General features: G+C 76.2%; 50 protein-coding genes and 8 pseudogenes (2 of these 58 running past the window's edge). 28 read left to right on the forward strand and 30 right to left on the reverse strand.

Going from position 1 to position 56,332, the window contains the following annotated elements; genetic code table 11:
- Both nrfD and REH70_RS07010 read left to right on the forward strand, forming a co-directional pair.
- A pseudogene (gene nrfD, locus REH70_RS07005) lies at positions 1-502 on the forward strand (NrfD/PsrC family molybdoenzyme membrane anchor subunit); its annotated part reaches 14 nt to the left of the window's first position; the annotation flags it as partial.
- A 245-nt stretch (positions 503-747) separates the two neighbouring features.
- The gene (locus REH70_RS07010) at positions 748-960 is read left to right on the forward strand and encodes a hypothetical protein (RefSeq protein ID WP_310753396.1); all 213 of its coding nucleotides are present in this window, start codon (positions 748-750) and stop codon (positions 958-960) included.
- 37 nt (positions 961-997) lie between these two features.
- On the opposite strand, the gene REH70_RS07015 is transcribed toward REH70_RS07010, so the two are convergent.
- Complete coding sequence (locus REH70_RS07015; protein WP_310753397.1) at positions 998-1,684, reverse strand: histidine phosphatase family protein; 687 nt, start codon at positions 1,682-1,684, stop codon at positions 998-1,000.
- A gap of 195 nt (positions 1,685-1,879) precedes the next feature.
- Between REH70_RS07015 and REH70_RS07020 the strand changes: the two genes are divergently transcribed.
- Both REH70_RS07020 and REH70_RS07025 read left to right on the forward strand, forming a co-directional pair.
- Positions 1,880-2,326, forward strand: coding sequence for a hypothetical protein (locus REH70_RS07020; RefSeq protein WP_310753398.1), 447 nt, complete (start codon positions 1,880-1,882; stop codon positions 2,324-2,326).
- Complete coding sequence (locus REH70_RS07025) at positions 2,316-2,618, forward strand: transcriptional regulator (RefSeq protein ID WP_310753400.1); 303 nt, start codon at positions 2,316-2,318, stop codon at positions 2,616-2,618. Before REH70_RS07020 ends, REH70_RS07025 begins: the two co-directional genes overlap by 11 nt.
- A gap of 227 nt (positions 2,619-2,845) precedes the next feature.
- Here REH70_RS07025 and REH70_RS07030 read toward each other — a convergent pair whose 3' ends face one another.
- From REH70_RS07030 to REH70_RS07045, 4 genes and pseudogenes are all read right to left on the reverse strand, one after another.
- Positions 2,846-3,247: a GNAT family N-acetyltransferase gene (locus REH70_RS07030; RefSeq protein WP_310753401.1), complete on the reverse strand. Its 402-nt coding sequence runs from the start codon at positions 3,245-3,247 to the stop codon at positions 2,846-2,848.
- The gene (locus tag REH70_RS07035) at positions 3,169-3,621 is read right to left on the reverse strand and encodes a hypothetical protein (protein WP_310753402.1); all 453 of its coding nucleotides are present in this window, start codon (positions 3,619-3,621) and stop codon (positions 3,169-3,171) included. Before REH70_RS07035 ends, REH70_RS07030 begins: the two co-directional genes overlap by 79 nt.
- Before the next feature lie 41 nt (positions 3,622-3,662).
- A complete protein-coding gene (locus tag REH70_RS07040; RefSeq protein WP_310753403.1) occupies positions 3,663-4,859 on the reverse strand; it encodes an amidase family protein in 1,197 nt (398 codons plus the stop codon).
- Positions 4,823-5,305, reverse strand: a pseudogene (locus REH70_RS07045) (amidase family protein); the annotation flags it as partial. The gene REH70_RS07040 and the pseudogene REH70_RS07045, both read right to left, overlap by 37 nt.
- Positions 5,306-5,538: 233 nt before the next feature.
- Between REH70_RS07045 and REH70_RS07050 the strand changes: the two are divergent.
- Complete coding sequence (locus tag REH70_RS07050) at positions 5,539-6,627, forward strand: pirin family protein (protein WP_310753404.1); 1,089 nt, start codon at positions 5,539-5,541, stop codon at positions 6,625-6,627.
- Between the two features lie 19 nt (positions 6,628-6,646).
- On the forward strand, positions 6,647-7,285 hold the full coding sequence (locus REH70_RS07055; RefSeq protein WP_310753406.1) for a biliverdin-producing heme oxygenase: 639 nt from the start codon (positions 6,647-6,649) through the stop codon (positions 7,283-7,285).
- A gap of 18 nt (positions 7,286-7,303) precedes the next feature.
- Here the strand turns inward: REH70_RS07055 and REH70_RS07060 are convergent, their stop codons facing one another.
- Both REH70_RS07060 and REH70_RS07065 read right to left on the reverse strand, forming a co-directional pair.
- Positions 7,304-7,963: a PP2C family protein-serine/threonine phosphatase gene (locus REH70_RS07060; protein WP_396134733.1), complete on the reverse strand. Its 660-nt coding sequence runs from the start codon at positions 7,961-7,963 to the stop codon at positions 7,304-7,306.
- Positions 7,964-8,062: 99 nt separating this feature from the next.
- Positions 8,063-9,873 (reverse strand): annotated as a pseudogene (locus REH70_RS07065) (GAF domain-containing protein); the annotation flags it as partial.
- On the opposite strand from REH70_RS07065, the gene REH70_RS07070 reads away from it, so the two are divergent.
- A complete protein-coding gene (locus REH70_RS07070; RefSeq protein ID WP_310753409.1) occupies positions 9,812-11,446 on the forward strand; it encodes a patatin-like phospholipase family protein in 1,635 nt (544 codons plus the stop codon). The pseudogene REH70_RS07065 and the gene REH70_RS07070 sit on opposite strands and share 62 nt — an antisense overlap.
- A 137-nt stretch (positions 11,447-11,583) precedes the next feature.
- Here REH70_RS07070 and REH70_RS07075 read toward each other — a convergent pair whose 3' ends face one another.
- Both REH70_RS07075 and REH70_RS07080 read right to left on the reverse strand, forming a co-directional pair.
- Positions 11,584-12,918: an alpha-amylase family glycosyl hydrolase gene (locus tag REH70_RS07075; protein WP_310753410.1), complete on the reverse strand. Its 1,335-nt coding sequence runs from the start codon at positions 12,916-12,918 to the stop codon at positions 11,584-11,586.
- Between the two features lie 13 nt (positions 12,919-12,931).
- Entirely contained in the window at positions 12,932-13,315 is a 384-nt protein-coding gene (locus tag REH70_RS07080) for a hypothetical protein (protein WP_310753411.1), read from the reverse strand.
- Positions 13,316-13,399: 84 nt separating this feature from the next.
- Between REH70_RS07080 and REH70_RS07085 the strand changes: the two genes are divergently transcribed.
- Together REH70_RS07085 and REH70_RS07090 are read left to right on the forward strand one after the other, a co-directional pair.
- Positions 13,400-14,656 (forward strand): PP2C family protein-serine/threonine phosphatase, encoded by a 1,257-nt coding sequence (locus tag REH70_RS07085; protein ID WP_310753412.1) that lies wholly within the window; start codon positions 13,400-13,402, stop codon positions 14,654-14,656.
- Between the two features lie 131 nt (positions 14,657-14,787).
- Positions 14,788-16,254, forward strand: a complete 1,467-nt coding sequence (locus tag REH70_RS07090) for a serine hydrolase domain-containing protein (protein WP_310753414.1) — start codon at positions 14,788-14,790, stop codon at positions 16,252-16,254.
- An 81-nt stretch (positions 16,255-16,335) separates the two neighbouring features.
- On the opposite strand, the gene REH70_RS07095 is transcribed toward REH70_RS07090, so the two are convergent.
- Positions 16,336-17,178 (reverse strand): SMP-30/gluconolactonase/LRE family protein, encoded by an 843-nt coding sequence (locus REH70_RS07095; RefSeq protein WP_310753415.1) that lies wholly within the window; start codon positions 17,176-17,178, stop codon positions 16,336-16,338.
- A gap of 452 nt (positions 17,179-17,630) precedes the next feature.
- Between REH70_RS07095 and REH70_RS07100 the strand changes: the two genes are divergently transcribed.
- Entirely contained in the window at positions 17,631-18,197 is a 567-nt protein-coding gene (locus REH70_RS07100; RefSeq protein WP_310753417.1) for a hypothetical protein, read from the forward strand.
- Positions 18,198-18,203: 6 nt separating this feature from the next.
- Here REH70_RS07100 and REH70_RS07105 read toward each other — a convergent pair whose 3' ends face one another.
- The 3 genes and pseudogenes from REH70_RS07105 to REH70_RS07110 form a co-directional block, all read right to left on the reverse strand.
- Positions 18,204-19,148, reverse strand: a complete 945-nt coding sequence (locus REH70_RS07105; protein WP_396134734.1) for an EAL domain-containing protein — start codon at positions 19,146-19,148, stop codon at positions 18,204-18,206.
- Positions 19,149-19,181: 33 nt separating this feature from the next.
- Positions 19,182-19,726, reverse strand: a pseudogene (locus REH70_RS20530) (GGDEF domain-containing protein); the annotation flags it as partial.
- Positions 19,627-20,616, reverse strand: a complete 990-nt coding sequence (locus REH70_RS07110; protein WP_310753418.1) for a hypothetical protein — start codon at positions 20,614-20,616, stop codon at positions 19,627-19,629. The pseudogene REH70_RS20530 and the gene REH70_RS07110, both read right to left, overlap by 100 nt.
- 131 nt (positions 20,617-20,747) lie before the next feature.
- On the opposite strand from REH70_RS07110, the gene REH70_RS07115 reads away from it, so the two are divergent.
- From REH70_RS07115 to REH70_RS07155, 9 genes and pseudogenes are all read left to right on the forward strand, one after another.
- Complete coding sequence (locus REH70_RS07115) at positions 20,748-21,053, forward strand: hypothetical protein (RefSeq protein ID WP_310753419.1); 306 nt, start codon at positions 20,748-20,750, stop codon at positions 21,051-21,053.
- A 41-nt stretch (positions 21,054-21,094) separates the two neighbouring features.
- Complete coding sequence (locus REH70_RS07120; RefSeq protein WP_310753420.1) at positions 21,095-22,027, forward strand: amino acid ABC transporter substrate-binding protein; 933 nt, start codon at positions 21,095-21,097, stop codon at positions 22,025-22,027.
- A 57-nt stretch (positions 22,028-22,084) separates the two neighbouring features.
- A complete protein-coding gene (locus REH70_RS07125; protein ID WP_310754179.1) occupies positions 22,085-22,744 on the forward strand; it encodes an amino acid ABC transporter permease in 660 nt (219 codons plus the stop codon).
- Positions 22,741-23,531 (forward strand): annotated as a pseudogene (locus tag REH70_RS07130) (amino acid ABC transporter ATP-binding protein). The gene REH70_RS07125 and the pseudogene REH70_RS07130 overlap by 4 nt, the downstream one beginning before the upstream one ends.
- Positions 23,532-23,695: 164 nt before the next feature.
- Positions 23,696-24,367, forward strand: coding sequence for a PRC-barrel domain-containing protein (locus REH70_RS07135; RefSeq protein ID WP_310753421.1), 672 nt, complete (start codon positions 23,696-23,698; stop codon positions 24,365-24,367).
- Entirely contained in the window at positions 24,265-24,486 is a 222-nt protein-coding gene (locus REH70_RS07140; protein ID WP_310753423.1) for a DUF2382 domain-containing protein, read from the forward strand. Before REH70_RS07135 ends, REH70_RS07140 begins: the two co-directional genes overlap by 103 nt.
- 268 nt (positions 24,487-24,754) lie before the next feature.
- Positions 24,755-26,572 carry a 4-alpha-glucanotransferase gene (malQ, locus tag REH70_RS07145; protein WP_310753424.1) on the forward strand — a complete coding sequence of 606 codons (1,818 nt, stop codon included), beginning with the start codon at positions 24,755-24,757 and terminating at the stop codon, positions 26,570-26,572.
- Positions 26,573-26,623: 51 nt separating this feature from the next.
- A complete protein-coding gene (locus REH70_RS07150) occupies positions 26,624-26,746 on the forward strand; it encodes a hypothetical protein (protein WP_310753425.1) in 123 nt (40 codons plus the stop codon).
- 71 nt (positions 26,747-26,817) lie between these two features.
- Positions 26,818-27,027, forward strand: coding sequence for a hypothetical protein (locus tag REH70_RS07155; protein ID WP_310753426.1), 210 nt, complete (start codon positions 26,818-26,820; stop codon positions 27,025-27,027).
- A gap of 61 nt (positions 27,028-27,088) precedes the next feature.
- Here the strand turns inward: REH70_RS07155 and REH70_RS07160 are convergent, their stop codons facing one another.
- On the reverse strand, positions 27,089-27,559 hold the full coding sequence (locus REH70_RS07160; RefSeq protein ID WP_310753427.1) for a hypothetical protein: 471 nt from the start codon (positions 27,557-27,559) through the stop codon (positions 27,089-27,091).
- Positions 27,560-27,656: 97 nt separating this feature from the next.
- Complete coding sequence (locus REH70_RS07165) at positions 27,657-28,544, reverse strand: YihY/virulence factor BrkB family protein (RefSeq protein WP_310753429.1); 888 nt, start codon at positions 28,542-28,544, stop codon at positions 27,657-27,659.
- Positions 28,545-28,645: 101 nt separating this feature from the next.
- Between REH70_RS07165 and REH70_RS07170 the strand changes: the two genes are divergently transcribed.
- On the forward strand, positions 28,646-30,544 hold the full coding sequence (locus REH70_RS07170; protein WP_310753431.1) for a hypothetical protein: 1,899 nt from the start codon (positions 28,646-28,648) through the stop codon (positions 30,542-30,544).
- Here the strand turns inward: REH70_RS07170 and REH70_RS07175 are convergent, their stop codons facing one another.
- The 3 genes and pseudogenes from REH70_RS07175 to REH70_RS07180 form a co-directional block, all read right to left on the reverse strand.
- Positions 30,545-31,285: a response regulator gene (locus tag REH70_RS07175; protein WP_310753433.1), complete on the reverse strand. Its 741-nt coding sequence runs from the start codon at positions 31,283-31,285 to the stop codon at positions 30,545-30,547. It lies immediately after the preceding gene.
- 106 nt (positions 31,286-31,391) lie between these two features.
- Positions 31,392-31,742: a sensor histidine kinase gene (locus REH70_RS20535; protein ID WP_396134735.1), complete on the reverse strand. Its 351-nt coding sequence runs from the start codon at positions 31,740-31,742 to the stop codon at positions 31,392-31,394.
- A 131-nt stretch (positions 31,743-31,873) separates the two neighbouring features.
- A pseudogene (locus REH70_RS07180) lies at positions 31,874-33,433 on the reverse strand (PAS domain S-box protein); the annotation flags it as partial.
- 38 nt (positions 33,434-33,471) lie between these two features.
- On the opposite strand from REH70_RS07180, the gene REH70_RS07185 reads away from it, so the two are divergent.
- From REH70_RS07185 to REH70_RS07195, 3 genes are all read left to right on the forward strand, one after another.
- Positions 33,472-34,371, forward strand: coding sequence for an NTP transferase domain-containing protein (locus tag REH70_RS07185; protein WP_310753436.1), 900 nt, complete (start codon positions 33,472-33,474; stop codon positions 34,369-34,371).
- Positions 34,368-34,619 (forward strand): MoaD/ThiS family protein, encoded by a 252-nt coding sequence (locus tag REH70_RS07190; RefSeq protein WP_310753438.1) that lies wholly within the window; start codon positions 34,368-34,370, stop codon positions 34,617-34,619. The genes REH70_RS07185 and REH70_RS07190 overlap by 4 nt, the downstream gene beginning before the upstream one ends.
- Before the next feature lie 122 nt (positions 34,620-34,741).
- Positions 34,742-35,953 (forward strand): cation:proton antiporter, encoded by a 1,212-nt coding sequence (locus REH70_RS07195; RefSeq protein WP_310753439.1) that lies wholly within the window; start codon positions 34,742-34,744, stop codon positions 35,951-35,953.
- A gap of 76 nt (positions 35,954-36,029) precedes the next feature.
- Here the strand turns inward: REH70_RS07195 and REH70_RS07200 are convergent, their stop codons facing one another.
- Positions 36,030-36,701, reverse strand: coding sequence for an alpha/beta family hydrolase (locus REH70_RS07200; protein ID WP_310753440.1), 672 nt, complete (start codon positions 36,699-36,701; stop codon positions 36,030-36,032).
- A gap of 166 nt (positions 36,702-36,867) precedes the next feature.
- Here REH70_RS07200 and REH70_RS07205 point away from each other — a divergent pair, with 166 nt between their 5' ends.
- Complete coding sequence (locus REH70_RS07205) at positions 36,868-37,398, forward strand: YetF domain-containing protein (RefSeq protein WP_310753442.1); 531 nt, start codon at positions 36,868-36,870, stop codon at positions 37,396-37,398.
- Positions 37,399-37,438: 40 nt separating this feature from the next.
- On the opposite strand, the gene REH70_RS07210 is transcribed toward REH70_RS07205, so the two are convergent.
- Both REH70_RS07210 and REH70_RS07215 read right to left on the reverse strand, forming a co-directional pair.
- Entirely contained in the window at positions 37,439-37,615 is a 177-nt protein-coding gene (locus tag REH70_RS07210; RefSeq protein WP_310753443.1) for a hypothetical protein, read from the reverse strand.
- Positions 37,576-38,679, reverse strand: coding sequence for an acyltransferase (locus REH70_RS07215; protein WP_310753445.1), 1,104 nt, complete (start codon positions 38,677-38,679; stop codon positions 37,576-37,578). Before REH70_RS07215 ends, REH70_RS07210 begins: the two co-directional genes overlap by 40 nt.
- A 258-nt stretch (positions 38,680-38,937) precedes the next feature.
- Between REH70_RS07215 and REH70_RS07220 the strand changes: the two genes are divergently transcribed.
- On the forward strand, positions 38,938-39,456 hold the full coding sequence (locus tag REH70_RS07220) for a class I SAM-dependent methyltransferase (protein ID WP_310753446.1): 519 nt from the start codon (positions 38,938-38,940) through the stop codon (positions 39,454-39,456).
- 97 nt (positions 39,457-39,553) lie between these two features.
- Here REH70_RS07220 and REH70_RS07225 read toward each other — a convergent pair whose 3' ends face one another.
- Positions 39,554-40,315, reverse strand: coding sequence for a deoxyribonuclease IV (locus tag REH70_RS07225; protein WP_310753447.1), 762 nt, complete (start codon positions 40,313-40,315; stop codon positions 39,554-39,556).
- Positions 40,316-40,564: 249 nt separating this feature from the next.
- On the opposite strand from REH70_RS07225, the gene REH70_RS07230 reads away from it, so the two are divergent.
- From REH70_RS07230 to REH70_RS07240, 3 genes are all read left to right on the forward strand, one after another.
- Positions 40,565-42,217, forward strand: a complete 1,653-nt coding sequence (locus tag REH70_RS07230; protein ID WP_310753449.1) for an SPFH domain-containing protein — start codon at positions 40,565-40,567, stop codon at positions 42,215-42,217.
- 228 nt (positions 42,218-42,445) lie between these two features.
- Positions 42,446-44,656 carry a glycosyltransferase gene (locus REH70_RS07235; protein ID WP_310753450.1) on the forward strand — a complete coding sequence of 737 codons (2,211 nt, stop codon included), beginning with the start codon at positions 42,446-42,448 and terminating at the stop codon, positions 44,654-44,656.
- 64 nt (positions 44,657-44,720) lie between these two features.
- Positions 44,721-45,980, forward strand: a complete 1,260-nt coding sequence (locus REH70_RS07240) for a nucleotide disphospho-sugar-binding domain-containing protein (RefSeq protein WP_310753451.1) — start codon at positions 44,721-44,723, stop codon at positions 45,978-45,980.
- 1,517 nt (positions 45,981-47,497) lie between these two features.
- Here REH70_RS07240 and REH70_RS07245 read toward each other — a convergent pair.
- From REH70_RS07245 to REH70_RS07285, 8 genes and pseudogenes are all read right to left on the reverse strand, one after another.
- A complete protein-coding gene (locus REH70_RS07245) occupies positions 47,498-48,379 on the reverse strand; it encodes a diguanylate cyclase domain-containing protein (protein WP_310753452.1) in 882 nt (293 codons plus the stop codon).
- A 5-nt stretch (positions 48,380-48,384) separates the two neighbouring features.
- Positions 48,385-49,746, reverse strand: a complete 1,362-nt coding sequence (locus REH70_RS07250) for an EAL domain-containing protein (RefSeq protein WP_310753453.1) — start codon at positions 49,744-49,746, stop codon at positions 48,385-48,387.
- A 264-nt stretch (positions 49,747-50,010) separates the two neighbouring features.
- Positions 50,011-51,851, reverse strand: a pseudogene (locus REH70_RS20540) (putative bifunctional diguanylate cyclase/phosphodiesterase).
- Between the two features lie 105 nt (positions 51,852-51,956).
- Positions 51,957-53,408 (reverse strand): EAL domain-containing protein, encoded by a 1,452-nt coding sequence (locus REH70_RS07265; RefSeq protein WP_310754182.1) that lies wholly within the window; start codon positions 53,406-53,408, stop codon positions 51,957-51,959.
- Entirely contained in the window at positions 53,405-53,950 is a 546-nt protein-coding gene (locus tag REH70_RS07270; protein WP_310754503.1) for a hypothetical protein, read from the reverse strand. The genes REH70_RS07265 and REH70_RS07270 overlap by 4 nt, the downstream gene beginning before the upstream one ends.
- A gap of 78 nt (positions 53,951-54,028) precedes the next feature.
- Positions 54,029-54,664 carry a nucleoside/nucleotide kinase family protein gene (locus REH70_RS07275; RefSeq protein WP_310753455.1) on the reverse strand — a complete coding sequence of 212 codons (636 nt, stop codon included), beginning with the start codon at positions 54,662-54,664 and terminating at the stop codon, positions 54,029-54,031.
- Positions 54,661-55,602, reverse strand: coding sequence for a PfkB family carbohydrate kinase (locus REH70_RS07280; RefSeq protein ID WP_310753457.1), 942 nt, complete (start codon positions 55,600-55,602; stop codon positions 54,661-54,663). Before REH70_RS07280 ends, REH70_RS07275 begins: the two co-directional genes overlap by 4 nt.
- Positions 55,599-56,332, reverse strand: a pseudogene (locus tag REH70_RS07285) (ATP-binding cassette domain-containing protein) (it continues 147 nt past the right edge of the window). Before REH70_RS07285 ends, REH70_RS07280 begins: the two are co-directional and overlap by 4 nt.

Below are 56,332 nucleotides of genomic sequence, written 5' to 3' on the forward strand. Positions count from 1 at the left end.
GACGTTCACCTCCTACTACGGGCGACCGATCGTCAAGCCGTCGCCGTGGGAGGTGGACATCCCGATCTACCTCTTCGCGGGCGGGGTCGCCGCGGGGTCCTCGCTCATCGCTGCCGGTGCGGACCTGACCGGCCGACCGACCCTGCGGCGGTCCGGGCGCCTCGGGGCCATCGCCGCCCTGTCGGTGTCCATGGTGGCCCTGGTGCACGACCTCGGGAAGCCGAGCCGCTTCCTCCACATGCTGCGCGTGATGAAGGTGACCTCGCCGATGTCGGTCGGGACCTGGATCCTCACCCTCTACGGGCCGTTCGCCGGCGCGGTCGCCGCCACCGAGGTCGTCGCGATGCTGCCGCCGCGGTGGCGCGTGGGGCCGTTGCGGCTGGCGGCCGTCGTCGACCGCCCGGCCGGCCTGCTGGCCGCGCTCTTCGCCCCGCCCGTGGCGGCCTACACCGCGGTGCTGCTGTCCGACACGGCGACCCCGTCGTGGCACGCGGCCTACCGGGAGCTGCCCTTCGTGTTCGTCGGCTCGGCGGCCGCCGCCTCGGCCGGCCTCGGGCTCATCGCCGCGCCGGTCCGCGAGACGGGGCCGGTCCGGAGGTTGGCGCTGGGCGGAGCCGTGCTCGAGCTCGTCATGGAGCACCGGATGGAGCGCACCATGGGGATCACGGCCGAGCCGCTGCACCAGGGCACGGCGGGTCGTCTGATGCGGGCCGCCCAGGTCCTGACCGTCGCCGGGGAGCAGCATCCGTGGTCGCGGGCCGCAGTCGCGCGGTCGCGGTCCTGTCGGGGGTGGCCCTCCTCGCCGGGTCGGTGTGCACCCGATTCGGCGTGTTCGAGGCGGGGCAGGAGTCCGCCAAGGACCCGAAGTACACGGTCGTCCCGCAGCGGGAGCGCCTGGAGCGGGGCGAGCCCGTCCGCTTCGAGCCGGACGCGTCGCGGACGTCGACCCCGCCGACCTGAGGGTCACGTGGCAGGCCCCGTGATCAGCGTGCGCCGGTCAGGACGACTGCTCGTCCACCGCGTCCTCGGCGCTCTCCCCGGTGACGTCCTGCGCGCCGTCGTCGGCCAGGTGGGCGCCGCCCAGCGGCTCGCTGCGCCAGCGGACGAGCTGCCACCCGCGGTCGGGGTCGCCCTCCAGCAGCCCGAGCCCGGTGTTCATGACCTCCAGCTCCACGGAGGTGCGGGGGTCCAGCCCTGCCCGCAGCGCGGTGTGGACGCGCATCGCGGCGCCGTGACCGACGACCACGATCGTGTCGTCGGGACCGTGCCGCTCGGCGAGGGTGCGGATCGCGGCGTCGTACCGGGCGAGGAAGTCGTGGCCGTTCTCCCCGCCGGGCATCCGGCGACCCAGGTCGCCCCGCATCCACGAGATGAGCGTCTCGGCGTACGTGCCGACCGCGTCGGTGTCCGTGCGCAGCTCGAGGTCGCCGGCCGACACCTCCTCCAGCCCTGGACGTACGTCGATCGTCAGCCCCCGTGCCTCGGCGAGCGGCGCGGCGGTGAGCTGGGTGCGGACGAGCGGGGACGCGTAGACGGCGCCGATCCGCTCGTCGGCCAGGGCGGCCGGGACGGCGGCTGCCTGCGTGAGTCCGAGCGGCGTCAGTCCGTCCCCGGGGAAGGCGGTGTCGAGGGCTCCGGCCACGTTGTGGGGGGTCTGACCGTGACGGATCTGCAGGAGGCGCACGCCCGGGATCCTACGGCGGTGCGGCCGCTGCCCCGGCGGCGCCGCGGTGTGCTGCGGAACGAGGCCGGGGCGGGGGAACAGCGCCAGATCGACCGGTGCGACCGTCCGCTCCGCGGGATGGACCCGCCACGGGCGGTCGACTCATCGCGCAAGAAGTGAGTTGCCGGTAGGGCAACCGACTTGTACGGTCGCGGCATGACCGACGAGCGCTGCGCCCCGTCCCCGACGTCCCTGTCCGTCCTCGAGGCCGACCGCGCCGCCCTGGCCGAGCGGGCACGCACGCCGTCCTGGCTGGCGCCCGCGCTCGGCGCCGTGACGGCGGCGTGGGTCGCGACGGCCGCCACCGCCCGGCCGGGTGGCCCCGCCTCGTGGTACCTGCTGCTCCTCGTCGGGATCGCGCTCACCACGATGGCGGTCCGCTCGACGGGGGTGAGAACCGGCCGCGTCGGGGTCCGCGGCGGGCTCGGCTACCTCGCGCTGGTCGCCGTCGTCCTCGTGCTCTACAGCGTCGCGCTCGGCTTGGCCTCGCTGGACCTCCACGCGTGGGCCGCCGTCCCGGTGGTGCTGACGTTCGGCGCGACCGTCGTCGGGGTGCGCTCCATCGACGCCGCGGCCCGCCGCACGCTGCGCCATGCCGGTTGAGGCCCGTCCCGACGAGATCGTCCACAACATCGTCCGCCTGCGGATCTGTGGTCTGCTGCGGCCCGTCGAGGCGCTCACCTTCGCGGCGCTCGGCGAGACGCTGGGACTCAGCAAGCCCGCGCTGTCCAAGCACCTGCGCGTCCTGACCGATGCCGGCTACACGACCATGACCCGCTCCGCCTCGGACGAGCGCGGCGACCGCCGGCAGATCACCTGGGTACGTCTGACGCGCGACGGCCGCCGGGCGTTCGACGGGCACGTCGCCGCGCTGCGGGAGATTACCGCGACGTGACCGAGCGGTCCCGCTCGACGGCGATCCGGCCGCGCTCTCGCCGGCCGGGTGGGGACGACTGCTCGACCACCACCTCCGCGGCGCCCCCGCCGACGACGTCCTGCCCGCTCCGGTCGAGGGGCTGGGCGCCGCGGTCGAGGGGCTGGGCGCCGCGGTCGAGGGGCTGGGCGCCGCGGTCGAGGGGCTGGGCGCGCTGACGAGGCGCCGGCGACTCGTGGGAAGGCTGATCAGGTCGGAGGCGCAGGAGGCGCCCGCCGGCGGTCCTGGGGCCGCGCACCGGTTGCCTCCGGCTCCGGCTCCGGGCCGGACGTCGGGTGGGCCTCATCGGCGGGGGCGGGGAAGGTGTGGCGCATGATCCACGTGCTGGAGGTCCCGCGGGCGGTGACCCGACCCGTGGCCGGGTCGACGGTCTGCCAGTGGTGCTCATGGGGACCCACCCGCTCGTAGCCGAGCCGTTGGTAGAAGGCGACGAGCCCGACCGCGTCGCGGTCCACGTCGAGGCTCGTCGCCGGGAACCCGTGCAGGCGGGCCTGGGTCTCCGCGGCCGCCGTCAGCAGGCGGCCGATCCCGTGCCGACGTGCCGCGGGAGCGACGCCGAGGCCGTAGAGCCAGGGGTGCGGGGGTCGCACGTCCCCCGCCAGCGCACGCTCACCGCGCCGAGGACCTCGCCGCCGTGCTGGGCGACCAGCAGGGTCTCGTCGCCCCGCTCGCCCGCCCGCATCCGCCACTCCGCGCGGTCGGCGGACCCGGACAACGCGGTGAGGGACGGGAGGTCCTCCCGTCGACCGGGCCGGACCCACAGGCCGTCGCCGGGGCTCACGGGCGGGCGGGCGGGCGGGTCGTCGGCGTCGAGGCCGGCGATGACGCCCGCCAGCTGCGTGGCCGTGGACGCGTGCACGAAGCCCACCTCGACCAGGTCGCGGCCGGGCGTGGACCCGCGGTAGCTGCCCGCCGCGACGGCATGGTCCCCGACCGCGGCGGGGGCGAGGTGCAGGAGGCGCATGGCCACCATCGTGTCCGCCGCTGTCCGTCCCCGTCGACGGGTCACCCCACGCCGACACCGTCCGGCACGCGCCCCGTGGCCACGGCCGTATCGGCGAGATGACGTCGCCACCCGCCGCTCGCCGTGATGTCCCGGACATCTGCGAGGGCGACCGGCTCGCAGAGGAACCCGCTGACGCTCGTGCCGTCGGCCAGGCGGACCGGGCCGATCGCCATGGGGTGCGGGAGCCGGGCCACGAGGTCGGCGAACCCCGTCGCCGGCAGATCCCACACCTCGACCTCGATCGCGGCGCCACCCCGGACGACCCGCTCGAGCCCGGGCTTCGGCGGCGTCGTCGCCAGGGCGTGCAGGCGGTAGTCCGGCGCGGTGGTGGTGGCCCGGGTGAACGTCGCGCCGCGTGCGGTCAGCTCGCCGTTGCGGGGCTGGCCGCGCAGGTGGGCGCCGACGACGGCGAGCGGGACGGTGCCCCCCGATGTCGCGGTGGGCGGCTCGGCCGGGTCCGCGACCGGGGTCGCCTGCTCACCGGTGAGGAGCCGCCCGATCCGCGCCAGCCGCGCGTCGGAGAACGCCGGCCCGACGAGCTGGACGCCGAACGGCAGACCGTCGACGTCACCGGCCGGGACGGCGACCGCCGCGAGGTCGAGCAGGTTCGCGAAGTTGGTGAACCGCCCGAGGTCGCTGTTGACGCCGACCGGGTCGGCCGCGACGGCGGCCAGGGTGGGGTGCTGGGTCGTGGTGGGCAGCAGGACGGCGTCGGTCCCCTCGAGCGCCGCGGCCGCGGCCATCCGCAGCCGGTCGAGCGTCTCGAGGTCGGCGAAGAGCCGGTGCGCGGGCAGCTCGCCGGCGGCCCGGATGATCGCGCCGACGACCGGGTCCACCGCGTCGGGGTGCGCGCTGACGAAGTCCCCGACGGCGGCGTACCGCTCGGCGACGAACGCGCCCTCGTACAGCAGCCGGGCCGCCGCGAGCAGCGCCGTGACATCCACCGGGACGGTGCGGACCCCGGCGTCGCGCAGCGCCGCTGCGGCCCGCTCGAACGCCTCGGCCCACCCGGGGCGAGCGGGCTGAGCGAGGCGACGTCGGGCACGCCGACGACGCCCCGCCCGGTGGTGGCCGCGACGGGTGCGCCGGTGCGGGCCAGGGGGTCGGTGCCGTCCGGTCCGGCGAGGGCGTCGCGGACCCGCTCGGCCAGGGCGACGGTCGGCGCGAACACCGACACGCAGTCCAGCGTCCGGCACGCCGGGACCACGCCGGTGGCCGGCAGCAGCCCGCGGGTCGGCTTGATGCCGACCAGCCCGTGCAGCGCGGCCGGCACCCGGCCGGAGCCGGCGGTGTCGGTGCCGAGGGCGACGTCGGCGACGCCGAGCGCGACGGCAACGGCCGAGCCGCTGCTGGACCCGCCCGAGATGCGCCCGGGTGCGGTGGCGTGCCGGACCGCCCCGTACGGGCTGCGGGTGCCGACCAGACCGGTGGCGAACTGGTCGAGGTTCGTGGTGCCGAGCACGACGGCGCCCGCGGCGCGCAGGCGGGCGACGACGGTCGCGTCCGCGGCCGCCGGCCCGTCGGCGAACGTGGGGCAGCCCGCGGTCGTCGGGAGCCCGGCGACGTCGATGTTGCCCTTCACCGCGGCGACGAGCCCGGCCAGCGGGGGACCCGGCGTCCCGGCCGCGACCGCGGCGTCCACGGCGGCGTCGACCGCGGCGGCGTCGGCCAGCAGCTCCGCCTCCGGGCGGACGTCGATGAACCCCTGGGCCGGTCCGCCGCCATCGCCGACGGCGACGCGGTCGCGACCGAGCCGGCACCGGCGCCCGCCGCCGCGGGGCAGGCCGCCGGCTGACCGAGGGGTCCCCGCCCGGCGGGCCGAGCACGACCGTCGGCGCGGATACGCTCGGGTGGACGAGCCCGGGGAGGGATCCGATGAGCAACCTGGACACCAGGCCCGAGGCCGTCGAGTGCGGCGACGGTGACCCGGTCGACCGGATCGAGGTCCTCACCCCGCGCGACGTCCCGCTCGGCGGCGTCCGCGCCATGACCGTCCGGCGCACGCTGCCCCAGCGAGCGCGGTCGTTCATCGGCGCCTGGTGCTTCCTCGACCACTACGGCCCGGACGACGTCGCGGTCACCGGCGGCATGCGCGTGCCCCCGCACCCGCACACCGGCCTGCAGACGGTGAGCTGGCTGTTCTCCGGGGAGATCGAGCACCGCGACAGCCTCGGCACGCGCGCCGTCGTGCGCCCCGGCGAGCTCAACCTCATGACCGCCGGGCACGGGATCAGCCACTCGGAGGACTCCACCGACGCGACCCGGGTGCTGCACGGCGTCCAGCTGTGGACGGTCCTGCCCGAGCGGCACCGGGGGACGGCGCCTGCGTTCGACCACCACGTGCCCGCGCCGGTGCCGCTGGACGACGGCGTCGTGCGGGTCTTCCTGGGCTCCCTCGCCGGCTCGACGTCGCCGGTACCCACGTTCTCCCCGCTGGTCGGCGCCGAAATCGTGCTCGGCGGCGAGTACGCGCACACGTTCGCCGTCGACCCGCGCTTTGAGCACGGCGTCCTGGTCGACACCGGCACCGTCGAGGTCGCGGGCACCCGCGGTGACGCCGACCAGCTGCTGTACGTGCCGCCCGGCGCCGACACGCTCACGCTGCGCGCCGTCGGCGGTGACGTCCGGCTCGTGCTGATCGGCGGCCTGCCGCTGGGCGAGCGGATCGTCATGTGGTGGAACTTCATCGGCCGAGACCACGACGAGGTCATCGCGGCCCGGCGGCAGTGGCAGGCGCAGATCGGCGCGGACGACGCCGAGGTCACCGCCGCCGGCGACCCGGCCGGCGGCGACACCACCCGCGCCGACCTGGCAGCGCCCGACGGCGTCCCGGACGCCGCCGTCCCGCCCGGTCCCACCGCGCCCACCCCGGCGGACGCACGGTTCGGCAGCGTCACCGGCCACCCGCACCCGCCGCTGCCCGCCCCGCCGCTGCCGAACCACCGGCTCAAGCCCCGCGGGTGACGCCTAGGATCTCGATCCCGTGACCACCGACCTCGCCGCCGAGCTGCGCAGCGCGACCCGCACCGCCCACGAGCAGGCCGAGGCCATGCCCTTCGTGTCCGCGCTCATGGCCGGTCGGGTGCCGCTCGACGCGTACGTCGACCTCCTGACCCAGCACCACGCGGTGTACGCCGCGCTCGAGGCCGCGGAGCCGTTCGTCCGGGCCGACCCGGCGGGGGCCACCCTGCTGTTCGACGCCCTCGCCCGCTCCGCGGCGATCGAGCACGACCTCGCCGTCCTGCGCGGGCCCACCTGGCGCGCGACGGTGCGCACCCTGCCCGCGACGCAGCGGTACGTCGACCGGCTGCGCACCGTGGCCGGGACCTGGGTCGGCGGGTACGCCGCGCACGCGTACACCCGGTACCTCGGCGACCTCTCCGGTGGGGTGACGATCCGCGGGGTGCTGCGCCGCGAGTACGGCCTGGGCGACGACGCGCTGCACTTCTACGCCTTCCCCGGCCTGGGCAAGCCCAAGCCCTTCAAGGACCTGTACCGGGCACGCCTGGACGCGCTGCCGTGGGACGACGCCGAGCGCGCGCGGGTCGCCGCCGAGGCCGGGGTCGCCTTCGGCCTCAACGCCGACGTGTTCGCCGACCTCGGGGCGGTGCACCTGCCCTAGGGTCGGCGCGGCGAGCGGTCAGTACCGCCGGACCGCCAGCACCGTGACGTCGTCGCTCGTCGTCGGCGCGGCCGCGACGAGCTGCTCGCACAGCTCGTCGGGATCGCGGCTCGCGGCGGCCGCACGGTCGCGCAGGCCCTCGAGGCTGTCGAGCAGGTGCACACCGCGCTCCTCGACGAGCCCGTCGGAGTACAGCACCAGCGCGTCCCCGGGCCGGAGCTGGACCGTCGCCTCCGCGTACGACGTGGCGACGTCGATGCCGAGCGCCGGACCGGTCGCCTCGCGCACGAGCCGGGCACCGCCGTCGGTGAGGTGCAGGACCGGCAGGTGCCCCGCGCTGGTCACCCGCACCGTCCCGGTCGACGGGTCGAGCTCGGCGGCCACGACGGTCGCGAGCTTGCCGGGCAGCAGCGCACCGATGAGCGTCCCCAGCTGGCGCAGCGCGACCGAGGCGCTGCCCTCGTTGACGAGGTAGGCACGCAGCGCGTGCCGCATCTGGGCCGTGATCGCGGCGACCCCCATGCCGTGCCCGGCGACGTCGCCCACCATGACCACGACCCGGCCGTCGGGCAGGACCGTGACGTCGTACCAGTCGCCCCCGACGATGTCCCGGCCGCTGGGCAGGTACCGGGTCGCGAGCGAGAAGCCGGCCGGGATCGCCGGGCGCTCGGTCACCACGATGCGCTGGAGCGCGGCGGCGATCCGGCCGTCCTCGGCGGTGCGCCGGGCGAGGAGCTCGTCGATGTCCTGCCCCAGGCGCTGGGCGGCGGCGACCTCGGCCGGGCTCCACGGCTCGGAGCGTCCGCGCACCTGCTCGACCCATGCGGCGAACGACGCCCGGGGGTGAGCCGCGGCCCCTGCTCGGAGAGCTCGACGTGCGCGGTCTGCGGGTCGCCGGCCCAGTGGACCTCGGTGAGCACCTCGGGCTTGAACCACATGAGGAAGTCGTTGCGGCCGCCGGAGCTCAACGGCACCGCGACGACCCCGCTCGCGGTGCCGGCGATGCGCTGCGGGAGGTCGCTGGTGGGCAGGTCGCGGCCCAGGCGGTCGGTGACCACCGGCTCGCGACCGCCCGACCAGCACAGGCGGGCCAGCTCGTCGACCTCGTCCGCCGACGGGGTGCTGCCCAGCAGGCGGAGGTCGCCGTGGATCCGGACCGCCGCGCCCCCGGCGCCCTCGACGAGGTCGAGCACGCCGCCCGGCCCGATCAGGTGCTCGAGCGGCTCGCGGATGTTCGCCGCGAGCGACCGGGTGAGGTCGGCGGCCGTCGCGGTGACGGACAGCGCGTCGACGTACCGGGCCTCGTCCTCCTTGCCCTGCAGCAGCAGCGACGCGGTCCGGCCCAGGAACTCCGCGGTGCTGCGGGCCGCGGCGCTCGGGTAGTGCGGCCCGGCGACGTGGTGGCAGGCCACGAGCCCCCACAGCCGGCCGTGGACGAGCAGCGACACCGACATCGAGGCGCGGACGCCCATGTTCGCGAGGTACTGGAGGTGCACGGGGGACACGCTGCGCAGGGCCGCGCCGGAGAGGTCCAGCGGCAGCCCGGTGCGCGGGTTGAGGCCCGGCACGAGCGGGCTGGGGGTGTACGTGGCGTCCGGGATCGACCGCAGCCACTGCGAGGTGTAAAGGGCGCGGGCCTGAGCGGGGATGTCCGACGCCGGGTAGTGCAGCCCGAGGAACGGCTCGAGGTCCTCCCGGACCTCCTCGGCGACGACCTCGCCGTTCCACTCCTCGTCGAACCGGTAGACCATGACGCGGTCGAAGCCGGTGACGCGGCGGACCTCCTGGGCGAGCAGGCGGGTCAGCTCGACCTGCGTCGACGCACCCTGCAGGGCGCGCAGGGCGATCCGCGTGCGTGACGGTGGCTCGACGACGGCGTCGTCGCGGGGCTCGATCTCGACCACGAGCAGCTCGTCGGTCCGGTGGGCGAGGAGGTCGGCGCTGCGGCGGACGCCGTCCGGGCCGGTCAGGTGGATGCGGCGCGGCTCGCCGCCGTCCGCGCCGCTGTCGCCCCCGTCGCCGTCCCCGGCGCCGCCGGCGGGCAGGGCGGCGAGGTTCTCCGGGCCGAGGACGTCGACCAGGCGGCGGCCGATCAGCTCCTCGGCGGGGCGGCCGAGGTGCTCGGCGGTGTTCGCGGACGCCATGACCACGGTGTGGTCGCTGCCGTCGGCGGCGAGCAGCGCACCGTGGGCCTGCACCGACCCGGGGATGCGGATCGGCTCGTCCGCGCAGGCGTCGAGCAGATCGGGGAGCAGGTCGGGGGGCAGGGGTGCGGCAGAGCTCACGCGGGCGTCCTCGGGGGCCGGGGAGTGGGGTGGCCGGTGCAGGACGCCGGCCGATGCGACGAACCTAACCGAGGGGGACGTGGCGGCCGTCCGGGCCGCTGTGACGTCCCCCGCTCCCACGGCGCTGCGCAGCGTCCCGGTGTGCAGCGTCCCGGTGCGCCGCGTCAACGGCCCGTCCGGCGCGATGCCGTCACGGGCGTGGGAGAGTCGCAGGCGTCGGTCGGATGACGAGGGGGAGCCGATGAGAGCGGTCGGGGTCCTGCGCGACCAGCTGCGCGCGGCGGGCCGCCGCGCCGGGCCCACCCCGGTGCGCGAGGCGCTCGCCCTCAGCGGCGGCGGCTCGCGGGCCGGCTTCGAGATCGGCGCGCTGCGGTACCTGTACGACGTCGTCGGCATCGCACCGACCGTCGTGACCGGGACGTCGGCGGGGTCCATCCTCGCGGCGGCCCTCGCGCAGAGCCGTGACCGCCACGAGCAGCGCGCCGCGCTGGGGCGCCTCGAGACGCTGTGGCGCGGCATGGCGACGTCGTCGGACCTGTACCGGGAGACGAGCTGGTTCAGCTCGTTGCGGACCATCGCGCCCGAGTGGCTCGAGGTGTTCCAGCGACGGCGCCGGACCGACCGCGCCCCCGGCTTCGGCGCGCTGCCGGGCCTGCCGGCGTGGGGCCGGTCGGCCGCCGCCGGGACCGCCGGGACCGCCGGGACCGCCGGGACCGCCGGGACTGTGGGGGCCGGGGCAGCGGCCGCGGGGACCGTCGCTGCCGGGCACGACGGCCTGGGCGAGCCGGTCGACGCACCGATGTGGAGCCCCTTCCGGACCGTCGACGCGCTCCTCGCGATGCGGGCGCTGGGCCGTACCGGGCGCGACCTCGAGCACGTGCTGTCCGCCGCGGAGGGCGCGCAGGGGCTCTTCGTCCCCGGGCGGATCGCGCGGCAGATCCAGGAGGACCCTGCCGTGTTCGACCCCGCGCGGGTCGCGGCCTCCGGGATGCACCTGCGCATCGCGGTGGTCGGGCTGGAGTCCGGCGAGCTGCGGTACGTGACCGAGAGCGGGCAGCTCGTGGACCGGCAGAACCGCCCCCTGCCGGACGTCGAGCCGGTCGCGCTCGCGGATGCCGTCCGGGCGTCGTCGGCCATCCCGGTCGTGTTCCCGCCCGTGCCGCTCGCGGGGGAGCACTACGTCGACGGCGGCGTGCGCGAGGTCGTCCCGATCGAGATGGCCGCGCGGCACCTCGGCGGCACGCGCTGCTGGGCGGTGGTCGCGTCCGCGGCCGGCACCGCCCCGGAGACCGGGTTCGCCACCAGGAACATCCTGTCCATCGCGTCGCGGGCCTACACCGACATCATGTGGGACGAGATCCTGCGGGACGAGGTCGAGCTCGCCCGGGGGTCGGCACGGGTCACCCTGATCCAGCCCGAGGTCGACGTGCACGACAGCCTCAGCGTCGACCCCGGGCTCACGGCGATCGGCATCGACCACGGGTGGATGCGTGCCGCCGACGTCGTGCGGGGCACGGACGCGCCGGGACGCCGGCGCACGGCCGAGATCGTCACGCTGCGCCGGGACATCTGGGCCGCGGAGAACGCCCTCGCCGGGGTCCGCACGCCCGCGCCGGTCCCCGGGGTGGTGCCCGACGCCGTCGTGCCGGCGCCGGTCCCGCACCGGGCAGCGACCGGGGCACCGCCCGGGGCGCCGACCGACGGGTCGGGTGACGGCCCGGCCGAGGCCGCTCTCGGCGCCCTCAAGCACCGCCTGCGCGACGCCGTCGCCGCGCACGACCCGGCGCACCTGCCCGACGGCGCCGACCGCTGGTGGCAGCAGTGGGAGGGGCACGCCTGGCCGACGCCGGCCCACCGGCCCTGGCGCACCGACTGACCGGCGCTCGGACGACCGACGGTCGCCTGCTGCGACCGTCCCCGCCGACCGACCCGCCGACCGACCCCGCCTGACCGAAGCCGCCGACCGACCCCGCTCGACCGACCCCGCCGACCGGCCCCGCCGACCGTCCGGCGTCAGACCGCCAGCACCGCCCAGCCGTGCGGCGGCAGCACGACCCGGGTGTCCACCCCGGCGCCCTCCACCCGCGCGTCGCCGGCGAGGACCGAGGTCGCGCCGGGCGCGGGCAGCGTGGTGGGGGAATCCTCCACGCTGAGGGCGAGCAGCAGGGCGTCGTCGCCGGCGTGCTGGCGCAGCACGAGGGTCCGGTTGGTGCACGCCACGGACTCGGTGCGCGCGGTGTGCAGCCACGGGTGACGGCGACGCAGGGCGATGAGCTCGCGGTGCCGGTCCAGCACCTCGCGCGCGCCCGGCTCGAGCGCGGCCCCGGCCGGGGACGGCGGGAAGGTGGGCCGGACGGCGTCGTCGCCCCCGGCGCGGTCCTCCTTCACGCCGGTCATGCCCAGCTCGTCACCGGCGTAGACCGTCGGCGTGCCGCCGAGCGTCAGCAGCAGGGCGACGGCGTGCACCACGTGCCGGCGGTCGGTGAGCCGGCTCGCGAGGCGCGTGACGTCGTGGTTGCCGAGGAAGGTCAGCGGCACGAACGTGTCGAGGAAGGTGTCGTGCCGGGTCAGCGCCCAGAGGAGCTCGAAGAAGTTGCCGTCGTTGAGCGAGCTCCACACGGCCTTCCACAGCTCGTACTGGGTGACCGCGTCGAACCCGGCCGCGGTGACGACCGCACCCAGGTCGCCGTGCAGCACCTCGCCGAAGACGTAGGCGTCCGGGTGGCGCTCGCGGACCGCGGGCAGCACGCGCTGCCAGAAGGCGGGCGGGACGGCGTACGCGGCGTCCAGGCGCCACCCGTCGACGCCGCGGTCGAGCCAGTGCGTCATGACGTCGGTGACGTACCGGGCGACCGCCGGCTCGTCGTGGTTCAGCGCGACCAGCGCGTGATGGCCCTCGAAGTCGGCGTAGTCGGGCTCGCTGCCCGGGCCGGCGCCGTCCGGCCAGGTGAGCCGGAACCAGCTCTCGCGGGGCGCACCGGGGCCGTGCCGCAGCGTCTCGGCGAACGCGTCGAACCCGCGACCGACGTGGTTGAAGACGCCGTCGAGGGTGACCCGCAGGCCGCGCGAGCGCGCGGCGGCGACGAAGGCGTCGAAGTCCTCCTCCGTGCCCAGCCGCGGGTCGATGCGCCGGTGGTCGACGGTGTCGTAGCCGTGGGTGTGCGAGGCGAACACCGGCCCGAGCGCGACCCCGGACAGGCCCAGGTCCACCACGTGGTCAAGCCACGCCGTCAGGTGCTCGAAGCGGTGCGCCGGGGGCGCGCCGTCGGGGAGGGCCTGTGGTTCGGCGCCGACGAACCCCAGCGGGTACACGTGCCACCACATCGCGTGCTGCACCCAGCCGGGCATGCCACCTCCGTCATCAGGTCATCGGACGCGCCACTGTAGCCGCGCCCCGCAGCGCCCCCGCCGCCGGCGCCGGGATGACGCGGGCGCGCACGTGCAGCCGGGTCGTGCTCCCCGCGGTCTCGCACGCGACCGGGGGCTGGTCCTCACGGCGCAGCCCGTGGGTGGCCAGCTCGGCGTCGAGCACGGCGAGCGCCATCGCCCACAGGGCGTCGTCCCAGTCGCCCTGCCACCGGGCGCGCAGGCGCAGCCCGGCCCGCCAGGCGTCGGTGCACGCCTGCCCCCGCCAGACCAGCTCGCCGTCGCGCGTCGCGAGCAGGAGGTCGGACGCGGCGGGCTCGGCGTCGGCGTCCAGCTCGAGCCTCAGGTGGGCGGACCGCGGGCGCAGGTGGGTGCTCACCCGGACGAGCGTGGCAGCCGCGTGTGTCGTGGGCGTTTCGCCCCTGTGCCGACCACGCGACGACGCGCGCCCTAGGGTCGTGCCATGGCCTCCGTGCACGACGACCGCATCCTCGCGGCCCTGCGCACCCTGCTGGACAGAGCCCACCTCGCCACACCGGGGCAGATCCCCGACGTCGTCGCGGCGGCCGCGGCCGAGCTCGGGTGGACGACGATCCTGCACCTGGTCGACATCGAGCAGCGGACGCTGATCCCCTTCTCGGCCACCGGGACGCCGCCGGCCGAGCCGCAGAGCATCGAGGGCACGCTGGCGGGGCGCGCGTTCAAGCTCATGCAGCCGGTGGTCGCGCACGGCGGGGAGCCCGCGGTGTGGGTGCCGCTGCTCGACGGCACCCACCGCCTCGGGGTCCTGCGGGTCGCCGTCCCGGTCGGGACGGACCTGGCCGAGCCGAGCGTCGAGGACGCCTACCGGCTGCTCACGCACCTCGCCGGGCACCTCGTCGCCGCGAAGTCCCCGTACGGCGACGCGCTGGCCCAGGTGGCGAGGTCGCGGGAACGGACCGTCGCCACCGAGCTGCTGTGGGACCTGCTGCCGCCGCTGACCTTCGGGTGCGAGGGCATGGTCATCTCCGCGATCCTCGAGCCCTGCTACGACGTCGCCGCGGACGCGTTCGACTACAGCGTGGTCGACGACGTCGCCCACCTCGCCGTCCTCGACGCCACGGGCCACGACCTGCGGGGGACCGTCGTCGCCGCCGTCGCGCTGGCCGCGCTGCGCAACAGTCGGCGCGAGGGGCGTGGCCTCGAGGACACCGTCCGGGTCATGGACCGGTACGTGCGGCAGCAGGGGCACGGGGAGATCTACGCGACCGGCGTGGTCGGCCGTCTGGACCTGCCGACGGGGCGCCTGCGGTACGTCAACGCGGGCCACCCGGCGCCGCTCCTCGTGCGCCACGGCAAGGTGGTCAAGCAGCTCACCGGCGGCCGGCGGATGCTGCTGGGCCTGGGGCGCGAGGAGGTCGTCGTCGGGGAGGAGCAGCTCGAGCCGGCCGACCGCATCGTGCTCTACACCGACGGCATCACCGAGGCCCGCGACGACGCCGGGCAGTTCTTCGGCCTCGACCGCCTCGTGGGCCACCTCGAGCGGTCCGCGGCCGCCGGGCTGCCCGCGCCGGAGACGCTGCGCCGGCTCACGCACGACGTGCTCGACCACCAGAAGGGCGTGCTGCAGGACGACGCGACGCTCGTGCTGGCACAGTGGGCCAGCGGCGAGGAGCACACGTTCACGTCCGGGCTCATGCCGGCGTCGGCGTCGCTCGGCGAGGACGGACCGCGGCGCTGAGCCGTGGCCGTCCACCGCAGGCCCGCAGCCCCGCACCACGACCCGCACCGACCGAGGAGAGCCATGTCCGTGGAGACCGAGCCGAGGCTGCCGCGCAGCACCCCCGCGAGCAGGGCGTCGACGCGGCGGGCGTGCTCGCGTTCGTCGACGCGATCGAGGCCGCGGACGAGGTCGAGCCGCACAGCCTCATGCTGGTGCGGCACGGGCACGTGGTCGCCGAGGGCTGGTGGCACCCCTACACCCCCGACGGCCTGCAGCTGCTGTACTCGCTGAGCAAGACGTTCACGGCGAGCGCACTCGGCCTCGCCGTCGCCGAGGGCCTCGTCGGCCTCGACGACACCGTCCTCAGCCACTTCCCCGAGTGGGACGCCGACGTCACCGACCCGCGCAGCCGTCGCATGCTCGTGCGGCACGTCGCGTCGATGGCCAGCGGCCACCTCACCGAGACCCTCGACCGCGCGCACGCGGCCGACCCGACGGACCTCGTGCGCGGCTTCCTGCTCACGCCCCCGGACCGCGAGCCGGGCAGCGTCTTCGCCTACAACCAGCCGTGCACCTACACCGTCGGCGCGATCGTGACCCGGCGGACCGGGCAGTCGCTGACCGAGTACCTGCGGCCGCGCCTGCTCGACCCGATCGGCATCGGCGACGTCGCCTGGCAGCGGGACGCCACCGGTCACGAGCTGGGCTACTCGGGCCTGCACGCGACCACGGACGCGATCGCGCGGCTCGGCCTGCTGCTGCTGCAGCGCGGGGAGTGGGACGGCGCGCGCGTGCTCGACGCGGGCTGGGTCGAGCAGGCGTCGTCGATTCAGGTGGACAACGCCGGCACCAACGACAACCCGGACTGGGCGAGCGGCTACGGCTTCCAGCTGTGGCAGTCGCAGCACGGCTACCGCGGCGACGGCGCCTACGGGCAGTTCTGCGTCGTCCTGCCCGAGCACGACGCCGTCCTCGCGGTGACGGCCGCGACCCCGCACCTGCAGGTCGTGCTCGACGCCGCCTGGGAGCACCTCGTCCCCGCGCTCGCCGGGCAGCGCCCCACCGCCGACGGGGCGGACGGTGGCGCGGCGGACGGGCACGGGACGGACGGGGACGCCCGGGCGGACGGGGACGACCAGGCCGCCCGGGCCGACCGGGCGCTCGCGGACCGGCTCACCGGTCGTGCGCTGACGTCGCTGCCCGGCGAGGCGACACCGCCGGACGGCGTCGCCGACCGGTGGGACGGGTCGGTCGTCGAGGCCGTCGACGGCCCGGTCCGCCGACTCGCCGTGACCCGCGCGGGCGGGACCTGGCGGGTCGACCTGACCGGGGCCCGACCGCAGGACGACGGCGCCCCGCTCACCGTGACGCTCGGGGGCGCCGACGCCGCGGGGTGGTCGGTGCAGGAGGCCGCGCTGCCGGACGCCGGGACGGTGCCGGTCGCGGTCAGCGGCGGCTGGACCGGGCCGGACGACCTGCGGTTCGACGTCCTGTTCCGCGAGACCCCGCACCGCCTCGCCGTGGCCGCCACCGCCGACGGGGCCCTGACCGCGTCCTGGCTCACCGAGCCGCTCGGCGGGGCCGCGTGGGCGGGGCTGCGCGCACCCCGGACGTAGGCCCGTCCTGCCCGTCCTGCCCGTGCCGCCGACCTGCCGGGCGAGCTGCTGCCCACCTGCCGCCCGCCCGCCGTGCGCGGGTCAGCCCGCGTACGGCAGGACGGGCCGGCCGGGGACGTCCACCCGGATGCGGAAGACGGCGCCGGCCCCCGGCTCGGGGTCCTCGAGTCCCTCACGCGACGTGGTGACGTACAGGTCGCGACCGTCGTCGCCGCCGAGGGTGCAGGCGGTGACCCCCTGGGCGGGCACGGCGACCTCGGCGAGCACGCGGGCGTCGGGGGACAGGCAGCGGACCCGGCCGGCACCGTTGAGCGCGACCCACACGTTGCCCGCGGAGTCGACCGTGAGGCCGTCCGGCACGCCGTCGTCGACGGCGTGGAAGCGGCGCCGGTTCGCCAGCTCGCCGTCGACCACGTCGAAGACGTCGACGCCGCCGGAGCGGGAGTCGTCGTAGTAGGCGCGCGTCCCGTCGGGGCTGAAGTCGAGCCCGTTGGAGATCGTCACGCCCTCGAGCACACGATCGACGGTGCCGTCGGCCGCGAACCGGTACAGCGTGGCGGCGCCCGGTGCCTGGTCGTACGCCATCGAGCCGGCGAGCAGCCGTCCCTGCGGGTCGCAGCCGCCCTCGTTCATCCGGATCCCGGAGTCCGTCCACAGCGGCCTGAGCGGCACCGGGACCTCGTCGGGCCCGTCGGCGAGCGCGATCCCACGCTCGACGCCCACGACGTACCCGCCGCGGGTGCGCGGGCGCACGAACGCCGCGACGTCGCCGACGTGCAGGCGGTCGACCGACCCGTCGGGCCGCAGGGTGAGCAGGTCCCCGGCGAGCATGTCGACCCACCGCAGCCCTCCCCACACCGGTGACCACACCGGCCCCTCGGCGTGGAAGGCGACGGCGTCGGTGATCTGCTCCGCAGTGCTCATGGGGTCGATCCTCGCCCAGCCGGGGCCCGGGGCGCTCGGCGTGTCGGTGCCGCGACGGATGATGGAGGGATGGACGGGGTGGACGAGGTGGACGAGGTCGACGGGAGGGACGGCGTGCAGCGGGTGGTGAGGACGTCGGTCCCGCTCGACCTGCACCGGACCCTCGCCACGCTCCGGCGCGGGGCCCGCGACCCCGCGTACCAGGGCACCGTGGATGGTGCGGTGTGGCGGGCCACCGGGCTCCCGACCGGCCCGGCCACCGTCCGCCTCGCGCCGGCCGGACCGCGCGAGGTGCACGTGACCGCGTGGGGACCCGGCGCGGAGGAGGCCCTCGATGACGCCCCGGCGGTGCTGGGCGAGCTCGACGACCTGACCGGCTTCGACCCACCCCGGGTCCCGTCCGGGACGCGTACCGGCGCACGGCGCACGTCCGGATCCCGCGGACCGGGCGCGTGCTCGAGGCGCTCGTGCCGGCGATCCTCGAGCAGCGGGTCATCACCCGCACCGCGCACGACGCCTGGGCGTGGCTGCTCGCCCGGCACGGGGAGCCCGCACCCGGACCCGCGCCCGCCGGCATGCGGGTGCCGCCGTCGGCGGCCGGCTGGGCGGATGTCCCGGTGTGGGACTTCCACCGCGCCGGTGTCGACCCCGCCCGGGCCCGGGCGGTGGTCGCGGCCGCGCGGCTCGCGCACCGGCTCGAGGAGGCCGCGAGCCACGGCGCGGCGGAGACGACGCGGCGGCTGCTGCTCGTGCCCGGCGTCGGCCCGTGGACGGCCGCCGAGACGACCCAGCGAGCGCTCGGCGACGCCGACGCGGTGTCGGTCGGCGACTTCCACCTCGCGGGGCAGGTCGGGTGGGCGCTCACCGGCGAGCGCGTCGACGACCCGGGGATGCTGCGGCTGCTCGAGCCGTACCGGCCGCACCGCTACCGGGTCGTGCGCCACCTGCTGCTCAGCGGGGCCGCGCGCGTGCCGCGGCGCGGACCCCGGCTCGCGGTCGAGGACCACCGGCGCCGCTGAGGCCGGTCAGGCCTGGATCGGGCGGGCCAGCACCGGTCGACGGTGCACGCCGGGTCCGGCCTGCGAGGGCACCGCCGGCGGACCGGCGGGACCGGTCGGCCGGCGCTCGCGGACCCACTGCTCGAGCGCGTCCACCGCCAGCGGTCGGGTGTGCAGGTAGCCCTGGGCCTCGTCGCACCCCAGGGCCGCGAGCGCGCGCAGGGTGCGCTCGTCCTCGACACCCTCCGCGACGAGCCGCAGGCCGAGGCGGTGCGCGAGGTCGACGGTGGCCGCGACGATCGCCCGGGTCCGCTCGTCCGCGAGCAGACGCGCCACGAACGAGCGGTCGAGCTTCAGCTCGGACGCCGGCAGGTCGTTGAGGTACGCCAGGGACGAGTGCCCGGTGCCGTAGTCGTCGATGCTCAGGCCGACGCCGCGCGCCGCGATGGCGTGCGCCGCCCGCAGGCCGCGCGCCGCGTCGACCATGAGGGTGGTCTCGGTGATCTCGAGGACCAGCAGTGCGGGGTCCACACCGGTCCGGGCGAGGACGTCGTCGAGCAGGTCGAGCAGGTCGGGATGGACGAGGACGCTCGTGGAGAGGTTCACCGAGACGCGCCACCGGCGGCCGGCGCACTGCCAGCGGGCCGCCTGGTCCGCGGCGGTGCGCAGCACCAGCGCCGTGACCTGCGGCATCATGCCGTGCTGCTCCACGAGGTCGAGGAAGTCGGCCGGCGGCAGGACGCCGTGCTCCGGGTGGTCCCAGCGCACCAGTGCCTCCACGCCGGTCACCTCGTGGGTCCCCAGGCGCAGCTGCGGCTGGTAGTGGACGACGATCCGCCGGCCGCCGCGCGGGTTCGTGGGGTCCAGCTCCGCGCGCAGCTGCTCGAGGCGGGCAGCACGCTCGCGCGCCCGTCGGTCGAGCTCTCGGTCGTAGCGGGCGACCCCCGAGCCGGTCGCCTTCGCCTGGTACATCGCGGTGTCCGCGCGCCGGAGCAGCTCCCCGCCGTCGACGCCCCGCCCGCCACCGGCGACACCGACGCTCGCGGCGCAGTGCACGGGGTGGCCGGCGACCTCGTCCACCGCGCCGACCGCTGCGGCCAGGGCGTGCGCCAGAGTGGTCGCGGCGGCCTCCGCCTCCTCGACGAGCACGGCGAACTCGTCGCCCCCGAGGCGCGCGAGCAGGCCCTCGCGCCCACGAGAGCGCTGAGCCGCGCACTCACCGACCGCAGCAGGGCGTCCCCGGTCGCGTGCCCGTACCGGTCGTTGACCTCCTTGAAGCGGTCGACGTCCAGCACGATCAGGCAGACCGGTCCACCACCGCGCAGCGAGGCGTCCAGGCGAGCCGCGAGCGCGCGGCGGTTGGCGACCCCGGTGAGCTCGTCGGTGTTGGCCTCGATGCGGGTCTGCGCGAGCAGGGCGAGGTCGCGGATGAGGTGCACGATCCGCACGCTCACGCCGACGACGGCGAGGACCGCGAACAGGGTCGCGGTGTGGTCGGCCGCCGTGCCGGTCCGGCCGGTGCCCGGGGAGAACCGCTCGGTGTCGAGCACCAGGACGGCGATCGCGGCGAGCAGGACGACGAGCGCGCCGATGGTGGGGGCCTGCGGGGTGGCCTGGCGTGGCGCGACGACGACGGGCGCGCACAACGAGCAGACCGCGAGGGTGGCGCCGGCCAGCGCCCAGCCGAGCAGCGGCAGACCGCCCGCGCCGGTACCAGCCCCGACGTGGAGGAAGGCGGCCTCGCCCGCAGCCGCCAGGGTGAGTGCGGCCGCGACCCCCAGACCCGCGGGTCCCGCTGCAGGCCACCGAGGGCCGAGATCGTGAAGGTCGTCCCGAGCAGCATGACCGCCGCGGAGATCCGGAACAACGACCCCTGCAGTACCCACCACGGCAACGCCGTGACGGCGCTGCCTCCCCAGGTGACCGCGAGGTTCGCGGCGCTCACGGCGACGAACACCGCGCTGAGCCCGTTCAGCCAGTCCCCGGGGTCCGCGACGAGCGTGCGGTACCGGTTCCAGCGAGTCAGCCCGGAGTAGAGGTACGGGGCGGCGACCACTCCGGCGAGACCGAGCACGGTGGGTCCGGTCGCCGTGGGCACCACCGGCGCCGCGGCGTCCGCGACGAGCTGACCGACCGCGCCGACGGTCAGCACGGCGAGCGCACGGGAGAAGGCCCGCCACATGTCGTGCTCGGGACCGTCGCCGGCCGCCTCGGCGCGCGCGTGGTGACGCAGTGCGACGGCGGTGCCCGCCAGCGCCAGCACGGCGACCGCGTCGCGCAGCAGGACCACGACCGCGTCGCGCAGCAGCACCGCGGCGGTGTCCGGGGTCACGAGCGTGACGACGGTGAGGACGGCGCACGTCACCGACGCGACGGTCACCACGGCCACCACCGCGCGGGTGCGCGCCGGTGGGCGTCGTCGTCGGGTGTGCGGATCCACGTCCTCCCATCGGCGGTGCACCCGCTCGGTTGAGCGCCGCCGCGGGTGACTGCTCCACCCGGGGTCGCCCGACCGGGTGGCCCCCGCCCGGCGCCGACCGGCACGGGCGACTTGTCCCCTACGGTCGGAACGTGACGATCCAGCAGCACCACGACGTGGCCACCGTGCTGCTCGACGCGCTCGTCGCGCTCGACCCGGACGACCAGGAGGGCTCGAGCCGGGCGGTCCCGCTCGCCCTCGCCCGGCTCGGCGACGTCGTCGGCGACGCCGACGGCCCGGTGTCCCCGGTCGCCTTCGGGGCGCTGGAGCTCGCGCACGTGTGCGTCGCGCTCGTCGCGGGGGTCAAGGACGTCGACCGGCTCGACGTCATCGCCGCGCTGCGGCCGCTCTTCGCCGGTGCCGGTGGCACCGGCGGCGCAGGCGGTGCCGCGGCCTGAGGTCGGCGGCTGCGGCGCGCCGGGTTGGTGCGCGGGGAAGTGTGCGGGCAGGTGCGCGCGCGGAGCTCGCGGGGTGGGACTGTCGCCGGCCGGGCCGTCGCGGGGAAGCATCCCGCCCGGCGGGGCGTTGGGCGGGTGCGGGCACGTCGCCCGCGGATGAGACCCCGGGAGCCCCCTTCGATGTCCAGCAAGCGCACCGCCCTCGCCGTCCTCGCCGCCGCCGCGCTGGCCCTCGGTGGCTGCAGCACCGACGAGGCCGCGTCGCCGGGGAGTCCGGCGGGTCCGGCGCCACCGAGGCGGGCGTCCTGCGCGTCGGCACCGAGGGCACCTACTCACCGTTCTCCTTCCACGACACGGCGACCAACGAGCTCACCGGGTACGACGTGGACGTCATCACCGCCGTGGCCGAGCGGATGGGCATGGGGGTCGAGTTCTCCGAGGTCCCGTGGGATGCGATCTTCGCCGGGCTGGAGTCCGGCCGGTACGACGTCGTGGCCAACCAGGTGTCGGTCACCCCCGAGCGCGAGGAGCTGTACGACTTCACCGCGCCGTACACCGTCTCGACCGGGGTGATCGTGACCCCCGCGGGCGACGACTCGGTCTCCGCGCTGGAGGACCTCGCCGGCCTGACGTCGGCGCAGTCGGCGACGAGCAACTGGGCCGAGGTCGTCACCGGCGCGGGAGCTCGCGTGGAGGCCGTCGAGGGCTTCACGCAGGCGGTCGCGCTGCTCAAGCAGGGCCGGGTCGACGTCACGGTCAACGACAACCTCGCGGTGCTCAACTACCTCGAGACCACCGGAGACACCGGGATCGAGATCGCCGGCGAGCTCGAGGTCGGGACCGAGCAGGCGTTCGCGCTCCAGCAGGGCTCCGAGCTCACCGCGCAGATCGACGAGGCGCTCGCGGAGCTGCGCGCCGACGGCACGCTCGCCGAGATCTCGACCGAGTGGTTCGGCACCGACGTCAGCCGGTGACGTCTCGACGGGTGCGACCGGCGGCGCGGGCCTAGGGTCGCGACCGTGGACGAGGGCATCGACTGGCAGCTCGTCGGCGACTCGATCGGGCCGCTGCTCACGGGGCTCGTGCTCGGCACGATCCCGCTGACGGCGATCAGCTTCGTGCTGGGCCTCGCCTTCGCGCTGGTCCTGGCGCTCATGCGGCTGTCCCCGGTGGCCCTCGCCGCCGCCGTCGCTCGCGCGTACGTGTCCGTCATCCGCGGCACCCCGCTGCTCCTGCAGCTCTTCATCATCTTCTACGGCCTGCCGACCTTCGGGATCACGCTCGACCCGTTCCCCGCCGCCGTCATCGCGCTGACGATGAACGTCGCCGGCTACGCGTCCGAGGTCGTGCGCGCCTCGATCCTCGCCGTGCCCCGGGGGCAGTGGGAGGCGGCGTCGTCGATCGGGATGGACAGCCGGACGGCGCTGCGCCGCATCGTGCTGCCGCAGGCGGCGCGCGTCGCGGTGCCGCCGTTGTCCAACACCCTGATCTCCCTGGTCAAGGACACCGCGCTCACCTCGACCATCCTGGTCACCGAGCTGCTGCGCAAGGCGCAGGAGATCGCCGCCCCCACCTTCCAGTTCTTCACCCTCTACGGCGTGGCCGCCGTCATCTACTGGGTCGTGTGCCTCGCGCTGTCCGTGGGCCAGACGCGCGCCGAGCAGCGGCTGGGAAGGTACGTGGCGGCATGAGCCAGCCGGAGTCAGGTGCAGCCGGGGAATCCGCGCAGCCGTTGGTGGACGTGCGCGGGCTGGTGAAGTCCTTCGGCGAGCTGCACGTGCTGCGCGGGGTCGACTTCACCGTGCCGGCCGGGTCGGTCACCGTCCTCATCGGGCCGTCCGGCTCGGGCAAGACCACAGCCCTGCGCTGCCTCAACGCGCTCGAGACCCCGAACGCGGGGGTCATCCGCATCGACGACGTCGAGCTCGACTTCGCGGCGACGAGGGTCGACCGGCGCGACGCCCCCGGCTGCGCTCCCGCAGCGGCATGGTGTTCCAGAGCCACCACCTCTTCCCGCACATGACCGTGCTCCAGAACGTCATGGAGGGCCCGGTCACGGTCCAACGGCGAGCACGGGACGAGGCCCGCACGGACGCGCTGGCACTCCTGGACCGGGTGGGGCTCGCCGAGAAGGCCGACCAGTACCCGTTCCAGCTCTCCGGAGGTCAGCAGCAGCGGGTCGGCATCGCGCGCGCCCTGGCGATCCGTCCGCGGCTCATGCTCTTCGACGAGCCGACGTCGGCGCTCGACCCCGAGCTCGTGGGTGAGGTGCTCGCGGTGATGAAGGACCTCGCCGACCAGGGCTGGACGATGGTGGTCGTCACCCACGAGATCCGCTTCGCCCAGGGCGTCGCGGACCAGGTGCTGTTCCTCGACGGCGGCGTCGTCGTGGAGAGCGGACCGCCCGGCGAGGTGCTCACGGACCCGCGCGAGCCCCGCACGCGGCAGTTCCTGCACCGGCTGCTCGACCCCCTCTAGCGATCCTCCGGCTGGGCCGGACGAGCTCGGCGCCCTGTTGCGGGCCCGGTGGGCCGTGCCTACCGTCGAAGCACGCCGTCGGTGCGACTCGCGGCCCCACGCCGTCATCCGGCAGTCGTACGCCCGCCACATCCGTGGCGCACACCCACGCGGAGGACACCGTCATGATCACCAGCGAGGACATCCAGCGGCTGCTCGGGGCCGACACCCCGGTGATGGGCGAGGACGGCGCGCGGATCGGGACGATGGGCGAGGTCTTCCTCGACACCGTGACCGGCGAGCCGGCGTGGGTGACGGTGCACACCGGCCTGTTCGGCCGGGCGGAGTCCTTCGTGCCGCTGGCCGACGCGGTGACCCGCGGGAACGAGATCCACGTCCCGTACGGCAAGGACGTCGTCAAGCACGCGCCCAGGATCGAGGCCGACGGCCGTCTCTCCCCGCAGGAGGAGCGCACGCTCTACCGGCACTACGGCCTCCCCGTCGAGGAGGAGGCGGACGACGCCCACCGCGACGACCGCGACCCCCGCGATGCCACGGCCGACGACGCCGGGACGTCCGGCATGCGGTACGCCGGGCCCGTGCCCTCCGCGGGTCCGGTGCCCCCGCCGGGGACGTCGCGGCCGCGGGCACCGTCCCGCCCGAGCTCGCCGACGCCCACACCGACGCCGACGCCGACCCGGCCCGGGTCGCGCGGCCGGCGGCCGCTGACGACGCGACACCGGCCGACGGCTCGATGGTCCGCTCCGAGGAGCATCTGCGGGTGGTCGGCACCGAGCGCGTCCCGACCGAGCGGGTCCGGATGCGCCGCTACACGGTCACCGAGCAGAAGGCCGTGACCGTGCCGGTGAGCCGCGAGGAGTTCCGCGTCGAGTACGAGCCCGCCGAGCCCGGGGCGAGCGCGGAGGTGCTCCACGAGGGCGACCCTGCGCCCGAGCGGGAGCCGGACGCACGCTGACACCGCCGCGGCGCCGTCACGTCGCCGCACACCGCGCCCGCACAGACCACCCAGGTCGGGACAGAACGCTCACCCGACGCGCTCCGGCGCCGATGAGGGGGTGACCGCGACGCAGCGCACCGGCGGGCCACCGGCCCGCAGCGCGCTGCCGACCGGTCGTTTTGGGTGAAATGCCGGTCCGGGGTTTGGCAAACTGCCACCGGCCGGGTTAGCGTCCCGGGCAAGTCCCGCCGCGGGATTCCCACAGGTGCACGACGGAGATCACGCGATGACTTTGACCCTTCCTGAGGTCGTCCCGGCCACGTACGTGGATGCGCACGGAGCGCTGCGGGAGCTGAACCCCGAGACGCGCGCCGTCGTGGCGGCGTCGGTCACCGGTGCCGGGATGCCCGCATCCCCGCTCGTGTGCGCCCCCGGCGAGGCGTCGGCCGAGCTGCACGGGCGCCTCGAGACGCTCGACGGCGCACCGCTCGGCGACGTTTCCGGCGTCGGCCCGGACGCCGGCTACTACCGATTGCGCGACCACGACGGTGCCGCCCGCCTGGTCATCAGCGCGCCGCCCCGCTTCCCGCAGCCGCCCCGCGGCTGGGGCTGGGCGGTCCAGCTCTACGCCGCCCGCTCGCTCGAGTCCTGGGGCATCGGGGACTTCCGGGACCTCGCCCGGGTGGCCCGGACGGCCCAGGCCGCCGGCGCCGGGTCCGTCCTCATCTCGCCCGTGCACGCCGCCGCCCCGATCCCGGAGCAGCAGTCCTCGCCGTACTCGCCCGCGTCCCGGCAGTGGCTGCAGCTGCTGCACATCGCGGTCGAGGACGTCCCGGGGGCCACGGAGGTCGACCTCACCGACCTCGCCGAGCGCGCCCACGCCCTCAACGCCGAGCGCCTCATCGACCGGAACACCGTGTGGGTGCTCAAGCGCACCGCGCTCGAGCGGATCTGGGCCGTCACCCGCGATCGCCTCCCGGTCGAGCACGACGTGTGGGTCGCCGCCGGCGGCCAGGACCTGCGCCGCTTCGCGACCTGGTGCGTGCTCGCCGAGCGCTTCGGGACGGCGTACTGGCCGTCCTGGCCCGAGCAGTACCGGACGCCCGCGAGCGCGGAGGCGTTCGCCGCCGAGAACGCCGAGCGCGTCGCGTTCTACTGCTGGGCGCAGTGGGTCGCCGACGTCCAGCTCGGCGTCGCGTGCTCCGCCGGCGCCACCGTGGTCGCCGACATCGCGGTCGGCTTCGACACCTCGTCGGCGGACGCCTGGGTGCACCAGGACATCGTCTGCTTCGACTACGAGGTCGGCTGCCCGCCGGACCGGCACAACCTGGACGGGCAGAAGTGGGGCCTGCCCGCGGTGAACCCGGCCGGCCTGGTCGCCGCCGACCTCGGGCCGTTCGTCGCGATGGTCCGCTCCGCGCTCGCACACGCCGGTGCCCTGAGGATCGACCACGTCATGCAGCTGTGGCGGCTGTTCTGGGTGCCCCAGGGCGCCCACCCCGCCGACGGCGTCTACGTGCACTACCCGGTCGACGCGCTGCTCGCGGTCCTGCGCCTGGAGGCCGGTCGCGCCGGCGCCTGGGTGGTCGGCGAGGACATGGGCACGGTCGCCGACGGCGTGCGCGAGACCATGGCCGAGCAGGGCATGCTCGGCTACCGTGCCGCGCTGCGGCTGCCGGTGGACCAGTTCCCCGAGCCGGCCATGGGCGCCTCCTCGACCCACGACCAGGCGACGGTCGCCGGCACGCTCACCGGGTCGGACAACGACGACCTGCGGCGGATCGGCAAGTCCGCGAACTTCGAGCAGCTCGAAGGCGTGCGTCGGGAGCTCGCGGCGGCGGCGGGCGTCGACCTGTCGCAGCCCGTCGGCCCCGACGAGGTGGCCCGCGCCGTGCGGGCGCAGTACGCCCGGCTGTCGGCGTGCGCGGCCCGCGTCGTGCTGGCCTCGCTCGACGACGCCGGTGCCGTCGCCGAGCGGCCCAACATGCCCGGGACCGTCACCGCGTGGCCCAACTGGTGCCTCGCCCTCCCGCGCCCCGTCGAGCAGCTGCTCGACGAGCCGCTGGCCCGTGAGGTCGCCGGGATCCTCGACGCGCGCCGCTGACGACCCGGTGACCACCCGGTCACCGGATCACCCCCGACCGAAGGGCCTCCCATGACCGAGCACCTCCCGCGGGCCGTGGTGTCCGCGCTCGCCGCCCTCGCGCTGCTGACCGCGTGCGGCGGGGACGAGGCCGAGCCGAGCGCGGGGGCGGGGACCGGGGGACCGGCGTCCTGATCGCGACGGTTGGGACACCCGAGGACCCGGAGGCCTTCGAGATCGCGCTCACCCACGAGGACGGTGAGCCGGTGACGTCCCTGCCGGCGGGCGACTACACGATCCGCGTCAGCGATCCGGCGACCGAGCACAACTTCCATCTCACCGGCGGCTCGGTCGACGAGACGACGTCGGTCCCCGAGCTCGAGGAGACCACCTGGGAGGTCACCCTCGAGCCCGGCGAGCACACCTACACGTGCGACCCGCACCCGGCGATGACCGGGACGTTCGACGTCACCTGAGCCGGACGTCACCTGAGCCGGACGTCAGCCGGGCGGGGCCTCGCGGGCGCGACGGCGCCGCTCAGCCGGCCCGACGGCGGCGCAGCACGGCGAGCGCCACGACGGCGACCGCGACCGCAGCACCGGCACTGGCGGCCGCGAGGGTCTTGTCGGTGTACCAGGCCGGCTCGTGGATCTCCGGGAACGGTCCGATCGCCGGGATCCGGACCGCGACGCTGAGCAGGAGCGCCGCGAGGGACGCGGCGGCCACGACCGCGAACGCGAGCCAGGCGACCGCGCCGGCCCGCACCAGGACCCACACGACGACGACCAGCACCGCCACGGCCTGCGCGACGAAGAGTCCCATGAGGGTGACCCGCCCGTCCGCGAGCAGCGGTGGCCGGTCGAGCGCGATGCGCAGGTGCAGGTAGCCCGAGTACCCGAGCGTGAGCGCACCGAGGGCGCGCAGCAGGGGGCCCGTGGTCGCCGGGCGGCGGCCGGCGACGGCGGGGTCGAGGTGGACACGGCGGGCCTCCCGAGGGGTGCGGGTCACGGCGTGCCCCGACCGGCGAGGCGTCGCCAGTATGCCCGGGCCGCCTCTTCCCCGTGGGCGGACGCCCCGCCGGGTCCGGGCCACCGTCCCGACGGGCTCAGGCCGGGCGACGCCGGTCGTGCAACGACGCGTTGAGCTCACCGCCGAGCAGCAGCGCGAGGCTGAGCAGGTACACCCAGAGCATCACGATGACGCCGCCGCCGAAGGCGCCCAGCACGGGGTTGGTGCCGGCCGCGAACCGCAGGTAGACGTGGAACCCGGCGCTCGCCAGCACCCACAGGGCGGTGGTCAGCACGGCGCCCGGCACCGCGTACCGCCACCGCGTCCGCTTGCTGGGCGCGTAGTGGAACAGCGTCGCGGTCCACGCCACCACCCCGGCGACGAGGAGCGGCAGGCGCAGCACGTTCCAGGTGAAGGTGAACGCGGAGCCGAGACCGAAGGTCTCGGCCAGTGCCTCGCCCCGGCCCAGCAGCGGTCCGATGATCAGGACGGCGAGCGCCAGCACGACGACGACCATGGTCACCAGCCCCATGAGGAGCCCGAGCAGGCGGCGCCGGATCCACGTCCGGCGCTCGGTCGAGTCGTTGGCGATGTTCAGGGCGTTGATGACGACGGCGAAGGCGCCCGAGACGGTGACGAGCGCGCTCGCCGTCGCGACCGTCAGCACTCCGCCGCGGGTCTGCTGGAACAGGCTCTCCACCGAGCGCAGCGCACCGGAGGCCTCGTCGGTCAGGACGAGGTCGAGCGCCTCGAGGATGCGCCGCTGGGCCTGCTCGGCGAGGTCGGCACCGATGAGGACGTCCAGCAGCCCGAGCAGGCTGGCGGCGATGAGCAGCCCGGGGAAGATGCCGAGCACGACGAAGAACGCGGTCTCCGCCGCGAGCCCCGGCACGCGGTCCCGGATCACCTCGGCCACGTACTCGCGCCCGAACCCGAGCGCCGTGCCGAGGCGCGCCCGGACGCGGCTGGGGAGGGCGGTGTCCACTGACTCTCTCTCGCTCGGCACGCCCCCACCCTGCCCGATCCGACGCCCCCGGGCAGGCGTGGTCGGCCGGTCAGGCCGCGGTGGTCGCCTACCGTGGAGCGATGATCACGGCTCGTCGACCGGCACGCGCACGCACCCTCACCCCCGTCCTCGCCCCCGTCCTCGCGCTGGGGGCGCTGCTCGGCCTCGGGGCGTGCACCTGGGGCGGGGAGCCGGCGTCACCGTCCGGCGACGGCTCGGCGTCGGCGTCGGCGTCGTCACAGCCGCTGCGCACATCGACCTCCGCGCCCGGCGCGCCGCTCACGGCGGTGGGCGAGCCGACCGACGTCGAGGCGTCGCTGCGCGTCAGCCGTGAGCTGTTCGACTCGTCGGGGGTCGCGGTCGTGGTCCCGGCCGGTCAGCCCGAGATCCAGCGCACCGCGGCCCACGCGTCGGTCGCCCTGGGGGTCCCCCTGCTCGTCGCGCCCGCAGGACCGACCGGGGCGGCGACGTCCACCGCGACCCCCAGCCCCACGGGCACCGGCACGGCCGACGAGCCGGCCGACGAGCCGGCCGACGAGCCGGCCGACGAGCCGGTCGACGAGCTGGCCGACGAGCCGGCCGACGAGCTGGCCGACGACGTGACCGAGGAGCTGGCCCGGCTCGGCGTGCGGACCGTGCTGGCGGTGGGCGACGTCGCCGTCGGCGGAGCCGACGCCGCGGACCTCGAGGTGGTCCGCAGCGACGCCACGGCCGCGGGGCTCGCCGCCGCCACCGGGCTCGCGCCGGCACCGCCCGCGGCGCAGGACCCGGCGGCCTTCCCGGCCGAGGTCGCCGCCCTGGTGCCCGGCGGGGCGGCAGCGACGGGCGACGGCCCCGCGCCGTCGGCCACCGCGGACGTGGCGACGCCCGGCCCCGGCGCGACCGGCGCGCCCACCGCGTCGGGAGGCACGGCACCCGACCTCGCGGTGCAGCGTGCCGCCGCGCTGGCGGACGTGGTGGCGCTCGCCGTCGACGACCCCGCCGGGGTGGCTGCCGTCGCGACCGCGCGGGCGGCGGGTGTGCCCGTCCACCTGGTCCCGGCCGCCGCCCCCAACCCGCAGGCGACGGCCGGCGTCGTCGAGGCGCTGCACGCCTCCACGGCGACTCACGTGCTCGCGCTCGGCCCCGCGCTCGCGGCCGAGCCCGCGCTGGAGTGGAAGGTCCGGTCGGCGCGGACCGGGTTCCAGCTGCCCGGCGGGGGACAGGTCCTGTTCCCGCGGCACCAGTTCATCGCCCTGTACGGCAGCCCGGTGACGTCGGCGCTGGGTCTGCTCGGCGAGCAGGACGCGCAGTCCGCCGTGCAGCGCGCCCAGAGCACCGCGGCGCAGTACGCGGGGCTGAGCGACCGGACCGTGGTCCCGATGTTCGAGATGATCGCGACCGTGGCGGCCGGCTCCGCGGGGGCGGACGGCAACTACTCCAACGAGCAGCCGGTCGAGGTCCTGCGCCCCTGGGTCGACGCGGCAGCGGCGGCGGGCGTCTACGTCGTGCTCGACCTCCAGCCCGGGCGATCGGACTTCCTGACCCAGGCGCAGGAGTACGCCGAGCTCCTGCGGCTGCCGCACGTGGGACTGGCCCTCGACCCCGAGTGGCGGCTGGGCCCGGACGAGCGCCCGCTGCAGCGGATCGGCTCGGTCGGCGCCGCGGAGGTCAACGGCGTGGTGCAGTGGCTCGCAGACCTGACCCGCGACGAGGGCCTGCCGCCGAAGATGTTCGTGCTGCACCAGTTCCGGCTCGACATGCTCCCGGACCGGGCCGCGATCGACACGGGGCGGCCCGAGCTCGCGATGGTGATCCACGCGGACGGTCAGGGCAGCCAGCCGGCCAAGCAGGCCACGTGGCGGACCCTGCACCGCGACGCACCGGCCGGCGTGGCGTGGGGGTGGAAGAACTTCATCGACGAGGACCTGCCGATGCTGACGCCCGAGCAGACCGTGCAGGGCGTCTCACCGCTGCCCGATCTCGTCACCTACCAGTAGTCAGGCGCTGCGCGGCAGCTCGGCCCACACGACCTTGCCTCCGGTGTCGAGCAGCTCGGTGCCCCAGGCCACGGCCAGGGCGTCGACGATGTGCATGCCCCGCCCGTGCAGGCCGGTCGCGCTCGGCGGCTGGGGGTCGGGCGTCCCGGTCCCGCCGTCGACCACCTCGACTCGCAAACCGCCGGTCGTGCGTGACAGCCGCAGGCGGCACGCGCTGTCCGCGTGCGTGATCGCGTTGGTGACGAGCTCGCTCACGACGAGCTGCGCGGCGTCCTCGGCCTCGGACATCGCCCACGAGGCGAGGATCTCCCGCAGGAAGCGGCGTGACTCCCGGACGCTCAGCAGGTCCTTCGGGAGGTCGCACACCGCGACGCCCTGCCGGTCGCGCACGGTGTGCAGCAGGTCCAGCAGGAGGTCGAGCTCGGCGTCCTTGAGGACGTAGCCCTCGACGCGCTCGTCGATCCACTGCCGGTCGGGCGGGTCCGCGGTGCCGGAGAAGACGACGATGCGGGTCGCGGGCGAGGAGGCGCGGATGCGGGTGAGCACCTCGCGGCCGGCGATGTCGGGCAGGCCGAGGTCCAGCACGACGATGTCGGGCTGGAGCTCCGCGACCAGCTGCAGCGCCTCGACGCCGTCACCCGCCTCGCCGACGACCTCGAAGCCCCCGGCGAACCTCAGGGAGGTCCGCACGAGTCGACGCACCTCGGGCACGTCATCGACGAGCACGACTCGGGTGGTCACGTTCGCAGGCTATCCGGTGTGCGGCACTGGTGCCGTCGGTGGCGGCCATCCGGTCAGCGACGCGGCACCGGTCAGCGCGGGGCAGAGGTCACGCGCGCGGCAGAGGTCACGCGCGCGGCAGCGAGAACGCGAACGCGGCCCCGCGGGCGCCCGGTGCCCCGTCAGCCGGCTCGCCGCCGCCGGGCTCGTACCAGGCCTCGCCGCCGTGCGCCCGCGCGAGCTCCCGCACGATGAACAGGCCGAGCCCCGTGCCCCCGCGTCGGGCTCCGGTCGCGAACCGGTCGAACAGGCGCGGGACCATCGCCGCGGGGACACCGGCGCCGCTGTCGGTGACCCGGACGACGACCGTCTCGCCGTCGGCGCGGGCACACAGCCGCACCGGGGCGGCGCCGTGGCGCAGCGCGTTGCCGAGCAGGTTGTCGACCGCCTGAGCGAACCGGTCACGGTCGGCGCGCACCGTGAGCCCGGGGGGACGTCGACGACGACGTCGTCCGCGGCCCGGGTGGCCCGCACCGCCGCGGCGGCGGTCACCAGGACGTCGTCGACGTCCACCCGGGCCGGGGCGAGCGCGACGGCCCCGGCCTCCAGGCGTGCCGCGGTCAGCAGGTCGCCGAACAGGCGCCGCAGGCGGGCTGCGCTCGAGGCCATCCCCTCGAAGAGCTCGGTGCGCTCGTCGTCGGCGAGCCGGCGCCAGTACCGCGAGAGCGTGTCGGCCGACCCGGCGAGCACCGTGACCGGGCTGCGCAGCTCGTGCGCGGTGACCGCCAGGAAGTGCGCCTGGTCCTCGGCCGCGCGCAGCAGGCGCGCGTTCATGACCTCGAGCTCGTCCTTGGCCGTCGCGTGCGACCGCGCCGCGGCCTCGCGCTCCTCGGTCGCGTCCCGGCGCTCGGTGATGTCCCGCGTGACCTTGGCGAACCCCACGTGCCGGCCGGTGGTGTCGTGGACCGCGGTGATCACGACGTTCGCCCATAAGACGCTGCCGTCCTTGCGGACCCGCCAGCCCTCCTCCTCGTAGTGGCCGTCCCGCAGGGCGATCCCCAGCTCGTGCTCGGGGTGCCGTTCGGCCTGCCGCTCAGCGGGGTAGAACCGGCGGAAGTGCTCCCCGACGATCTCCGCGGCGGTGTACCCCTTGATCCGCTGCGCGCCGGCGTTCCAGCTCGCGACGAGGCCCTGCGGGTCGAGCATGAAGATCGCGTAGTCCTCGACCGCCTCCACCAGCAGCCGGAACCGCTCCTCGCTCAGCCGCAGGCGCTCGTCCGCCTCACGCTGCTCGGTGACGTCCTGCGCCTGGAGGAACAGGTACATCGGCCGGCCCGCGGCGCCACGGACGACGGCGACCGTCGCGGCGAGCACGCGACGGGCCCCGGTCCGGGCCACCTCGTGCTCGACCCGGGAGACCTCGACGTCACCCGCGTGGAGGCGGCGGACGACGTCGCGGACGTCGTCGTCGCCGGGCGGGGCGGCGACCTCGGCGTAGTCGGCACCCACGAGCTCCTCGACCGTCCGGTCGAGGAGCGCGGCCAGGGCCCGGTTGGCCCGGACGACGTGCCCGGTCAGCGTCATGGTCGCCATCCCGATCGCGGCGTCCTCGAAGACCTCGCGGAACTGCTCGAGGTCCTCGCCGAGATCACCGGCCGCACCCGACGGTCCGGCCTGACCGGCCGCACCGGCCGCACCGGCCGTACCCGTCGCGCCCGCATCACCCGACGGGCCGGCCGCACCGGGCGGACCCGTCCTCTCGTCGGCCGCGGCCATCAGCGCTGTCAGCCGGTCGGCGACGTCCGCCACGTCGACGGACTTCTCGATGAACCCGATCGCACCGAGGTCGGCGCCGCGCTCGGCGAGCCCGCGCCGGTCGAAGCCGGAGAACAGCACGACCCGTGTCCCGGGGGACGCGGCCAGGACGCGAGGGAGCGCCTCCAGCCCGTCCATCTCGGGCATGGACACGTCGAGCAGCACGAGGTCGGGACGGTGCTGCCGGGCCAGGGCCACGGCGTCGTGCCCGGTCACGCCCTCACCGACGACGGCGAAGCGGCCGGACAGCCGCAGGTGCGTCCGCACGAGCGAGCGCACCGTGGGGGCGTCGTCGACGAGCACCACGGTGGTCGGGGGAGTGGTCACGGAACGACCGTAACGCCGGCCCGGCACGCACCGCCGGGCTCCGGCGCCCGCACTACGGTGGGCCGGTGATCGTCGATGCCGTCGTGCTCGCGGGCGGGCAGGGCCGACGCCTGGGCGGGGTGAGCAAGCCCGATGTCGCGGTGGCCGGGCGCACCCTGCTCGACCGCGCGCTCGACGCCGTCGCCGGGGCGCGGCACGTCGTCGTCGTCGGGCCCCCGCACCTGGGCCGGCCGGGCGTGGTGACGGCGCTGGAGGACCCACCGTTCGGTGGTCCGCTCGCCGGCCTGCACGCCGGGGTCGTCGCCCTCGGGGCGGCGGCAGCGGACGGAGCGGACGGAGCGGACGCAGGCGACGCCGCGGACGTGGCCGTGCTCGTCCTGGCGTGCGACGTCCCGGGGGCGGCGTCGTCGGTGCCGGCGCTGCGGGCGGCCCTGGCCGAGCACCCCGGGGCCGACGGCGCCCAGGTGGTGCGCGAGGGTCGACCGCAGCCCGTCGCGCTGTACCGCGCCGCGCGCCTGCGCGACGCCCTCGACGGTCTCGCGGCCGACGGAGGGTTGCGCGGCGTGCCGCTGCGACGGCTGGCCGAGCGGCTGCGGATGACCGCGGTGGTGGACGTCCAGGGCCACAGCGACGACGCGGACACGTGGGACGATGTCGCCCGCCTGGAGTCCGTGCTCACCCGGAGGGATGCCATGACCGCCCAGACCCCCGCCGACCTCGACCGCTGGGTCGCGGTGGTCGCCGACGCCCTCGGTGTCGACGCCGGAGCGCTCGACCGCGACCTCGTGCTGGACCTCACCCGCGACGTCGCCCACACCGTGGCGCGTCCCGCGGTCCCCCTGACGACGTTCCTCATGGGGATCGCCGTCGGGGCGACCGGAGGCGACCGGGCGGCGCTCGACGCGGCCGCCGCGACGGTCGCCCGCCTGACGGCCGACTGGTCGGCGGACGGAGGAGGGGCATGAGCGTCACCGTCCGCTACTTCGCCGGGGCCGCCGAGGCGGCGGGCGTCGCGACCGAGACCCTCGACGACGACGCCGCGCGGACCGCGGGCGACCTGCGGGCCGCCGTGGTCGCCGCGCACGGACCGGAGCTCGGGCGGGTCCTCGGCCGCTGCTCGCTCCTCGCCGCCGGCCGACGCCTGGCCGACGACGCCGCCCCGGTGCCGCCCGGCTCGACCGTGGACGTCCTGCCGCCGTTCGCCGGCGGCTGACCCACCGGCCGGCTGACCCACCGGCCGGCGCTCGCGGCCGACCGCTCGGCGGCGGCCGGGTTGCCGTGCCGCGCCCCCTGCGATGAGGTCGGGATCGACCGGATCGGAGGAGGGGCGATCACATGGCCGACCTGCACCTGCTCTACGCCTGCGTCGGCGCAACCGCGGTGGTCCTCGCGCTGGTCAGCGGGAAGATCCGGCAGCTGCCGCTGAGCGAGCCCCTGGTCGGGCTGGTGCTCGGCGTCGTCCTCGGCCCGGCCGTGCTCGGGCTGGTCGTCCTCGAGGAGTCGGCGCGCGACCTGCTGCTGCTCGAGGGCGCGCGCCTGCTGCTCGCGTGGTCGGTCATGGCGGCCGCGCTGCGGTACCCCGTCACCGGGCTCCGCGGTGTCGCGGCCCCGGTCGCACTGCTCCTCGCGGTGGTCATGCCGCTCGCCGCGGTGCTGTCCGGGGCGGCCGCCCTCCTGCTGGGACTGCCCGTGGCCCTCGCGGCGGTCGTGGGTGCGTGCCTGTGCCCCACCGACCCGGTGCTCGCGGCGTCGGTGGTGACCGGTGAGCCGGCCGAGCGGGACCTCCCCGCCCGGCTGCGCCGGTTGCTGACCGCCGAGAGCGGCGCCAACGACGGGCTCGCGCTGCCGCTGGTCGGGGTCGCGCTCGCCGTCGTGCTGCCCGCCACCGCGCCGGGGGACGTGGTCGGCCGGATCGCCTGGGAGGTGCTCGGCGGGACCGCCATCGGCGTGGTGGTGGGGGTGGCCGTCGGGCTCGGGCTGCGCTGGGCGACGCGGCACCACGACCTGAGCCCGGGGCCCGAGCTCGTCCTCACGCTCCTGCTCGCCGTCGCCACGCTGGGGATCGCCCGGGTCGCGCACACCGGTGGGGTGCTCGCGGTGTTCGTCGCGGGGCTCGCGTACAACCGCGCGGTCGGTGAGGGCGAGCGTGGTGCGCAGGACCGCGTCGACGAGGCCGTCAACCGGTACGCCGTCGTGCCGCTGTTCGTGGTCCTCGGGGCCGTGCTGCCGTGGGCGGACTGGGCCGCGTTCGGGCTCCCGGCCGTCGCCTTCGTCGCCGCTGTCCTGCTGCTGCGCCGCCTCCCGGTGGTCCTCGCGCTCGGCCGGCCGCTGCGCCTCGACCGCCGGGACGCCACCTTCGTCGGGTGGTTCGGGCCGGTGGGCGTGAGCGCGGTCTTCTACGTCGCGCACAGCCTCCACGAGGGGGTGCGGGACCCGCGGCTGTTCGCGGCCGGGACGCTCGCGGTCGCCGCGAGCGTCGTCGCGTTCGGCCTCAGCGGGACACCGGGGCGCCGCGCCTACGTGAGCGCCGGCGACCGGGTGCGCTGAGCGGCTGCGCTGGACCGGGTGCGCTCGTCGCGCGCCCTGACCGGGTGCTGCCCCTGCGGACCGGCCGCCCCGGCGCTCAGGTCCCGCGAGCGGCGTCGTCGGGCGGCGCGTCGGCCAGGACGACGCCGAGCCAGGTCGCGACCGCGCGGTCGACGGCCGGCCCGTCCCCGCGCAGCGCGTGGTCACCGGTGACCGTGACGACGGTGCGTCCCGGGGCAGCGGGCGGCACCCCGAACGGGTCCCGTGCGCCCTGCACGACGAGCACCGGGACCCCGACGGACTCGAGCTCGGGCAACCGGGTGGGCCGCGGCTCGGCACCCGCGCGGGTCACGGGCTGCAGCGGGAAGGCGAGGCACAGCACCGCGACGGCACCGCCGGCCGCAGCCGTGCGGCAGGCGACACGCGCACCCGACGACCGCCCGCCGACGACGAGCGGCACCCGGCCGAGCTCCCCGCGGCGCAGGTGGGTCAGGACGTCGGTCCACGCGGCATCCAGCGTCGGGGCGCGCGGCGGCGCCCGGCGCCCCGCGACGCGGTAGGGCTGCTCGACCAGCGCGACGGTGAGCCCGGCGTCGCGTGCGGCAGCGGTCACCGTCACCAGGTCCGGTGCGCCGACCCCGCCACCTGCGCCGTGACCCAGGACGAGCAGGCCGCGCGGCGCGTCGTCCGCCGGGCGGACGGCGGTGTGGAGGTGGACGCGGGCCTCGCCGTGGCGGGTGTCGACCCGGATGGGCTGCGGCTCGGTCATGCGCGTGTCCGTTCCCTTTCCCTCGGTCCGGGGGCCCGCCGGGGCCGCGGGGGCCGCCGGGGTCACGCTACCCACGCGGACGGCGCCCGGCGTCGCCGCCCGCGTCGTCCGGGGGCACAGTGGCGTGCGGCCGCCGGACGGTGCGGCCCGGGGCGGGAGGTGCGGCATGGTGGGTGAGCTCGGGGCGTCGTGGGGCGACGTGGCCCGCGTGGTGGTCACGACGGTGGGGATCTACACGGCCCTGGTGGTGCTGATCCGGGTCGTCGGCCAGCGCAGCCTGGCGTCGATGTCGGGCTTCGACGTCGGCTGCGTCGTCGCGCTCGGCGCCATCCTGGGACGCACGGCGCTGCTCGAGAGCCCCACGCTGCTCATCGGCGTGGTCGCGCTCGTCACCTTCTTCGCGATGCAGGGCGTGCTCGGGGTGCTGCGCCAGGACCGGCGCTTCGACCGGCTCGTGAACCGGCCGCCGGTGCTGCTCGTGGACGACGGCGAGGTCCTCACGGACGCCCTGCGGCGGGCGCACGTCTCGCCGGACGAGCTGCGCCAACGACTGCGGCTCGCCGGGGTGCGCCGGCTCGACGAGGTGGCGTCGGTGGTCCTGGAGCGCAACGGCGCGGTGAGCGTGCTGCGCCGCGGAAGCGACGTCGACCCCTGGATCCTCGCCGACGTGGCGGCCGCGCGGGGGACGCGCGGGTGAGGTCCCGGCGCGGTGCCGGACCGGGGTGGTGCCGGCCAGGTCAGCTGCGGGCGACGAGCGGCGCCGCGGCGCGGCGCCCGGCGGCACGGGACAGCCGGTGCGCGGGCATCTCGACCCACCGGTAGAACAGGTGGGCGGCGATCAGCGACAGCGGTAGGCCGACGATGAGGTAGCCGATCACGTGGATGCGCGGGGCGACAGCGACGATCGACAGCACGAGAGGCTCGTGCACGAGGTAGAGCGCGAACGACCGCAGCCCCACCCACTGCACCCATCGGGCGTCGAGGCCACGCCGCATCGGCTCCCAGTGCAGCGCGAGGACGATGAGCAACGTGGCGCCCGCGAGCTGCAGCGCCATGGCCACCCCCGCACCGCCTGGCTGCTCTGCACCAGGAGGAGGAGCTCGGCGTTGAGCAGCAGCGCGGCGGCGCCGGCCAGGCTCGGCCACGCCCACCGGCCGAGCGTGGGCACCCGCGCGGCCACGGCGGCGATCCGGTCGCGGTCGGCGGCCAGGAGGACGCCGAAGCCGAACATCGCCATGAACGCCAGCGTCTCGCGCCCGGTGCCCTCGGCGACGCCGAGCACGACGAGCAGCACCACGATGCGCGCCAGACCCCATCGCGGCAGCACCCGCCCGGCCAGGAGGTAGAGCGGGAGCAGCAGGGAGAACAGCATCTCGTAGCGCAGCGACCACAGCGGGCTGTTCCAGCTGCCCGTCCCCGGGAGCACCAGGACGGCGTCGCGCAGGACACCGGGCAGACCGCTCGTCGGCTGGCGCTGCGCCCACCACTCGCTCAACCACGGCTGCGGTTCGCGCGGGAACAGCGAGACGAGCACCACGGCGAACGCGACGGCGGCCCAGACCGGCAGGTACAGCCGGAGCAGGCGCTGCGGGTAGTACGAACGCCACCGGATCCGGCCCGCCGGCAGGGCCAGCACGAACCCGCTGAGCACGAAGAACACGTAGACGGCCTGCGGGCCCGCCCACACGAGGTTCAGCGGCGTGTGCGTGATCCACCACGAGGCGTCCACCGGCCCGCGCGACTCCTCGGGCGCGTCGAAGACGTGCGACACCAGCAGCACGTGGAAGACGACGACGACGAGCGCCGCGATCCCCCGCAGCCCGTCGAGCGAGGGGAAGCGCTCGCGCGCCGGACGCGCGGGCGGACCGGCCGGCTGCCCGTCGGCGCCGGGCGGTGCCTCGAGTCCGGCGGCGCCCGGTCCGGCGGCGACGTCGGCCGTGCGCGGGACGGCGTCGGGCACTCCGGCGGGCTGGGACATGCGGCTCCTCGCGAGGGATGGATGACGTCCGGTGTCGGGGGCGCCGCGCGGCACGGCGGCCTCACGCGGGTCGTGCCGAGGGACGGTGCAGGCGCCGACGCGGGGGCGGCGCCGAGGCCGGGTGACCGCCCCGGCGTCGACACCATACCGTGGCGTGAGGGTCGACCGTCAGGGTGGTCGGCGGGCGGGTCGGTCATCATGGTCCGGGCCCGTCCTCGCGGGCGGTCAGGCCCGGGACGCGACCGAGGGGACGACACCGTGGACCGCACGCCGCACCGCATCCGGGTCGCCGTCGACGTCGTCGACCCCGCACCCGACGCGCGCGTGCTCGAGATCGGCTGCGGCCCGGGGGTCGCCATGGCGCTGCTGTGCGAGCGGCTGCCGGACGGTCACGTCACGGGGCTGGACCGCTCGGCGACGGCGATCGCGCGGGCGGAACGACGCCTGCGCCGTCACCTCGACGCGGGTCGGGCCGACCTCCAGCACCGGGAGCTGACCACCTTCCACGGCGACGGCCGCCCGTACGACGTGGTCCTCGCGGTCGACGTGAACGCCTTCTGGACCGGGCCCGCCGAGGCCGCGGCGTCCCGGCTGGTCGACCTCCTCGCCGACGACGGCGTCGTGCATCTGCTCTTCGCGCCACCGGACGGTGTGGACGGCCACCCCGCGGGAGAACGCACCGTCGCGGCCCTCCGACACGTCGGCCTGGACGCGTGCTGCGACGTCGTCGACGGCGTCCTGTGCGTCACCGCACCGCACCGGCGCCCCGTCGGGTAGCGCGGCACCGGGACGGCCTGGCGGGTGGCGCGGCACCGGGACGCCGCCGGCACGGCGCCGGGGAGCACCGGGGGAGCGTCGGGGCGGCGCTCGGCGGTCAGTCGGCGAGCGCTGCCCGGAGGAAGGCGATGTCGTCCGCCTGCCCCTCCGCGGGCGTCTCCACGACGACGTCGCACGCCGCCTCGCGCACCACGTGGGCGATGAGCTCGGGCGGGATCTGCCCGCCGGCGAAGCTGGCGTGCCGGTCCCGGCTCGAGCCGTGCGGGTCGCGGGAGCCGTTGGCGTGCACGAGGTCGACCCGGCCGGTGATCGCACGGACCCGCTCGACGACCGTCTCGAGGTCCTCGCCGGCCGCCCATGCGTGGCACGTGTCCAGGCACAGGCCGACGTCGTACTCCCCGATCGCGTCCCAGAGCAGCGCGAGCCGGTCCAGGGTGCGGGCGCACGCGTTCTCGCCACCCGCGGTGTTCTCGACGAGGATGCGCACGGGGAACTCCGCGCGGGCGAACGTCTTGCGCCAGTTGTCGACGCCGACCGCGATGTCGTCGCCGTCCCCGACGTGCCCGCCGTGGACGACCAGGCCGCGCGCTCCGAGGGCCGCGGCGGCGGCGGCGTGCTGCTCGATCATCTTGCGGCTGGGGATCCGGATCCGGTTGTTGGTCGACGCGACGTTGACCAGGTACGGGGCGTGCGCGTACAGGCCGAGCCCGGAGGCGACGAGGCTCTCGGCGTCCTCGCGCGGGACGGGCTTCTTCCACCCCTGCGGGTCGGCGAGGAACAGCTGCACGGAGTCGGCACCGACCGCGGCGGCGGCCGCCACGGGGTCGTCTCCGCGCACATGAGCGCCGATGAGCACCACGTCGTCTCCGTTCGTCGGGCCGGGGCTGCCGCGCGTCGCGGGTGACGCCGGCCGCCGGGCGGCGTCACCCGAGGCTACCGGCGGCCGCGCCGGTGCAGCGTGCGGCGCCGTGCCCCGCGGCCCGTCGTCCGTCCGGGTCGGTGCGCGCCGACCGCCCGGCCCGGGGGCCCGGTGGCTCTAGAGTGCCGGGACCGCTACGTCCTGCTCGATCTGCTCCCGCCTGCGGGGGCATCTGCCTTGAGGAGTCCCATGGAGATCGCTGGTCCCGTCCTGACCGTCGCGGCGGCGGTGATCGCCCTGCTCGTCCTGATCGTCGTCGGGCTCACGTACGCGAAGGTGCGCTTCAAGATCGCGACGCCCGACGAGGCGCTCATCATCACCGGACGCAAGAGCGGCACCCTCGTGATCAACCCCGAGACCGGGGACGAGACCACCGACCTGTCCGGCCAGCGCGTCGTCATCGGCGGCGGCACGTTCGTCAAGCCGATCTTCGAGCAGGTCGTGCGGCTGTCCCTCGCGTCGCAGAGCTTCTCCGTCTCCGCGGAGGACGCGACCACGAAGTCCGGTGTGGGCGTCACCCTGCGCAGCATCGCCGTCGTCAAGGTGGGCGGCACCGAGCGGATGGTGCGCGCCGCGGCGCAGCGGTTCGCCGGCCGCAGCCAGGAGCAGGTCATCGAGCAGCAGACCAGCGAGGTCCTCGTCGGTGTGCTGCGGACGATCGCCGGGACGCTCACGGTCGAGTCGATCCTCTACGAGCGCCAGGAGTTCTCCAAGGAGGTCAAGGACATCGCCGTCCCGATGCTCGCCGAGCGCGGGCTCGTGCTCGAGAACTTCGAGATCCAGACCGTCGAGGACTCCGGCAACTACATCAGCAACCTCGGTCGCCCCCGCGCCGCGGCCGTGGCCCGGGACGCCCAGATCGCGGAGGCGCAGGCCGAGCAGGAGAGCACGCAGCGATCCAACGAGGCGGCCGTCCAGATCGCGGAGTCGAACAAGGCGCTCGCGCTGCGCAACGCCAACATCCAGCAGGAGACCGCCCAGGCCCGCGCCGAGGCCGAGGCCGCCCAGGAGCGTGCCGAGGCCGAGGCGCAGCAGTCCGTCCTGGTCCAGCAGGAGCAGGTCGCCGTGCGGCGCGCCGCGCTGCGCGAGCAGGAGCTGCAGACCGAGGTCCGCAAGCCGGCCGAGGCCCGCAAGTACGAGCAGGCGCAGGAGGCCGACGCGCGCCGGTACGCCGCCGAGTCGGAGGCCGAGGCGGGCAAGACGTCGGCGATCCGCAAGGCCGAGGCGGAGGCGCAGCGGACGATCGCACAGGCCGACGCCGAGGCGTCCGCCGCCCGCGCCCGCGCCGACGCCGAGCTGGTGAAGCAGCAGCGCCAGGCCGAGGGTGCGCTCGCGCTCGCCCGCGCCGAGGCCGAGGGCGTCCAGGCCCGCGGTCAGGCGGAGGCGACCGCCGAGCGCGCGAAGGGCGAGGCCCGCGCGGCCGCGATCAAGGCGGAGTCGGACGCCTACCAGGCGTTCCCCGAGTCCGCGCGGCTGCAGATGGTGCTCGACGCGCTGCCCAGGATGGCGCAGCCCTACGCCGACGCGCTCGGCAGCATCGACGGCCTCACGGTCATCTCCAAGGACGGCACGTCCGGGGTCACCGGTCACGTGGCGACCGGCGTCCAGGAGCTCGCGACCCTCCTCAAGGCGCAGACCGGCGTCGACCTCCTCGAGCTCGTGCAGGGTGGCCGCGGCACGGGGCGGTCCGGGTCGCCCGCCGTCCACCGCGCGGACGGGGGCGCGTCGACGGGGTCGGCTGGTTCGACGGGGTCGGCCGGTTCGACGGGGTCGGCCGGTTCGACGGGATCGACGGGTTCGAGCCTGCTCACCCGCGAGGACGGGGACGCGCCGACGGCCTGACGCGCGGGGTCGCGCGGCGTGACGACCGGCCGGTCGAGCCGGTCGTCACGCCGCGCGTCGGCCATCCGGGTGATGCGCGGGTGGACGCGGGTGAGGTGACGGCTGCCGGTGGCTCAGCGGCGGTCACGCGGGACACCGACCCGAGGTGCATCCGTCCGGGGTCCTCACGCCGTAGTGGTGCTGTCGGGCGCGCCGCGCCCGGACGGGCGCGCGCCCGTCGCACCACCGATGTGGGGGACCGCCGTGGGGATCCAGACCGCTCTCGACGCGCTGCGCGGAGCCGAGCGCGTCGTCGACGCGATGCGGCTCGCCGACGGCCTCGCCTTCGAGGCCAGCCGAGACCCCGGTGTCCGGACCGTCCGCGTCCTGACCGAGGCGCTCGAGGGCACCGATGACCTGGTCACGATCGCGGCGGTGCACGCGCTGGGAACCATCGCCGACGACGAGGCGTCGCGGGCGGTCGCGCGGCTGCTGTCCAGCGACCGGGACTTCGTGCGCGAGCACGCGGCCTGGGTGCTGGGAGCGGGGCTGCCCCGGGCGGACGCCGTCGCGCGCCTGGTCGGCATGGTCGTCGACGGCGGGTTCGGCGGGATGCTCGCGCAACGCGCCCTGGAGCAGTGGTCCGCGCGCGCACCCGAGCCGGTCGCCGTCGGGCTCGAGGCGGCACTGCTCGGCGTCGCGGAGCCGTCCGCGCGGGCGCGGCTCGTCGAGACCCTCGGGCTCGTGCGGCACGCGGTCGCGGTCCGTCCGCTGCTCGCGCTCGCCGCCGGTCGCGGGGAGGGCGGCCGCGCCGACCACGAGACCGACGAGGTCCGGGTCGCCGCCGTCGCGGCACTGGGCCAGCGGCCCGGCGACAGCACGGTGATCGGGTTGCTGACGCAGCTCGCGTCGCAGGACGACCACCTGGCCGACGTCGCCCGCCTCGCGCTCGTCGACGTCGCGGCCGGCGCGTCGACGGACCGCGCCACCGGACGCGACGGTCTCACCGTCGCCCAGCTGTTCCTGCACGCCGACATCGACGCGGGGCTCAGCGCCGCCGGTGCGGGCGACAACGGCGGGATCGCCACGCTCCTCGTGCGGCTCGGTGACGCGCTGGTCGTGCCCGCGGACGACCGGCCGCACGCCGTGACCCGGGTGCTGACCATGTCCCGCGGCCCGGCCGCCGGCGCTCTCGCCGACCTGGACCGGCTCGGCGGGCCGGGGCACGTCCTGGGTCGCGTCCCGCTGCTGCGCGACCCGGTGCCCTCCGCGGCCGCGTGGCCGCTGCGGGTCACGGCCCGCCGCGGCATCCGCCGCATCCTGCGGGCGGCGGGTGGCGCCGACGTGCTGCACCTGCGCATGGCCGACGTCGGGAGCCTCGCCGGTGCCGACGTCGCCCGCGAGCTCGACCTGCCCGTGGTGTTCACCGTCGCGCCGGACCCGCACGCCGTCATCGAGTCCCTCGACCGCTCCGGCCGGCTCACCCGGGAGAACTTCGGCACGGTCGACGCCGAGGAGCACTTCTGGTTCCGCGCGCGCCTCGTGCAGCGCCTCGCCGCGAACGCCGCGCACACGGTGCTGTTCCCGCGCCCGGAGCTCGAGCGGGACATGCGCGAGCTGGTCGGCATCGACCTGACCGCGCACCCCGGACGGCACACGGTGGTGCCCGAGGGGGTCGACCTGGAGGTCGTGGGTCGCGCGGTGGACGAGGCGCAGGCGCACGTCGCGGGCGCGGCGCCGTCGGACGCGCTCGCCGAGCTCCGGGCGCTGGTGTCGGCGCTGCCGGCCGAGCGCCGAGGGCTGCCCCTCGTGGTCAGCGTCGGCCGGCTGCACCGGGTCAAGGGCATGGCGACCCTCGTGCAGGCCTGGGCCACCGAGCTGGCGGACCGGGCGAACCTGCTCCTCGTCGGGGGTGAGGTCGACGACCCGTCCGCCGAGGAGCGCGCTCAGCTCGACCTGATCGATGCCGTGGTGGCGCCCGACCAGCGGGGCGCAGCGGGCCTGCTGCTGCCCGGCCACCGCCCCAACGGTGTCGTCGCGCAGTGGATGGCGGCCGCGCGCACCGGCCTGCCCGGCCTCAGCGCACCCCGCGGCCTCTACGTCTGCGCGAGCCTCAAGGAGGAGTTCGGCCTCGCGCTGCTGGAGGCGATGGCGACCGGGCTGCTCGTCGTCGCACCGGACGGCGGCGGTCCCGCGACGTACGTCGACGACGGCGTCACGGGGTTCCGCACGGCCACCTGGGAGGTGCAGCGGCTGGGCGCGGCGATGACCACGGCGCTGGACGCGTCCCTCGCCGAGACCGACGACCGACGCGCGGAGCTGTCCGCGCGGACGGTCGAGCGGGGCTTCAGCATCGGCCGGATGGCCGACGCGCTCACCGACGTCTACGCCGCGGTGGCCGGCGACGAGCGCGCCGCACGGTCGGCGATGGTCGCGCCCGGATCGGCGGTGTCCCGATGACCCTCCTCGTCATCAGCCCCGACTACGCCTCGCACCTGCTGCCGCTGGCCACGCTCGCCACGGCGTGGCGCGACGCGGGGAGCGGGTCGTGGTCGCGTCCGGTCCGGCCACGGCGGGCATCGTCGCCGACTTCGGCTTCGAGCGGCAGCACCTGGAGCTGGGGCGCGGCTCCAACCCCGGGGTCATCCGGGCGGAGCACCAGCCCGGCGCCGAGGCCGACTCCCTGCGGGGCTTCTTCGACGCGACCCGCCGCGGGATGGTGCCCACGCTGACCTACCAGGCGTCCCAGCGGCTGACCGACCTCATGTGGCAGCCGGTCGCCAAGGCCCGGGCCACCCTCGACGTCGTGGACGCGGTGCGGCCGGACACCGTCCTGGTGGACCACCTGGCGTTCAGCGCGCGCCTCGCGCTGTGGGCCGCCGACGTCCGGCACGCCGACGTCGTGCTCGGGCACCCGAGCGCCCTGCCGGTGGGCGGCGAGGTGTACGGGTACCCGCCGGTGTGGCCGCGCGCGTTCCGCCCGGATCCGGGCGCGCTGGAGGAGCTCGAGCTCCTGTGCCGCAGGGTCGCCGCCGGGTTCACCGCGGAGTGGAACCGGGCCGCCGACGGGCTCGACCCGGGGCTGCCGACGGTCGACGACGCCTTCGCGCTGCACGGCCCGCTGGTGCTGTACAACTACCCGGCCGAGCTGGCTGCGCCGGAGCGCACCCACGCGCTGCCGCCGCACCACCACCTGGGCGGCGCGCTGCGGACCGAGGCCCACGACCCCCAGGTCGAGGCGTGGCTGACCGGCGGGGAGCCGTTCGTCTACGTGAGCTTCGGCAGCTTCCTGTCCGTCCGCGCCGATGTCCTGGCGCGGGTCGTGGAGGCGTTGCGTGCGACGGGTGTCCGGGCGGCGATCGCCACCGGGTCGACGTCGCCGGACCGGCTCGGCGACCTGCCCGCGGGCTGGCTCGTCCGTGACTACCTCCCGCAGGTCCGCCTGCTGCGCGACGCCGCCGTGGCGGTCACCCACGGCGGCAACAACTCGGTGACCGAGTCCGTCGCGACCGGCACGCCGATGTTGGTGCTGCCGTTCTCGACCGACCAGTTCGCGGGCGCCGCCGCCGTCGAGGACGCCGGGATGGGGCAGGCCCTGGACCCCAACGCGGCCACGGTGCCCGAGATCCGGGACGCCCTGGTGCGGCTGCTCGACGCGTCGGCCTCCGGGGTGCCGGCGTTGGAGGGCGCGGCCGGCGCGCTCGCGGCGGACCCTGGCCCGGCCCGGGCCCTCCGGGCGGTCCGGTCGTCCGCGGGGGCGTCGGCGTCATCGCCGTGGCGCTGAGCGGCCGGGCACGCGGGCACCACGGCGAGGCCCGTGCGACCCTGGAGTGACGCCCCCGACCGCATCGGTCATGCGCGGGCGCCCGGCTGTCGACCGCGACACCCGGGATCGCCCGACCCCGATGCCCCGCTGCCCGGTGGCTGACATCCCCGAACCGGAGGAACCATGAGCACGAGCGAGCACGGCGCCGGGCGCCTCACCCGCGCCACCGTGGCGGTGCGCGACCGCGCGCAGCGGATCGCCGACGCCGCCGTCGAACGTCCGGTCGACGCGGTCGCCGCAGCGGTCCTCGGGGTGCTCGTCGTGACGACCGTCGGGGTCTTCGCGGTGACCGGCTATGCGCCGCCCGCCCCGTCCGCGGAGCGCGCCGGTCGAGGCGTCGCAGCGATGCCGGCCCCCGCGGCCCCGCTGCCGGGGCAGGCTGCCGGGGCCCCGCTGCCGGGGCAGGCTGCCGGGGCGCCGACCCCGGGTGCGATCGAGGCACCCGGCGGGATCGACGCCCCGGGCGCCAGGGTGCTCCCACGCGAGGCAGGTCCCGCACTCCTGCCGCGGGACCCGCAGGCGGGGACGGCGCGGACGACCGAGGTCGCGGCGGCCGCGTCCGGAGCTGCGCCGGCGTCCGACGGGTCGTCGTCCGAGGCCGGCGACCTGACCGACGCCGTACGGCCCGAGGCGTCACGCGACACGGCGTCGGCGGGCGCACGGGGCACGACGCCGAGCGCAGGCGCTCGCGCGACGGCTCCGGCAGGGTCCCGTCCGGCCGCCCCGTCGGACGGCGGCACGGCTCGCACGCGGCCACCGGCGTCCGGGGAGCGAGCGAGCCTGCCGTCCGACCGGTCACCCGGCAGCCCTCGACGCCGCGCCCGGCCGCCCCTCGGCCCGCGCCGGTCGCCCCGGGACGTGCCGAGCCGTCCCCGGCGCCGGCTCGGCCGGCTCCCGCGGGACCGCCGGCGAAGGGCTCACCGAGCAAGGCTTCGCCGGGTAAGGCTTCGCCCGCGAAGGCCTCGCCGGGCAAGGGTTCGCCGGCGAAGGCCGCGCCCGCGAAGGCCTCGCCGGGCAAGGGTTCGCCGGCGAAGGCGTCGCCGGGCAAGGGCGGGTCGGGCACGAGGGAATCGAGCGACGCTCGGCCCGGCGACACGTCACCGGGGAAGGGCGGCCCGGGCAAGGGTGATGGACGGGGTGACGGTCGGGGCGGCGACGGATCGCCGGACCGGGGTCGGCCGGGGGACGGTCGGAACGACGGTCGGCCGGGCAAGGACGGGCCGCACCGGGGTGGATCCGGGGACGGTCGGAACGACGGTGGCGGGCCGGGCAAGGGCTCGCCCGGCGACGGCCGGTCTGGCGGCGACGGCCGGTCTCGCGGCGATGGCCGGTCCGGGGGCGGCGATGGCCGGTCCGGGGACGACCACGGCCGGTCCGGCGGCGACCACGGCCGGCGCGGCTGACCGGCTCACCTGACCCGCGTCGGGGGGTTCGGCGACATGCCGTGGTCGACGACCCCCGCGTCGCCCGGGCGCTCAGCCCGCGCTGACCGCCCGGCTCGACTTCACCGCGTACATGCGCTCGTCGGCGGCATGCAGCAGGTCGTCGAAGTCCGAGCCGTCGGCGGGGTAGGTGCTGACGCCGATGGACGCCCGGACCCGGACGGTGCCGCGAGCGGTCACCACGGGCTCGGCCAACGCGTCCGCGAGCTGTGCCGCGACCCGCTCGCCCTCGGTCCGGCCGCCGTCGCGGTCGACCGCGGGCAGGACGACGAGGAACTCGTCCCCGCCGAGCCGGGCCACGAGGTCGCCGCGCCGCAGCCGGCGCTGCAGGCGCCCGGCGACAGCCAGCAGCAGCTCGTCCCCGACCGCGTGCCCGTACTCGTCGTTGACCTGCTTGAAGCCGTCCAGGTCGAGGTACAGCACCGCGGCCCCGGTGCCCGCGACCTGGGCCTGCAGCACCGTGGAGTCGAGCACCTCGGCCAGCCGACGGCGGTTGGGCAGGCCGGTGAGCGGGTCGTGGAACGCCAGGCGCTCCACCTCGTCGAGGTAGGTCTGGGCGCGGTCGCGCTCCGCGGCCAGGCGCTCCTCGGCCCGCACCTGCTCGGTCACGTCATTCTGGACGCCGATGTACTGGATGAGGCGGCCGTCGTCGTCGAACACCGGCGCGACGTAGATCTCGTTCCACCACGGCGTCCGGTCGGGGCCGCGGAAGTTGAGCAGCCGCTCACGCGCCTCACGCCCCGCGGCGATCGCCTCGCGCAGCCGCGCGACGGCCGGTCCGTCGGTGTCCGGTCCCTGGAGGAACCGGCAGTTGCGGCCGAGGAGCTCCTCGGCGCGCATGCCGGCGAGCCGCTCGAACGCGGTGTTGACGTAGACGAGCGGCTGGTCGGGTCGGGTGACGTCGCTGATGGTCACCCCGTTCACGGTCGCGGCCAGCGCGCGGCGCAGGGTGCGCTCGGAGCCCCCGACGGGGAGTGGGCGAGCGCCGCGACCGCGGCCGTGACGTCGTCGGGCACGGTGGCCCCCGTCGCCGCGGGGACGACGAGGCGCACCGCGTCCTGCGGCAGGATGCGGGACATGAGCGACTGGGCGGCGTCGGCGACGACCTCGCGGTCGTAGGTCAGCGCGAACTCGAACATCCGCTCTCGCTCCGGGCCGGTGTCGCCGAGGTCGCGCGCGAGCAGCGCCGCGGCGAAGTGCGGGGCGAGCACGGTGACGTCCCACTCACCGCGGACGGCGTCGTCGGCGGCGAGGTCGGCACCCCGCACCCCCGCGACCGGCTCGACGGGGAGGCCCTCGCCGATGGCCGCGACGAAGCCGACCCGCTCGACGAGCTCGCGGTAGCGGTGCGCGGTGAGCGGGGTGAAGTGGCGCGCCTCCTGGAACGTCGACACGACGGTGCAGGTCGACCCGAGGCGCATGGCCTCCCGCTCGAGGTGCTTGCTCACCTCGATGAGCAGCGCCTTCTTGGATCGACGCAGCGGCGTGCCCTCCGGCAGGCAGGCGAACGGGGACGCGTGCTCGCGGACGGGTGGGGCGGTCCGCAGCTGCAGCGGCGCCGTCGGCAGGCCGGGCGCGAGCCGGTCGCTCGGCCGCCCGAAGAGCCACCCCTGCCCCAGGCGCGCGCCCAGGGCCAGGGCCGTGCTCAGGTGCTCCGGGTGCTCGATGCCCTCGGCGAGGACGACGGTGCCGGACCGCTCCGCTTCGGCGTTGACGGCGTTCATGATCTCGGCGAGCTCGGGGCCGGGCCGCTGCTGGACGAGACGCAGGTCGAGCTTGATGATGTCCGGTCGGAGCAGGGGCATGAACGCCAGGGACAGGTCGTCCGCACCGACGTCGTCGAGAGCGATCCGCCAGCCCGCGGCACGGAGCCGCTGCACGGTCGCCAGGAGCTCCGCGGGGCGCGCGGCGATGGCGCGCTCGGTGATCTCCAGGACGACCTGGAGGTCACGCGGCGCGGCGGCGCTGATCGCGAGCAGCTCCTCGAGCGGGGCGGTGTCGAGCACCTCGGGCTCGACGTTGACGAAGAGCGTCAGCGGGGCGAGCACGCCCGCGGTGATCGCGGTGCGCAGCGCGGTGCGGCGGCACAGCTCGTCGAGCTCGCGCAGGCGGCCGGCGTCCCGGGCGGCGGCGAACAGGACGTCCGGGCGCTCGAGCGGCCCCTCGGGCCCACGGGCGAGCGCCTCGTAGGCCACGACCGCACCGGAGTCCAGGTCGACGATCGGCTGGAACACGCTGCGCACCTGACCGCGCGCGATCACCTCGTCGATGTCCGCCGCCATGGGTCCCTCTCGTCGTCGCTGCAGCGGTGGCGGACGCCACCCGTGCTCCTCCTCCTTCGGCACGGAGCCGTCGCATGTGAGCAGTCGGCGTCTGCCCGGGTTGCCCGTCGACCGGCCGGGCGCCCGCCCGGTGCTGACGGCACCTCTCCCGGGCGACGGGGACGGCTGACGCAGGTCGCGACGTCGGTGGCGCACGGCGGTCATGTGGACCGCCCGGTGCCACGCCGGGGTGCGGGCGGCGCGGTCCGCGCGGACGGGCGACGCTCAGGCCGGCTCGAGCGCCGCGGGCAGCGCCGCGTCGTCGGTGTCGGCGTCGGCGTCGTCCCGGCGCGGGTGGGGGACCGAGCCCCCGGCGCGGGCGGTCATGAGCACGCCGACCTCGTCCGCCGGCACCGCCCGCGACCACAGGTGCCCCTGCCCCTCCTGGCAGCCGCGGTCCCGGAGCCACGCGGCCTGCTCGGGCGTCTCCACGCCCTCGGCGACGACCGTGAGATCGAGCGCGGCTGCCAGGGCGAGGATCGAGCTCACGAGCGGGGCGTCGCTGCTCGCGGTGCGGATGGTGCTGACGAACGACCGGTCGACCTTGAGCAGGTCGAGGTCCAGTCGGCCCAGGCGCGCGAGACTCGAGTAGCCGGTCCCGAAGTCGTCCATCGCCACCCGGACCCCCTGGGACCGCAGGTGGCGCAGCGTCTGGATGACGACGTCGGACTCGACGTCGAGCAGCCCCTCGGTGATCTCCAGGATGAGGGCGTCCGCCGGGAGACCCGACCTGCGCAGCGCCTCGTGGACCCGGCCGAGGTAGCGCGGATCGGCGAGCTCGGGGCCCGAGACGTTGACGGCGACCCGTCGGCGACCGTGCGGCCCGGCCGGCCACCGGGCGGCGTCGGCGAGGGCGCGCCGCAGCACGAGGTGCCCGACGTCGAGGATCGCCCCGCTCCGCTCGGCCTGCGGGATGAACTGGTCCGGGGGATGAGCCCGCGCTCCGGATGACGCCACCGCACCAGTGCCTCGGCCGCGACGATCGCGCCCGACCCGAGATCGACCACGGGCTGGTAGTGCACCTCCAGCTCGCCCCTGGCCACCGCCCGGCGCAGACCCAGGGCACCGTCGACGGTCGCGGCATGCGCCCGGGTCGAGCCCCGACGGCTCCGCTTCGCCCCGTACAGCGCGGTGTCGGCGCGGCTGACCAGCAGCGAGCCGGAGTCACCGGGCTCCCACTGGGCGGTCCCGGCCGTGCACGTGCACCCGTCCGGGAGGGCGGCGCGCATGCCGTCGATCATGGCGCCCACGTCCGCGGTCGTGCGGCCTCCGGCGAGCAGCACGAACTCGTCCCCGCCGGTGCGTGCGACGATCACGTCGCGGGGCAGGGCCGAGCGCGCGGCCCGGGCGATGGCGACCAGCAAGCGGTCGCCGGCGACGTGCCCGTGGCGGTCGTTCACCGCCTTGAAGTGGTCGAGGTCGAGCACCGCCACCGTGAGCGGCTCGCCATGGCGTTCCGCCCGGCGGAGGGCCTCGTCCATGCGCTGGTCGAGGCCTCGGCGGTTGAGGAGACGGGTCAGCGGGTCGACCTGCGCCTCGGCCGTGGCGCGCACCAGTCGACCGGCGAACAGCCCGACGAGCACGACGGTCCCGGCGCACAGCGCCGTGGCGGCGGCGCCGATGCCCGGAGCGGTCCCGACCGCCCCCATCACGCCGCCCACTGCCAGCAGGAGGTGCGCGGTCGCGCTGAGCCACGACACCAGGGTGAAGACGTTGACGACGACGAGCAGGTAGAGCATCGCGATCGCGAGCGCCGGGGTACCGCCGCCCGCGACGGACACGCCCACGGTGATCATCGCCCAGGCCGCGATCAGCAGGGTGTGATGCGTCCACGCCCCCCACCGCGTGCCGTCGACCAGGGCCCACCCGCCGATGGCGAAGGCGGCGAGCCCGAGCAGGCGGATCGTGTCGATGCCGTCCACCGGCGCGTCGGCCAGCACCGTGCTGACGAGCGCGAGGAGTCCGCCGCCGACGAACATCAGGCCGGTGGTGCGCACCGCCGCGGTCGGGTGCACGCCCGCGGGAGCGCGCAGCAGCGCGGCGCGGTCGACCCGGGGGAGCGTCATGACCGGCACATCGGCACGCGCGTGAGCGACATGACCGGTGCGCCGAGGGTCCACCCGGTCGCACGCCTGCACGGCGTGCCGGCGGTCGTCGTCATGCCGTCCCGGTCACCGTCGGGTGCGCGGCGGAGCCGTCGAGTGCGCGGCGGAGCCGTCGCGCTGCTGCGGGAGGACGTCCACGCCGCGGGACGGTCCGGCGTCGGCGTCGGTTTCGGCTTCGGCGTCGGCTTCGGCTGCGGGCGACGACGCGGCCCGCAGGTGGTCGCGCATCGCACGGGCTCCCATCGGCCGGGCGAGCAGGAACCCCTGACCGAACCGGCACCCGAGCGCCATCAGGGCCTCGCGCTGCTCCGTCGTCTCGATGCCCTCGGCGACGAGCGCGACCTCCAGCTCGCTCGCCATGCGGACGACGGCGCGCACGATCGCCAGCGCGCGGGGATCGGTCGCGACGTCGACCGTGAAGGCGCGGTCCAGCTTGATGATGTCGGCCGGCATGAGCCGCAGCGCGGCGATCGAGGACTGACCGACGCCGAAGTCGTCCATGGCGATCCGCACGCCGCTGCGGCGCAGCTCGGCGAGCAGCGGGACGACGTCGGGACGCAGCAGGGTGCTCTCGGTGACCTCGGCGATGAGCTGTGCGCTCGACGTCCGGCCGGCGTCGATGAGGTCCAGCACGCGCGACCTGGTGAGCTCCCGCGCGGAGACGTTCACACCGATGCTGACCGGCCGTCCGGCCGCGGCTGCGAACGACTCCGCATCCGCCCGCACCTCGGCCAGCACGCGGGCCCCGATCTCGTCGATGAGGCCGGCCTGCTCCCCGAGGGGGACGAAGATGGCCGGGGAGACCGGCCCTCGCTCCGGGTGGGCCCACCGCGCGAGCGCCTCGACGCCGTCGACCCGCCCCGTGGTGAGGTCCACGATGGGCTGGTACTCCACGAAGATCTCCCCGCGCGACACCGCACCGTGCAGGTCCTGGACGAGCGACGCGTGCTCGACCTGGGTCGCCAGCATCACCGGCGAGAAGACGACGCACCGCCCGCGCCCGGCGGCCTTGGCCTCGTACATGGCCACGTCGGCCTCCCGGACGAGGCGGTCGGCGTCGGCGTCCGAGTCCGGCTCGGCGAGCGTGATCCCGATGCTGATGCCGACGTGGACGCCGCGGCCCGCCACCTCGACCGTCTCCTCGAGGGCGGCCAGCAGCCGTTCCGCGACCGCCGACGCCCCCGCACGGTCGGTGTCGAGCACGAGCACCGCGAACTCGTCCCCACCCAGCCGGGCGACGACGTCGTCCTGCCGCAGCGTCGTGCGCAGGCGGCGGGCGACCTCGACCAGCAGGTCGTCGCCGGCGCGGTGCCCCAGGCTGTCGTTGACGGCCTTGAACCCGTCCAGGTCGCAGAACAGCACGGCGATCGTCGGTCGGGTGCGCGGGTCTCGGCGGTCGGTCGAGGGGGCCGCCGGATGGTTGTCCCGGCTCCGGGCGAGCGCCTGGCGGACCCGCTCGTGGAACAGGCCCCGGTTGGGCAGCCCGGTCAGGACGTCGTGCGTCGCCTGCCGGGTCAGTGCGCGCTTCCCTCCTCGAGGGCCCGGACGATCGTGTCCTGCCGGCTCCCGGTGCGCACGAGGACGACGGTGATCGCGACCATGGTCGTCGCCAGGTAGGCCACGTCGACCACCGCCCGCCCGGGTGGGGTGAGCGCGAAGGCGACGACGGCGCTGAGGGCGACCGCCGTGGCCGTGACGGCCGTCGCCGCGCCGGGGCGCAGCTGGGACGCGGCGTACAGCACCGGGTAGCAGAAGTAGATGTAGCCCGAGATCGAGGCGTCGCTCGTCGCGAGATCCAGCCCGGTGATCGCCAGCAGGCCGATGAGGGGGATCACGGTGAGCAGCGGGGTCGGTCGCCGCCCCCGTCGGGACAGCAGACCGAGGCTGGTCAGCAGCAGGGCGGGGACGCCCACGGCCAGGACGCGCGCCGGCGCACCTCCGCCTGGCGGGTTCAGCAGGGCGACCACGGCGGTCACGACGGCCGCGACGGCGACGAGTGCGCCGGCGGTGGGGGCCGCCACCGCCGCGTCCCGCGGCTCGAACTGCCTGGACAGGTCCACGCCTGCCTATCGGCGCCCTGTGGGGCGTGTTGACGCCGACGCGCACCCGGGTGACCCCGGGTGGGGGTGAGCCGGCGCTCAGCGCACGACGACGTCCGCCCGCGCCCGCGTGGCCGCGACCACCTCGGCGTTGCGCTGGTCCGACCCGAGGGACCGCTCGCGCGCGGCCTGCGGGGTCCGGCCGAACCGCTCGTGCCGGGCGACCAGGCGGTCGACCCGCACGTCGTCGTCGGGCTCGACGTACCAGCACTCGTCAAGCAGGGGACGCACGGCCGCCCAGGCGCCGTCGTCCACGAGGAGGTAGTTGCCCTCGGTGACGACCAGGGGGACCTCCCGCGGCACGGGAACGGCACCGGCGATCGACTCCTCGAGCGACCGGTCGAAGAGCGGGGCGTAGACGACCGGCTCGTCCGCCGCCCGCAGGCGCCGCAGCAGCGCGGCGTACCCACCGGCGTCGAACGTGTCCGGTGCGCCCTTGCGGTCGTGGCGGCCGAGGCGGTGCAGCTCCGCCTCGGCGAGGTGGAACCCGTCCATGCCGACCAGCCGGGCGTCGTCGCCGAGCGCGGAGACGAGCGCCTGCGCGAGGGTGGACTTGCCCGCCCCGGGCGGACCGGTGATCCCGAGCAGCCGCCGGCGACCGGACCCGACCAGACGGCGGGCGCGCTCCAGGAGCGCCGGGTCCACGGCGCCGGGCGTCGCGGCGTCGTCGGTCATCGGGGCTCCTCTCGAAAGAGCGTGGGCGGGATCAGCGTGGGCGGGACGAGCGTGGGCAGCAGCGGGTCGGACAGCCAGGACCGCGGGCCGACGTGGCCGACGCGGTGCGACGCGACCGCTACCGCCGGTCCCAGCGCCTGCACCAGGTCCAGACCCGCGGCGACCGCGAAGGCGTACGCCCCGTGCAGCACGTCCCCGGCGCCGAGGGTGTCACGTGCACGGACCGCCGGCACCAGCACCTCGCCGGACCCGTCCGGCCGCCACCACCGCAGCGGTCCGGCGCCGGCGGAGACCGCCACGAGCTCGGGTCCGCCCGCGAGGAGGGCGCCGTCGGGCACCCGTCCGTCGGGCAGGCGGAACGCCGCGGAGCAGATGACCGCGGTCACCAGCGGCAGGAGATCGGCCAGCACGGGCTTCCAGCTCCCCGCGTCCAGCACGACCGGGACCCCGCGCTCGCGGGCGGCGGCCGCGGCGGCGACGGCGAGGCGCGGGTGGTGCCCGTCGAGCAGGACGACGTCGGCACCCGCCACGAGGTCCGCCAGGTCCGGCGGCGGGTCCACCGCGACGCCCTCGGCGTTGCGTGACACGACGGACCGCTCGCCCGTGGCGTCCACGACCGTGACGGACGACAGCGCCGGTCGGTGGGCGGCGTCGTCCCCGACGTCGCGGAGCGCGACGCCGTGCTCGGCGAGGTCGGCATGCACGACGGCGGCCAGCGGCCCCCCGCCGACGACGGTGAGCAGCGTGGTGTCCCCGCCCAGCGCGGCGAACGTCACGGCCGCGTTCGAGGCGGGCCCACCGGCGCTGACGTCGGCGCGGCTGCTGACGACCTTCTCGTCCGGGCCGGGCAGCCCCTCGACGCGCTGCACGACGTCGACCGTGGCCAGCCCGACGAACAGCCCCCGCGGCGGGCGGGCTGCGACGGGGTCGGCCGTCACCGCACCGCCTCGGAGCCCGTGCCGGACACGGAGTCCGTGCCGGACACGGAGTCCGGGCCGGACGCGGCGCCGGGCCGGGGCGTCCCGCCGAGCGACGCCGGGTCGAGCGCCCCCGTCATCACGGCCACGACGTCATTCATCGAGTGCTCGCGCGGGTCCAGGACGGCGGCGCGGCGCCCGAGGCGGTGGACGTGGATCCGGTCGGCGATGTCGAACACCTGCGGCATGTTGTGGGAGATGAGGACGACCGGCAGCCCGCGGTTGCTGATCCGCCGGATGAGGTCGAGCACCATGCCGGACTCCCGGACGCCGAGGGCGGCGGTCGGCTCGTCCATGATGACCAGTCGGGTGCCGAAGGCTGCCGCCCGGGCGACGGCGACGCTCTGCCGCTGGCCCCCGAGAGGCTCTCCACGGGCTGCCGCACGTCCGGGATCCGCACCCCGAGCGCGTCGAGCTGGTGCTTCGCCTCCGTGCGCATCGCGGCGGCGTCGACCATCCGCAGGACGGAGCCGAGGACGCCCGAGCGACGGATCTCCCGCCCCAGGAACAGGTTCGAGGCGATGTCGAGGGCGGGTGCGACCGCGAGGTCCTGGTAGACGGTCTCGATGCCGCGGGCGCGGGCCTCGATGGGGGAGCGGAAGCTGACCGGGTCCCCGTCGACGCGGATCTCGCCGCGGTCCGGCACGACGGCGCCCGACAGCGCCTTGATGAGCGTGGACTTGCCCGCCCC

It is taken from the genome of Cellulomonas sp. ATA003, from assembly GCF_031582905.1.
Taxonomy (GTDB): Bacteria; Actinomycetota; Actinomycetes; order Actinomycetales; family Cellulomonadaceae; genus Pengzhenrongella.

Excerpts from the sequence above, each read along its gene's own strand:
- REH70_RS07150 (WP_310753425.1), top strand. The coding sequence starts at position 26,624 with ATGACCGAGCACCTCCCGCGGGCCGTGGTGTCCGCGCTCGCCGCCCTC.
- REH70_RS07140 (WP_310753423.1), top strand. The coding sequence starts at position 24,265 with ATGGTCCGCTCCGAGGAGCATCTGCGGGTGGTCGGCACCGAGCGCGTC.
- REH70_RS07170 (WP_310753431.1), top strand. The coding sequence starts at position 28,646 with ATGATCACGGCTCGTCGACCGGCACGCGCACGCACCCTCACCCCCGTC.
- REH70_RS07135 (WP_310753421.1), top strand. The coding sequence starts at position 23,696 with ATGATCACCAGCGAGGACATCCAGCGGCTGCTCGGGGCCGACACCCCG.
- REH70_RS07105 (WP_396134734.1), bottom strand. The coding sequence starts at position 19,148 with ATGTACCAGGCGAAGGCGACCGGCTCGGGGGTCGCCCGCTACGACCGA.
- REH70_RS07230 (WP_310753449.1), top strand. The coding sequence starts at position 40,565 with ATGGAGATCGCTGGTCCCGTCCTGACCGTCGCGGCGGCGGTGATCGCC.
- REH70_RS07050 (WP_310753404.1), top strand. The coding sequence starts at position 5,539 with ATGAGCAACCTGGACACCAGGCCCGAGGCCGTCGAGTGCGGCGACGGT.
- REH70_RS07200 (WP_310753440.1), bottom strand. The coding sequence starts at position 36,701 with ATGACCGAGCCGCAGCCCATCCGGGTCGACACCCGCCACGGCGAGGCC.
- REH70_RS07070 (WP_310753409.1), top strand. The coding sequence starts at position 9,812 with ATGAGAGCGGTCGGGGTCCTGCGCGACCAGCTGCGCGCGGCGGGCCGC.
- REH70_RS07035 (WP_310753402.1), bottom strand. The coding sequence starts at position 3,621 with ATGCGCCTCCTGCACCTCGCCCCCGCCGCGGTCGGGGACCATGCCGTC.
- REH70_RS07020 (WP_310753398.1), top strand. The coding sequence starts at position 1,880 with ATGACCGACGAGCGCTGCGCCCCGTCCCCGACGTCCCTGTCCGTCCTC.
- REH70_RS07205 (WP_310753442.1), top strand. The coding sequence starts at position 36,868 with ATGGTGGGTGAGCTCGGGGCGTCGTGGGGCGACGTGGCCCGCGTGGTG.
- REH70_RS07085 (WP_310753412.1), top strand. The coding sequence starts at position 13,400 with ATGGCCTCCGTGCACGACGACCGCATCCTCGCGGCCCTGCGCACCCTG.
- REH70_RS07215 (WP_310753445.1), bottom strand. The coding sequence starts at position 38,679 with ATGTCCCAGCCCGCCGGAGTGCCCGACGCCGTCCCGCGCACGGCCGAC.
- REH70_RS07275 (WP_310753455.1), bottom strand. The coding sequence starts at position 54,664 with ATGACCGACGACGCCGCGACGCCCGGCGCCGTGGACCCGGCGCTCCTG.
- REH70_RS07095 (WP_310753415.1), bottom strand. The coding sequence starts at position 17,178 with ATGAGCACTGCGGAGCAGATCACCGACGCCGTCGCCTTCCACGCCGAG.
- REH70_RS07195 (WP_310753439.1), top strand. The coding sequence starts at position 34,742 with ATGGCCGACCTGCACCTGCTCTACGCCTGCGTCGGCGCAACCGCGGTG.
- REH70_RS07250 (WP_310753453.1), bottom strand. The coding sequence starts at position 49,746 with ATGGCGGCGGACATCGACGAGGTGATCGCGCGCGGTCAGGTGCGCAGC.
- REH70_RS07190 (WP_310753438.1), top strand. The coding sequence starts at position 34,368 with ATGAGCGTCACCGTCCGCTACTTCGCCGGGGCCGCCGAGGCGGCGGGC.
- REH70_RS07075 (WP_310753410.1), bottom strand. The coding sequence starts at position 12,918 with ATGCCCGGCTGGGTGCAGCACGCGATGTGGTGGCACGTGTACCCGCTG.
- malQ (WP_310753424.1), top strand. The coding sequence starts at position 24,755 with ATGACTTTGACCCTTCCTGAGGTCGTCCCGGCCACGTACGTGGATGCG.
- REH70_RS07235 (WP_310753450.1), top strand. The coding sequence starts at position 42,446 with ATGTGGGGGACCGCCGTGGGGATCCAGACCGCTCTCGACGCGCTGCGC.
- REH70_RS07025 (WP_310753400.1), top strand. The coding sequence starts at position 2,316 with ATGCCGGTTGAGGCCCGTCCCGACGAGATCGTCCACAACATCGTCCGC.